The 57,671-nt window shown below is 48.1% G+C and carries 54 protein-coding genes and 1 pseudogene (2 of these 55 running past the window's edge); 15 read left to right on the forward strand and 40 right to left on the reverse strand.

Annotation, left to right across the window (positions count from 1 at the left end; genetic code table 11):
- The 3 genes from ACFSUC_RS02165 to ACFSUC_RS02175 all read right to left on the reverse strand — a co-directional run.
- A protein-coding gene (locus tag ACFSUC_RS02165; protein ID WP_379927794.1) for a replication-associated recombination protein A crosses the window boundary here: on the reverse strand, nucleotides 1-677 show its 5' portion. 652 nt of this gene lie to the left of the window's left edge; 677 of the gene's 1,329 nt are visible here — the first part of the coding sequence; the start codon lies at nucleotides 675-677; its stop codon lies beyond the left edge, outside the window.
- A 335-nt stretch (nucleotides 678-1,012) separates the two neighbouring features.
- Nucleotides 1,013-1,888, reverse strand: a complete 876-nt coding sequence (locus ACFSUC_RS02170; RefSeq protein ID WP_379927795.1) for an AraC family transcriptional regulator — start codon at nucleotides 1,886-1,888, stop codon at nucleotides 1,013-1,015.
- Between the two features lie 228 nt (nucleotides 1,889-2,116).
- Complete coding sequence (locus tag ACFSUC_RS02175) at nucleotides 2,117-2,497, reverse strand: hypothetical protein (protein WP_379927796.1); 381 nt, start codon at nucleotides 2,495-2,497, stop codon at nucleotides 2,117-2,119.
- A gap of 234 nt (nucleotides 2,498-2,731) precedes the next feature.
- Between ACFSUC_RS02175 and ACFSUC_RS02180 the strand changes: the two genes are divergently transcribed.
- A complete protein-coding gene (locus tag ACFSUC_RS02180; protein ID WP_379927797.1) occupies nucleotides 2,732-4,522 on the forward strand; it encodes a copper amine oxidase N-terminal domain-containing protein in 1,791 nt (596 codons plus the stop codon).
- A gap of 80 nt (nucleotides 4,523-4,602) precedes the next feature.
- Here the strand turns inward: ACFSUC_RS02180 and ACFSUC_RS02185 are convergent, their stop codons facing one another.
- From ACFSUC_RS02185 to ACFSUC_RS19255, 4 genes and pseudogenes are all read right to left on the reverse strand, one after another.
- Entirely contained in the window at nucleotides 4,603-5,712 is a 1,110-nt protein-coding gene (locus tag ACFSUC_RS02185) for a WD40/YVTN/BNR-like repeat-containing protein (RefSeq protein WP_379927798.1), read from the reverse strand.
- A 485-nt stretch (nucleotides 5,713-6,197) separates the two neighbouring features.
- Nucleotides 6,198-6,722, reverse strand: coding sequence for a hypothetical protein (locus tag ACFSUC_RS02190; RefSeq protein WP_379927799.1), 525 nt, complete (start codon nucleotides 6,720-6,722; stop codon nucleotides 6,198-6,200).
- A 109-nt stretch (nucleotides 6,723-6,831) separates the two neighbouring features.
- Complete coding sequence (locus ACFSUC_RS02195; RefSeq protein ID WP_379927800.1) at nucleotides 6,832-7,623, reverse strand: phosphodiester glycosidase family protein; 792 nt, start codon at nucleotides 7,621-7,623, stop codon at nucleotides 6,832-6,834.
- A gap of 117 nt (nucleotides 7,624-7,740) precedes the next feature.
- A pseudogene (locus ACFSUC_RS19255) lies at nucleotides 7,741-9,234 on the reverse strand (IS1634 family transposase).
- Nucleotides 9,235-10,324: 1,090 nt separating this feature from the next.
- Between ACFSUC_RS19255 and ACFSUC_RS02200 the strand changes: the two are divergent.
- Nucleotides 10,325-10,756 (forward strand): transposase, encoded by a 432-nt coding sequence (locus ACFSUC_RS02200; RefSeq protein WP_379927801.1) that lies wholly within the window; start codon nucleotides 10,325-10,327, stop codon nucleotides 10,754-10,756.
- On the opposite strand, the gene ACFSUC_RS02205 is transcribed toward ACFSUC_RS02200, so the two are convergent.
- Nucleotides 10,725-10,898 carry a YvrJ family protein gene (locus ACFSUC_RS02205; RefSeq protein WP_379927803.1) on the reverse strand — a complete coding sequence of 58 codons (174 nt, stop codon included), beginning with the start codon at nucleotides 10,896-10,898 and terminating at the stop codon, nucleotides 10,725-10,727. The two genes, ACFSUC_RS02200 and ACFSUC_RS02205, sit on opposite strands and share 32 nt — an antisense overlap.
- A 181-nt stretch (nucleotides 10,899-11,079) precedes the next feature.
- On the opposite strand from ACFSUC_RS02205, the gene ACFSUC_RS02210 reads away from it, so the two are divergent.
- The 6 genes from ACFSUC_RS02210 to mnmH all read left to right on the forward strand — a co-directional run bounded on the left by ACFSUC_RS02210 (nucleotide 11,080) and on the right by mnmH (nucleotide 15,981).
- Complete coding sequence (locus tag ACFSUC_RS02210; protein ID WP_379927804.1) at nucleotides 11,080-11,424, forward strand: hypothetical protein; 345 nt, start codon at nucleotides 11,080-11,082, stop codon at nucleotides 11,422-11,424.
- Between the two features lie 376 nt (nucleotides 11,425-11,800).
- On the forward strand, nucleotides 11,801-11,917 hold the full coding sequence (locus ACFSUC_RS02215; RefSeq protein WP_379927964.1) for a transposase: 117 nt from the start codon (nucleotides 11,801-11,803) through the stop codon (nucleotides 11,915-11,917).
- 610 nt (nucleotides 11,918-12,527) lie between these two features.
- A complete protein-coding gene (locus tag ACFSUC_RS02220; RefSeq protein ID WP_379927966.1) occupies nucleotides 12,528-12,704 on the forward strand; it encodes a sigma factor-like helix-turn-helix DNA-binding protein in 177 nt (58 codons plus the stop codon).
- A complete protein-coding gene (locus ACFSUC_RS02225; protein ID WP_379927805.1) occupies nucleotides 12,647-12,868 on the forward strand; it encodes a helix-turn-helix domain-containing protein in 222 nt (73 codons plus the stop codon). Before ACFSUC_RS02220 ends, ACFSUC_RS02225 begins: the two co-directional genes overlap by 58 nt.
- Nucleotides 12,869-13,841: 973 nt before the next feature.
- Nucleotides 13,842-14,897 carry a selenide, water dikinase SelD gene (selD, locus tag ACFSUC_RS02230; RefSeq protein ID WP_379927806.1) on the forward strand — a complete coding sequence of 352 codons (1,056 nt, stop codon included), beginning with the start codon at nucleotides 13,842-13,844 and terminating at the stop codon, nucleotides 14,895-14,897.
- Between the two features lie 22 nt (nucleotides 14,898-14,919).
- Nucleotides 14,920-15,981, forward strand: a complete 1,062-nt coding sequence (gene mnmH, locus ACFSUC_RS02235) for a tRNA 2-selenouridine(34) synthase MnmH (protein ID WP_379927807.1) — start codon at nucleotides 14,920-14,922, stop codon at nucleotides 15,979-15,981.
- A 290-nt stretch (nucleotides 15,982-16,271) separates the two neighbouring features.
- Here the strand turns inward: mnmH and ACFSUC_RS02240 are convergent, their stop codons facing one another.
- The 10 genes from ACFSUC_RS02240 to ACFSUC_RS02285 form a co-directional block, all read right to left on the reverse strand.
- The gene (locus tag ACFSUC_RS02240) at nucleotides 16,272-17,063 is read right to left on the reverse strand and encodes a YheC/YheD family protein (protein WP_379927967.1); all 792 of its coding nucleotides are present in this window, start codon (nucleotides 17,061-17,063) and stop codon (nucleotides 16,272-16,274) included.
- Nucleotides 17,064-17,381: 318 nt separating this feature from the next.
- Entirely contained in the window at nucleotides 17,382-18,149 is a 768-nt protein-coding gene (locus tag ACFSUC_RS02245) for a tRNA threonylcarbamoyladenosine dehydratase (RefSeq protein ID WP_379927808.1), read from the reverse strand.
- A gap of 139 nt (nucleotides 18,150-18,288) precedes the next feature.
- Nucleotides 18,289-20,088: an aspartate--tRNA ligase gene (aspS, locus tag ACFSUC_RS02250; protein WP_379927809.1), complete on the reverse strand. Its 1,800-nt coding sequence runs from the start codon at nucleotides 20,086-20,088 to the stop codon at nucleotides 18,289-18,291.
- A 2-nt stretch (nucleotides 20,089-20,090) separates the two neighbouring features.
- Nucleotides 20,091-21,356, reverse strand: a complete 1,266-nt coding sequence (hisS, locus tag ACFSUC_RS02255) for a histidine--tRNA ligase (RefSeq protein ID WP_379927810.1) — start codon at nucleotides 21,354-21,356, stop codon at nucleotides 20,091-20,093.
- 396 nt (nucleotides 21,357-21,752) lie between these two features.
- Nucleotides 21,753-22,154, reverse strand: coding sequence for a monovalent cation/H(+) antiporter subunit G (gene mnhG, locus ACFSUC_RS02260; protein WP_379927811.1), 402 nt, complete (start codon nucleotides 22,152-22,154; stop codon nucleotides 21,753-21,755).
- A complete protein-coding gene (locus ACFSUC_RS02265; protein ID WP_379927812.1) occupies nucleotides 22,138-22,422 on the reverse strand; it encodes a Na(+)/H(+) antiporter subunit F1 in 285 nt (94 codons plus the stop codon). Before ACFSUC_RS02265 ends, mnhG begins: the two co-directional genes overlap by 17 nt.
- Nucleotides 22,423-22,899, reverse strand: coding sequence for a Na+/H+ antiporter subunit E (locus ACFSUC_RS02270; protein ID WP_379927813.1), 477 nt, complete (start codon nucleotides 22,897-22,899; stop codon nucleotides 22,423-22,425).
- Between the two features lie 7 nt (nucleotides 22,900-22,906).
- Nucleotides 22,907-24,397, reverse strand: coding sequence for a Na+/H+ antiporter subunit D (locus tag ACFSUC_RS02275; RefSeq protein ID WP_379927814.1), 1,491 nt, complete (start codon nucleotides 24,395-24,397; stop codon nucleotides 22,907-22,909).
- Nucleotides 24,390-24,731 (reverse strand): Na(+)/H(+) antiporter subunit C, encoded by a 342-nt coding sequence (locus ACFSUC_RS02280; protein WP_379927815.1) that lies wholly within the window; start codon nucleotides 24,729-24,731, stop codon nucleotides 24,390-24,392. Before ACFSUC_RS02280 ends, ACFSUC_RS02275 begins: the two co-directional genes overlap by 8 nt.
- Before the next feature lie 2 nt (nucleotides 24,732-24,733).
- Nucleotides 24,734-27,619, reverse strand: coding sequence for a Na+/H+ antiporter subunit A (locus ACFSUC_RS02285; RefSeq protein WP_379927816.1), 2,886 nt, complete (start codon nucleotides 27,617-27,619; stop codon nucleotides 24,734-24,736).
- A 180-nt stretch (nucleotides 27,620-27,799) separates the two neighbouring features.
- On the opposite strand from ACFSUC_RS02285, the gene ACFSUC_RS02290 reads away from it, so the two are divergent.
- On the forward strand, nucleotides 27,800-28,024 hold the full coding sequence (locus ACFSUC_RS02290) for a hypothetical protein (protein ID WP_379927818.1): 225 nt from the start codon (nucleotides 27,800-27,802) through the stop codon (nucleotides 28,022-28,024).
- Between the two features lie 145 nt (nucleotides 28,025-28,169).
- On the opposite strand, the gene ACFSUC_RS02295 is transcribed toward ACFSUC_RS02290, so the two are convergent.
- From ACFSUC_RS02295 to ACFSUC_RS02325, 7 genes are all read right to left on the reverse strand, one after another.
- Nucleotides 28,170-29,459 carry a GNAT family N-acetyltransferase gene (locus tag ACFSUC_RS02295; RefSeq protein ID WP_379927819.1) on the reverse strand — a complete coding sequence of 430 codons (1,290 nt, stop codon included), beginning with the start codon at nucleotides 29,457-29,459 and terminating at the stop codon, nucleotides 28,170-28,172.
- Between the two features lie 320 nt (nucleotides 29,460-29,779).
- Nucleotides 29,780-31,315: a coproporphyrinogen III oxidase gene (locus ACFSUC_RS02300; protein ID WP_379927820.1), complete on the reverse strand. Its 1,536-nt coding sequence runs from the start codon at nucleotides 31,313-31,315 to the stop codon at nucleotides 29,780-29,782.
- Between the two features lie 137 nt (nucleotides 31,316-31,452).
- Entirely contained in the window at nucleotides 31,453-31,620 is a 168-nt protein-coding gene (locus ACFSUC_RS02305) for a hypothetical protein (RefSeq protein ID WP_379927821.1), read from the reverse strand.
- A 98-nt stretch (nucleotides 31,621-31,718) separates the two neighbouring features.
- The gene (locus ACFSUC_RS02310) at nucleotides 31,719-32,036 is read right to left on the reverse strand and encodes a DMT family transporter (RefSeq protein WP_379927823.1); all 318 of its coding nucleotides are present in this window, start codon (nucleotides 32,034-32,036) and stop codon (nucleotides 31,719-31,721) included.
- Nucleotides 32,037-32,041: 5 nt separating this feature from the next.
- Nucleotides 32,042-32,383, reverse strand: coding sequence for a DMT family transporter (locus ACFSUC_RS02315; protein WP_379927824.1), 342 nt, complete (start codon nucleotides 32,381-32,383; stop codon nucleotides 32,042-32,044).
- Nucleotides 32,384-32,523: 140 nt separating this feature from the next.
- Nucleotides 32,524-33,009 carry a D-aminoacyl-tRNA deacylase gene (dtd, locus tag ACFSUC_RS02320; protein ID WP_379927825.1) on the reverse strand — a complete coding sequence of 162 codons (486 nt, stop codon included), beginning with the start codon at nucleotides 33,007-33,009 and terminating at the stop codon, nucleotides 32,524-32,526.
- 21 nt (nucleotides 33,010-33,030) lie between these two features.
- Complete coding sequence (locus ACFSUC_RS02325) at nucleotides 33,031-35,223, reverse strand: RelA/SpoT family protein (protein ID WP_379927968.1); 2,193 nt, start codon at nucleotides 35,221-35,223, stop codon at nucleotides 33,031-33,033.
- A 219-nt stretch (nucleotides 35,224-35,442) separates the two neighbouring features.
- Between ACFSUC_RS02325 and ACFSUC_RS02330 the strand changes: the two genes are divergently transcribed.
- Complete coding sequence (locus tag ACFSUC_RS02330) at nucleotides 35,443-37,056, forward strand: Na+/H+ antiporter (RefSeq protein ID WP_379927826.1); 1,614 nt, start codon at nucleotides 35,443-35,445, stop codon at nucleotides 37,054-37,056.
- Nucleotides 37,057-37,211: 155 nt separating this feature from the next.
- Nucleotides 37,212-38,510: a uracil permease gene (gene uraA, locus ACFSUC_RS02335; protein ID WP_379927827.1), complete on the forward strand. Its 1,299-nt coding sequence runs from the start codon at nucleotides 37,212-37,214 to the stop codon at nucleotides 38,508-38,510.
- A 97-nt stretch (nucleotides 38,511-38,607) separates the two neighbouring features.
- Here uraA and ACFSUC_RS02340 read toward each other — a convergent pair whose 3' ends face one another.
- The 6 genes from ACFSUC_RS02340 to ACFSUC_RS02365 all read right to left on the reverse strand — a co-directional run bounded on the left by ACFSUC_RS02340 (nucleotide 38,608) and on the right by ACFSUC_RS02365 (nucleotide 45,333).
- Complete coding sequence (locus ACFSUC_RS02340; protein WP_379927828.1) at nucleotides 38,608-39,120, reverse strand: adenine phosphoribosyltransferase; 513 nt, start codon at nucleotides 39,118-39,120, stop codon at nucleotides 38,608-38,610.
- Nucleotides 39,117-41,579, reverse strand: a complete 2,463-nt coding sequence (gene recJ, locus ACFSUC_RS02345) for a single-stranded-DNA-specific exonuclease RecJ (RefSeq protein ID WP_379927829.1) — start codon at nucleotides 41,577-41,579, stop codon at nucleotides 39,117-39,119. The genes ACFSUC_RS02340 and recJ overlap by 4 nt, the downstream gene beginning before the upstream one ends.
- Nucleotides 41,580-41,656: 77 nt before the next feature.
- Entirely contained in the window at nucleotides 41,657-42,610 is a 954-nt protein-coding gene (locus ACFSUC_RS02350) for a cation diffusion facilitator family transporter (protein ID WP_379927830.1), read from the reverse strand.
- Between the two features lie 60 nt (nucleotides 42,611-42,670).
- Nucleotides 42,671-43,576, reverse strand: coding sequence for a protein translocase subunit SecF (gene secF / locus ACFSUC_RS02355; RefSeq protein WP_379927831.1), 906 nt, complete (start codon nucleotides 43,574-43,576; stop codon nucleotides 42,671-42,673).
- Nucleotides 43,566-44,852, reverse strand: coding sequence for a protein translocase subunit SecD (gene secD / locus ACFSUC_RS02360; protein ID WP_379927832.1), 1,287 nt, complete (start codon nucleotides 44,850-44,852; stop codon nucleotides 43,566-43,568). The genes secF and secD overlap by 11 nt, the downstream gene beginning before the upstream one ends.
- 118 nt (nucleotides 44,853-44,970) lie before the next feature.
- Nucleotides 44,971-45,333 carry a post-transcriptional regulator gene (locus ACFSUC_RS02365; RefSeq protein ID WP_379927833.1) on the reverse strand — a complete coding sequence of 121 codons (363 nt, stop codon included), beginning with the start codon at nucleotides 45,331-45,333 and terminating at the stop codon, nucleotides 44,971-44,973.
- 172 nt (nucleotides 45,334-45,505) lie between these two features.
- Here ACFSUC_RS02365 and spoVB point away from each other — a divergent pair, with 172 nt between their 5' ends.
- Nucleotides 45,506-47,098: a stage V sporulation protein B gene (gene spoVB / locus ACFSUC_RS02370; RefSeq protein ID WP_379927834.1), complete on the forward strand. Its 1,593-nt coding sequence runs from the start codon at nucleotides 45,506-45,508 to the stop codon at nucleotides 47,096-47,098.
- A gap of 25 nt (nucleotides 47,099-47,123) precedes the next feature.
- Here the strand turns inward: spoVB and ACFSUC_RS02375 are convergent, their stop codons facing one another.
- Entirely contained in the window at nucleotides 47,124-47,816 is a 693-nt protein-coding gene (locus ACFSUC_RS02375) for a DUF421 domain-containing protein (RefSeq protein ID WP_379927835.1), read from the reverse strand.
- 171 nt (nucleotides 47,817-47,987) lie between these two features.
- Here ACFSUC_RS02375 and ACFSUC_RS02380 point away from each other — a divergent pair, with 171 nt between their 5' ends.
- Together ACFSUC_RS02380 and ACFSUC_RS02385 are read left to right on the forward strand one after the other, a co-directional pair.
- Complete coding sequence (locus tag ACFSUC_RS02380) at nucleotides 47,988-48,374, forward strand: TIGR04086 family membrane protein (protein ID WP_379927837.1); 387 nt, start codon at nucleotides 47,988-47,990, stop codon at nucleotides 48,372-48,374.
- Nucleotides 48,375-48,452: 78 nt separating this feature from the next.
- The gene (locus ACFSUC_RS02385; protein ID WP_379927838.1) at nucleotides 48,453-49,313 is read left to right on the forward strand and encodes a phosphatase PAP2 family protein; all 861 of its coding nucleotides are present in this window, start codon (nucleotides 48,453-48,455) and stop codon (nucleotides 49,311-49,313) included.
- A gap of 124 nt (nucleotides 49,314-49,437) precedes the next feature.
- Here ACFSUC_RS02385 and ACFSUC_RS02390 read toward each other — a convergent pair whose 3' ends face one another.
- Nucleotides 49,438-49,755, reverse strand: a complete 318-nt coding sequence (locus ACFSUC_RS02390) for a winged helix-turn-helix transcriptional regulator (RefSeq protein ID WP_379927840.1) — start codon at nucleotides 49,753-49,755, stop codon at nucleotides 49,438-49,440.
- A gap of 342 nt (nucleotides 49,756-50,097) precedes the next feature.
- On the opposite strand from ACFSUC_RS02390, the gene ACFSUC_RS02395 reads away from it, so the two are divergent.
- Nucleotides 50,098-50,733, forward strand: coding sequence for an FMN-dependent NADH-azoreductase (locus ACFSUC_RS02395; RefSeq protein WP_379927841.1), 636 nt, complete (start codon nucleotides 50,098-50,100; stop codon nucleotides 50,731-50,733).
- Nucleotides 50,734-50,895: 162 nt separating this feature from the next.
- Here the strand turns inward: ACFSUC_RS02395 and yajC are convergent, their stop codons facing one another.
- The 7 genes from yajC to ruvC all read right to left on the reverse strand — a co-directional run.
- Entirely contained in the window at nucleotides 50,896-51,234 is a 339-nt protein-coding gene (yajC, locus tag ACFSUC_RS02400) for a preprotein translocase subunit YajC (protein ID WP_379927843.1), read from the reverse strand.
- Between the two features lie 46 nt (nucleotides 51,235-51,280).
- The gene (gene tgt / locus ACFSUC_RS02405; RefSeq protein ID WP_379927844.1) at nucleotides 51,281-52,417 is read right to left on the reverse strand and encodes a tRNA guanosine(34) transglycosylase Tgt; all 1,137 of its coding nucleotides are present in this window, start codon (nucleotides 52,415-52,417) and stop codon (nucleotides 51,281-51,283) included.
- Nucleotides 52,418-52,481: 64 nt separating this feature from the next.
- Nucleotides 52,482-53,534 carry a tRNA preQ1(34) S-adenosylmethionine ribosyltransferase-isomerase QueA gene (gene queA, locus ACFSUC_RS02410; protein ID WP_379927845.1) on the reverse strand — a complete coding sequence of 351 codons (1,053 nt, stop codon included), beginning with the start codon at nucleotides 53,532-53,534 and terminating at the stop codon, nucleotides 52,482-52,484.
- A gap of 5 nt (nucleotides 53,535-53,539) precedes the next feature.
- A complete protein-coding gene (locus ACFSUC_RS02415; RefSeq protein ID WP_379927846.1) occupies nucleotides 53,540-55,630 on the reverse strand; it encodes a SpoIID/LytB domain-containing protein in 2,091 nt (696 codons plus the stop codon).
- Between the two features lie 43 nt (nucleotides 55,631-55,673).
- Nucleotides 55,674-56,675, reverse strand: a complete 1,002-nt coding sequence (gene ruvB, locus ACFSUC_RS02420) for a Holliday junction branch migration DNA helicase RuvB (protein ID WP_379927847.1) — start codon at nucleotides 56,673-56,675, stop codon at nucleotides 55,674-55,676.
- A gap of 16 nt (nucleotides 56,676-56,691) precedes the next feature.
- Nucleotides 56,692-57,318 carry a Holliday junction branch migration protein RuvA gene (gene ruvA, locus ACFSUC_RS02425; protein WP_379927848.1) on the reverse strand — a complete coding sequence of 209 codons (627 nt, stop codon included), beginning with the start codon at nucleotides 57,316-57,318 and terminating at the stop codon, nucleotides 56,692-56,694.
- Nucleotides 57,315-57,671, reverse strand: partial view of a crossover junction endodeoxyribonuclease RuvC gene (ruvC, locus tag ACFSUC_RS02430; RefSeq protein WP_379927849.1) — the 3' portion only. The gene runs 147 nt beyond the window's last position; 357 of the gene's 504 nt are visible here — the last part of the coding sequence; the start codon falls outside the window, past its right edge; it ends in the stop codon at nucleotides 57,315-57,317. The genes ruvA and ruvC overlap by 4 nt, the downstream gene beginning before the upstream one ends.

The raw sequence follows: 57,671 nt of genomic DNA on the forward strand, positions 1-57,671 counted from the left end.
GTCATGGCCGCCAGTTCCAGTGCATTGAGCGCCCTGCGTAGGTCACCGCCGGCAATATCGGATATATGGGTCATCGCTTCTTCATCCAGCCTGACCTTCAGCGCACCGAGACCTCTGTCTGTATCACGCATCGCCCGATCCATGGCCATCCGCGCATGCTCGGCCGTCAAGGGCTCCAGCTGGAAGAGCGTCGAACGGGACAGCAGGGCGCCGTTAACGTGATGGTACGGATTCTCGGTTGTGGCTCCGATGAATATGATCGTCCCCTTCTCCACGGCGGGCAGCAAGGCGTCCTGGCGGGAGGAATTGAAGCGATGCACCTCATCCAGAAACAGAATCGTACGCTGATCATACAGGCTTCGATTCAGCTTCGCCTGCTCAATCACTTCTCTGACGTCCTTGACGGAGGCATCTACGGCATTGAGTTGCACAAATTTGGCTTTTGTATGATAGGAAATAATATGAGCCAGTGTCGTCTTGCCACAGCCCGGAGGACCGTACAGCAAAATGGAGGTCAGCTGATCTCCCTCAATTGCTCTTCGCAACAGCTTTCCTTTTCCGACAATATGTTCTTGTCCAATGTATTCATCTAGTGTTCGCGGTCGCATTCGATCAGCGAGCAGAGTATGCTTCACACTGGCTTCTCTCGTTTGTTCATCATAGCTGAACAAGTCCACTTTCAAAACCTGCCTTTATATGCAGAATGGATTCATACTTCCCTGATTTCTTGGTCTACCTGCTGATTGATCATAGTTATACCAGCTATTTTAGCCTAGTATACCTGCTATTTTAGCTGGGGTGTACGTACTATTTTATCACATATACACTCTTTTCTCCCCGCCGCATCATGCTGCAAACATTTCCTTACGGAATGATCACACGCAAAAACACCTCCAATGCTGTTCCCATATCCTGCGACACGGGGCTTGAAGGTGTTTTCATCTGATTTACTTGATGATTCATTTGCCATGGATAACGGTCAGTCAAACTTGTCTTTGCAGGATTACTCTTTTTAGCTGTTTTTCTTCTCGACTGCAATCCAGACCTCTTGCTCATTTTCCAGCAAATAGCATTCAATAACCGGCAGGTCTGCCAGCTCATAGCCAGAATTAGGCAGCCACTCTGAATAAAACTGCTTGTAGACTTTTTGCGTGGCATCAGGCAATTCGCCATTTGCTTCAAAAATCGCCCATGTGGCAGCAGGATATTCGAATTCCTCCATGCCTTCCATCGCGGGCACATGCTTGCAGCCTTCTACATCCATGTCACTGGTAACGCCGATAATATACTGCATGTGTTCAGAATCTCCCCATTGCCCGCCTGCGGCAATGCCCAAGAAACCGGCAGGTCTGTAGTTTGGAAAATGGTCGATGAACCGCTGCATCGTTCCATCTTTCCAGGCTTGTTCCCATATGCCTGGCACAACTTCAAATGCTTTGGACGTTTCGATCTTTTGCGAGATGCCCATCACTTTGAAGGCCGGGTACGATTCAATCTGGTAATTCATATGATTCTCCCCTTTGATCGTGATTTGGAAGGAGAGCTTGGGGCAGGATCTCAGTTGAACGCTTTCATTTCGCACACGAGACGGCAGGACCCCATGAAAGTTCTTAAAGGCACGGGTAAATGCATCCTGCGATTCATATCCGTACTTGATCGCAATGTCCAAGATTCGGTCCGAATCGTTTAGTAGATCAAATGCAGCCAGCGTCAGTCGTCTGCTGCGAATATACTCGGACAACGGCTTGTCTGCAATATATGAAAACATCCGCTGAAAATTGTATACCGAGCATCCTGCTATTTTGGCGATGGCTTCATAGGAAATATCTCCTGTCAAATGTTCTTCTATGTAGTTGATGGACGCATTCAACTGCTTCACCCAATCCATATACTCACTCCCTTTCTTGATCATACGAGTTTTACCATCCGTTCACCCGACAATTCATGCCGCATTTTGCAGGAATGCCATTTCAGACCATACACTTATCTTCGTTTTCAACACCGCTACCTCCTGCTGCATCACCCGATTCAATCCAGTTCACTTGCTGTAAGTCTTCTGTAATATGTCATCATCCAGACCCTATCAGCATGAAATTGAATTCCTTATTGTGTTCTCTTATTGAGATTGCTTGATGATCAAACTCCCGTTTTCGCCGTCAATGGTATAGATTTCCGGATGCATGTACCCTTTCCCTTGATCCCGGCTTGTGATGGTTGCCGGGGAGTTTTTATCCTTGATAAGGACATTAAAATAGATTTTCCGCTGATGGGACAACCAGAACGGATATTCCGCTTCTATCTGTTTGCGGCGCGCAACAAACTGATAGACTTCAAGCGCAATCTCATACTCTCTCGCTCCATGTTCTTCAAAGGCTCTCCCTAAAGCGATTCTTTCCGCAGTTTGTTTGTCAATGGACGGACTCGCAGGAATCTCATGCCACCAACACAATCCGATAAGGGCAAGGATCAGGATAAGCCAAATCTTCCATTTTCTCAATCTACGCTACCACCTTCAGATTTAATTTCTAACCGGAACAGCAAAATGCTCATCCGCATCGATTGATTCTTGTACTGCAAGTATCAGTATGTTATCATTATCTACATATTGCCGATTATTGCAAGCTCTATCACTTTTTCTCTTTCTCATGGTGAATGAACTGCAAAATGGGCGTATACATACGCTGACTTGTTTATATTAAATCAAATTCATTCAGGTAGAGAGGGTTGTGTCATGAAGAAAACAGTTTTTGGTCTCATGGTTGCTTTTATTTTATGGATCGGGGTGATGGTCGGGTCCTCCGATGCGCAAACGTCATCTATACATATCCAAGTCGATGGAAAACAAGTGCATTTTACGAATGAGACAGGCTATCCATTCGTCGATGCCAGTGGAAGAACCCAGGTTCCGTTCAGAGTGGCACTCGAGGCGTTTGGTGCTGAAGTAAAGTGGGATGAGAATAAACAACAGCCTTACGCGACTTATAATGGCGTAGAAGTATATGCGCCAATCAATCAAAGCTATATCTATATCAATGGTAAACCAGTGAAAAATGATACAACTGCCCTCATCCGTGATGGCCGAACCTATTGCCCGATCCGCAAAGTGCTGGAAGCATTCGGAATGTCCATTGCCTGGGATGCGGCTTCCAACACGGTTATCGCGTCACCTGGACAGGCAAGCAGCCTTGCAGATAGTGAAGAAACCTATGTCAGCCGCAAAAGAGATATTCCTCATCCAAAAATGGTGAGTGCCTATTCGACATCCAAGGGTACTGGAAAATATGCCGGCTACCAAATCCTGCACGGACATCCGCAGGAAAAAGATTATGTGGTTTATTTCACACATGCTAATGAGGGCGGAATCACCTCCACATCGATTGCCTATGATTTGAAAAAGCCTGAAAATATGAATGAAAGGATCAAATGGTCGTATGATGGTGTCACCTATACAAGTACAAGAAAACAATTATATACCTATTTCTCTGACACCTCTGAGATCGTCTCCTTCCTGAGCAATCAGGGTGCATTCTCCGAACAATGGTTTTACGATACATTCGGACAAGTATATGTGGATTGGATCGACAAGCTAGGGCTCCTCAACTATGCAGAGAAGCATGTCAATGCATACTTAAATAACGAAGTAATGCCGGATGCCGTTTCGTTCCGAATCTACAACGAGGACTGGGTTTCCGCAACCGACCTGGACGAGTATAATTTGGAGTTGAATGAATACCCGAGAGGTTACGAATATCCATATCTGCAATGGTTGGACCTGGATGTCGGGATCTCCGTTATTCATCCATTGCCAGACTATTATAACTTCTATGACTACCCGAATGGTTACATGGAATTTAATCAAATCAGGGTCATGTCCGATTCGAGGGGCAACCTCTTTTTCTACAGAAAGGATCTCGAAGACCACATTATCCGTTACGTCGCTGAAGAATTTAATGAAATGGAACGTGTGAACGAAGCCTGGTTAACGCACAAAGAATTGAAGGCCATTTATGGTGTCAGCAGTGGCATTTATGAAGGTTTTCATTTCACTGAATATCCTTACTTCTATACGGTTGAGAATCGCTTCAAATTCTATGAAGTGGTCGGGTACCGATATGATTTTACAGGCGAGCAGGTATTCAATCAGGTCAGAATGAAAAAAGATAAAAGTGGAAGTATTCTTATTAACAAAGAAGACTTCGAAAAATTCGTCCTCCCTATGCTTGAGATTCGAAAAAAAGAAGCAGATGCCTTCAATCAGAAGTGGATTTCCGAAGCGGACTTAACGGATGCCGGAATCGATTTGATGGAATATCCCGTAGAGGATGAAGTGAAGAAAATTATTACACACTGGGAATATATGATTAGCGGAAATCGGACGCGGATCTTGCTCAACGGATTGTTGGCCTCCGACAAAAAGGAGGGCACTACGGCGGAATTCAGCGGTATTGAAGTGTATTTCCTGAATGATACGATGTACTTCAACAGAGAAGACCTCAGAGAGAAAGGCTTTTTGGCGGAATAATAGATGAGATGAACGGGTAAATCACTCCCTCCCCACATGGTGAATGAGCCAAGTAGGGAGGGTTTTGTTTTTCACCCTTTTTATTGAATTTGAACAGACTCTTTTATCCACGTCTCCCCTTGATCCATAGATGTATACAGGTTTTGTATCTTATTGTTTCCTGCCACCATCCAGCCGATTTGATTTTCCGTAAATTGCAGGTTTGAGATCATGTATTCATTCGTTTTATACATCAGATCCCAACTCATCCCACCATCTACCGTGTGATAGATGGCATGAAGGTCTGATAACCAGCCTTCGTTTTGATTCAGAAATTGGATGGTCACCGTAGATTGTTCACTCTGAGGTGAAAGTTTAAAAGTATGGATATATGTCCAAATAGAACCTTCTATTTGCTTCTTGAAGAAATCGATACAAATGAAGGTTTCACATTTGTATTCTACAGACACGATCATGGTATCAGAGAAAATCTGGGGGTTGTGAACGGTGAAACTTGTTAGTTCTTTCATTTGAGATACAGGATTTTCCAAATATTGTTTTTCCCACTTAGATCCGCCATCCGTCGTTGCATACAACCAAGGGATTTGATCCGTAACTACATTTCCTGAAACCCATCCCTTCAACGTATCCTTAAAAGACAGGTTTGTCTTAAATCCATCAGAAGTCAGTCCACTTGTAGACTGAGACGTACTCGAGAGTAGTGTCCAGCTTTCTCCTCCATTAGATGTCGTATACATGTCCGCTGAACTATAGTGCAATCCCGTATCATACACATCCATCAGCCAGCCATTGCTTCCATCTATCCATGATAGCTGTGCATTTCCTTTCACTGGAGGCAGCGATTCTATCTTCCATGTCACTCCCCGATCATTTGTCCGAATCAATTGATTTTGAGAAGTCAGTATATACACCGTTTCTTCAGAAAGTATATATACTTTAGCATGCAATAGATACGCTTCTTCTATCTCAGTATGATGCCAATTTTGAGCACCATTTGTTGTATAGCGTAATGCAAGCTCCTCTTTCACATGTGTACGGTATGCCCAGCCGTCCTTTTGATTTAGCATCTTGATTTCATAGGGAAAGTGATCTTCTTGAGTTAATTCTACTTGCTGGGTTTGTGATTCCGATGAACATGAGGAGATCATAATAGACATACAAAACATGAAGATCCATATCCATTTTCCCATCGATGAAAATCCCCTTTATGCTGACAGTGAAATATCATATCTAACGTTCTATACATAACCCGTCCAATTCCTCCAGTTGCCATATAAATGATACTAATAATTATAAATATATTCTAGTATATAACCAAATGTCCTGTTTTGATTGCAATAAACTTACGTAAATCCCACGGAAAACCGTTCTGTATCGCATTGAAATCCGCGAATTTGTTTGATTGTTAAGTAGAAACAATAGATCTTCATTTAAGATGGTTGTAACATTGATGCAACCGTTAAATACTGAAATGAAGGTGTTACAATTATATTAATATGATGAGTAAAAGATGACTGGATACTCATGCTGCCCAAAAAGATCGATCATCACACCATAAACACAATTAAATCTATGCAAATCTATGCTTCAAAAGTTGAACACCAATTATTCGCACGTGTAAATTTTAACTGAAGAGGATTCTGTTATTGATTGCTTCTTATAGCTAGTCGGAAAGTTAATCCACACGAAAAAGTTTCCATTCATTTTCAGACTGAACAAAAATGAAATTCAATGAATAGGAATGGTTGGATTTTGTATAATGAACAACAGTCACTATTGCAGGCAGAATTGATTCAGATGCCAACCCATGTTCACCTAGGAAATCGTCAGGCAATTTTCTGGAAGCATCTATTTCTACAGCATCAATCGAGGTAATATCCTGCATATCAAACATCCACAGCACTCCTATGGATTTTTCTGGATCCAAATAAAAAATATCTGCTGCTTGTTTTGGGTCGGCTTCTTTCAAAGCTTTGAAGTAAATTAGCAATTTATTTTTAAGATCTGGCTTCATATCCGCATCAAATTTAACCTGACTTATATCTAAGTCGATACTATGTTCCGACAATCCTTTTTTTTCCTTAGGCTTCTCTGTTTCCAACTGTAGATTCTCCTTTATCTTTTCTTCTATAACGATGTTAGATTCATTGGAGCAAGCAGTTAATGCAAGAACCAAAACTAAACATATCAACATTCTCATTGTTTCATTCCCCCTTGAGTTAATTAGACGATTTCAATAGATAAATAGTTTCAACAATGTATATTTATCAAAAAAGACCCTGTAAATATACAGGATCTTTTGAATGATGTTATCCAAGGCCAATTCCGATTGGAGAAGGTGAATACCGGAAATTTGTATTACTGGCCACTGCCATACTTTGTTGGCCAGCCGTACTTGCTCGATAACGTCTAACTTCGTCAGCCATATCTTGATGATCTTCAATAAAGCGGATAGAACTGGAACTGCCTCCATCTAAATGAATCCCTTTATCACAACCTAAACCCGACATAATATAACGAGCATCATAAAAAGTAATACCGCTACTCGTATTATTTTTGTCGAAAGCCACAGCAAGAACCACATCACCATTGCTGCTATTATATCCTAACATTGTTCTTGGTCGCTTATCATTTATACCACCAACTCCGTTAGATCCTTCCCAATTTTGAAGCCTAGAATCGTAAGTAGATTTGCTTAATGATTCGTCTAGCCAGAGACTGAGTCCTCCAAAAGCCCATTTCAAATCTGCAATATTTCCAGTAAGATCGTGAGCGTATACTACTCGTTTAACACCAATTGTTCCACTAGTAGTACAGTATAAGGTTCCTCGAGTTCTGTTAACTGTACTCGAACCATTTTTACTGCCTGATGAGTTGTTTCCAATCGGGCTACCATTTTGAACAGCAATGCCTAAAAGTCCGCTTGAACCAAAAAATGTACCATTTACACCTTGATAGTTGGAGTTGTACACAGAAGAACTCCCGATATTTTTTGCAGATAGAGAGTTTTTATTGGTGTAGATAGCATAGACTTCTGCGTCAACACCTGTACTGTTGATATTCGGCACCTCGAAATGGACAAAATAACCGTTGTTGCTCATATTGAACACCCCTATTTTGAAATTTTGAATAATGGCGCGCCCATCCTTCACTATTAAAGGTAATCGACAGTTAATAATTACAACCTATAGTTCCCGGAATTTATAACTAGGGAGTCTCTACCCGAACACTCGATACAAATCAGTCTGTTTTTGCGTCACTTCACCTAAAATCCGACAGTGTCCAAGCGCTTCAAACCGCTCTATTTTGTCTAATTTATCGAGCAGTCCCTGCATCGACCAAGATTCAAAGTCCTGCGTCTTGCATTCGTTTCTTTACGTAGGATAGGTAAATAAGCGCAATAAATTCTACAAACAGCTTGCCATTAAGCAAAGTTTCCGAGGAAAACTTGCATTCTACGGAAATGGAGCCGCTCTTTGAGATTATCGAAAGCCTTCTCAACGATGTCCTTACTACGGTACAGTGACAAAGCCTCATCCAGATTCTTGACTTTGTTGGAGAACAGAGCAAAATAGCCATAATTCTGTGCTGCCTCCAGCACCTTGTCCTCTCTGGGGACGATATTCCGTCCACACTTGGGGGGTCTGCGTCACTTCAAAATGTTTGGCGCAGTCTTTTTGGCAATACTAACGCAATGTGCCTTCCTGCGGATCTCGATGCAACGGGTCAGGTACTTATTCATGTCCGCTTGATCTTCTGGATTGTAATAGGCTCTGCGTGTCTATTTAACACTTTGTATGGCCGCTATGCTCGTAATCCCAGTCAATTCATTTGCAGATGCCGTAGGTTCTGTACTGTGTATGTAGATTCGACCAACGCTTCAATCGTTCACGTTATTCTTCCAAATGAGCTTTGAAGTAAGAGAGGATTAACTAGACGTCGATGATAATTTTTGATGATTCTGGTAAAGGTGATCAACAATACACTTACTGTAAAAGCCTCAATCCATACAACGCTTACTTTCTTGTACCCATGATGTGGAATTCTTGCATGAGTTGCCGAACCGTCATGACGTCTGTAACATGCCTGGGAAGCTTTCGGGCAGACCAGATTCCAAAGAGAAGCGCAGGGCAACCGATCATGCTCCTTGTTCTTCCCCTTCTTCACTTACTTCGGAATCTTCGAGTAGCTGGAGATCATGTTCATGTCGAAGACCCAATATTCTTTCTCAATGCGCCGTTTCCCTTGCCTCTCAAAAAAAGGCCATACGCTGTGCCTCTTCAATTGACTGAAACAACTCGCTGCTTCGTTGAGGAGGAATATCTGCGCCTTAGGGATGAACATGCATACGCTGCCAGTGGGGAAAACGACTGAGGAAGTTTTTGTCTTCCAAAATCAGATAATAGGCGATGGACAGGATTTTCTTGTAGCTGTCCCGGAAGCAGGTCTTGAGATTGGCTTCCACATCAGTTTTCTGTCCGATTTGCTCGAACAGGTACGTTGCACCATAGAAAATACGCAGAAAATTGGTAATTTGTACAGGGCCACGTTTCTTCGCAGGAGATGTAGACTCATCCTGTGGCTCTCTCCGATACGCTCGGGTAGGCTTGATCTCACCGGTTTTGGTCGACTCTTCTGATCAGCGTAAGCTTTGCACGAGACTGCTGTTTTTCTTTGTACCAGTAGGGCCCGTTATGGTAGGCATAGGTAATACCTGTCTTTCTATTGGTCTAATAAATTTTCCATTTCCCATCGTTACACAAACCGGTAACTCAGATTACAAGCTAATCCTCAATCAAAATTTTTATCCATTCTGTTTTGATAGATTGGATAACTTCTTCGTATGTATCTGTTTATCTCTTCGTAATGGATATACTCTGTATATCTAATGTGGTGGAGTATTCTTAAGCTCTAAAAGAGAATCGTGCAGAATGTGAACCTATCGTAGACCGCCAGTAGCGTCATAACCCTGGGGGATCGTCGACAAAACCAAACCCGAGGAAAAGAGAAGAAAAACAAAGCATCAAGGCCAATAGGCTGCAAAAACCAAGATCATAATAAGACAATAAAGAAGAAAAAGTTAGGGAGAGGACGAATGCAGAGTTTAGTATAGTAGTACCTGCTTTAGGTTTATCTTATTTATAAAGAATGAAAAAATCGAGATTTTATATGCTGCTTTAGGCAAGCATATAAAGAGCCCTTCCTTGAAGGGCTTTTCTACTTTCTCGCCACCATTAGCAGTGTTTAACTCATAACTTAACTGTCCATACTGGAAATAAATATATCCAGTAGAGGATAGTGTTTTCAAATCTTAGCCAATTTGAATGAAGGTTACTAGAGGAATTATTGCAAATACCTGAACCATGGTACATAGACCGTGTGGACTTTTGCCTGGAAATCAATCAACTAGACGTATATGTGAAGTTACGTAAACGAGCTGCATTTTCTTGTGCTCATTGTCGTGCCTGATTAACCAGTGAAAGATATTGCTGTGAAAGATCGGACGTGGCTACTTTTCAATTTTTTTGAGTATCCCTGTTACATCCATGTAGAACTTCCTCGAACACATTGTAGCAAGTGTAACCGGATGATGCGAGTTCACTTGCCTTAGGCTCTTGACAAACCCAAACATTACTTTACCCTTCATTTTAATGCGTTAATTATGTTGCTCCCTAAAGATATACTGATGAAGGCCATTAGCCCATTTGTTGGTGAACATGACACACGTTTTTGGCGGATTCTCCATCAATACGTTGATTGGGTCTACGCTGCCGATTAGGACAGAGGGTGGCTATATCCAAGATGTTGAAAAAGCATTACGATGGCGTTGTGCGATGGTTTACATCCAACCTAAATAACGGTCTGATAGAAGGTTTTAATAGTCTGTTCCAGGCCGCTAAACGCAAGGAGCGAAGGTATCGCTCAGATAAGAATATGATCGCAATGGTCTGCCTCTTGGCTCTGGTAAGCTTGACTTTGATTCAAAACCATATAAAAGAATGGGCAATAGCATGGAGCCACGCATCGCTCGTACCTGAACGTATTCCCTTGTCCAGCTACCAGTATACGCATCTACTCCAACTTTTATTCAACAACTGTTGGAAACAAGGGGTGAAGCATCTATACCAATTCCCTTGTCCGATTTTCATAGATTTTATGGGAATTGGTAGAGTACATTTACGACAAAAACTATTGATAACAATTATTCTTTATTCCGATTACTCATTTCTTTGATTACTTGAGCCAGATCTATAAGTGAGTTATTTAAATAATCTATCCTTTTTTCGAATCGAATCAGTAAATAAATCGTTATCATAATCGGAAAACCAAAATTCCCTATCGCGTTCACAAAATCAATTTCATCCATTTGAAACATCCCCTTCCAAATTTACGTAGACTTATATGTATAGGATTTTTCATTTCTTATCCCACAACTGCTACTGAACCTAAAAAAAACTCAAGACAAGAACACTAGTTCTTGTTCACTTCTTCAACGATTAAAAATAACAATTGTAAATACTGGAAATAAATAAACCATTAGAAACGGGGTGTTTTGATTGAACATAGAAATAAAGGATCTTGAGGTGGTGTTCCATATACCCGAGCCATGGTATATCGATCGCTGTCTATTTGACGAGAAGTTGAAACAATTAAACGTTTACTTGAAGTTTCGCGCTGGCTCTTTGTTTGGATCTGCAGGGTGTGACGCAGAAGCGGAACCCCTAAAGGATATTGAAGACTATGATCAGATCTGGCGTCATTTGAATTTTGCTGAATACTCGATTTACTTCCATGCAGAGCATCCACGAACGAATTACGGTAGATGTATTCGTATTTTTAAAGTAAACGTTCCATCGACGGTCAAACCTAGAGCGGGCTTTAACCTGCTGTTTGACGCATGAATTATTACAATAGCCAAAGATATCCCATTGAACGCGGTGAGTCGCATTGTAAAGAAGACGGATAAGCGTCTGTGGCGGATCTTGCACCATTACGTGAATAACCCAATCGCCATCCAATATTTGTCGCATATCACGAAAATCAGTACAGATGAAATCTCGACGAAACTGGTACATAACTACATCACTATCTTTATGGATCCCGAAGGGTGCAAGTGTCATCCACGTCCCAAAGGCAAGAAAGCTGCCACTTGGACAGAGTGCAAGAAACACTTGGAATCCCATGGGGGCGACGCCGAGAAGTGTGTATGGATATGTCGCAACGTTCATCAACGGAGCCAAAGGAAATTTTCCAAATTAATCCATTTAATTCAAAAAAATTCATGTCTCCCAAAAGGCCAATGAAGCGGTCGATGAGATACGGCGTACGGAAAACAAGCGGACAGATGAATTAAAAAACACGCTGTACATTTGGCTGAAGACGATATTAATTTAACGAAAGCACAAAAAGAAAATTGGACAAACTCAAAGATTGTACGCTGGATACGGTTAAAGCATATCGGATGCGTCTGATTTTGCAGGAAGTGTTTCGTTACCATGCTCAATTGTTCCAGACGTGATGAAGGATTGGATCAGATAGGGACTGCGCTCTCGCCTGACTCCGATTGTTGAGGTCTCAAAAATGCTGTAAAGCCACTAAGACGGTGTTGTTCGCTGGTTCACTCCAAGACTCAATAACGGATTTTTCGAAGGCATCAACAGCTTGTTTCGAACCAATTCCCTTGTCCCATTTTCAAATATTTGATGTAAACTTGTAAATTCTATAATATTTGAAATTACTGATAGCGTCGAAGTGTCTCTTATTTCAAGTTGTATTAATCTATTATTTTTTCCTATATTAACAAACCATTGTTTTGTTAGGGGGATCTGAAATGAAGAATGAAAATTATTATGTGAGGTATTTAAATATCATAAAACGAATTAGTTGGCGATTACAATATCATGAAAAAGTAAAGAAGAAAAGAGAAATAGTCAATGATGAAATCATTACGTACTCTTCTACGATGATAGACTCTAACATAATCTCTAATCTTTTTCTCGATGAGATGATTCAAAATATTCCATCTCCTCACGGTCAATATATAATTTACAAAATTTATCGAGATCGATTTACAGAAAAGAAAATTGCGCAAGAATTAAACATTAGTCAGCAGGCGGTGAATAGATGGAAAAAGAAGTCGCTAGAGAAATTGAGAGAAAGTCAGCACTCATTGTCGAGTTAGTAAGAGAATCCCGAAAGGGAAATCAAGAGGCTATGCAGTTACTCTTAGATATTTACGAGGATGAGATCATAAAATTTGCTCGCTATACACGACTTCCGACCGAGGATGCCATTCAATCTATTAAAACGGAATTTTTAGAATGCATATTATTAGAAGAACTATAGATTTCAGCATATCACCCTCCTCTGCTCAGTAATCATTCCAGCTATCAGGGTATAAGCAATACTTGGCTCTTTGCCGCTAGCGATAATTTGATCGAAACCAGCCCTAGTAATGTTTAATAGAATCTTTAAAAATCCGACAAGGGAATTGGTTTTGGGTGCGAGCGATGCGTGCTCCAAGCTGTAAGCCAATTCTTTTCTTATTTCAATGCGAAGTTAAATTTGCCTGCTAGTATGTACCCTAGATTTCCGCCAACTCATAACGAGGATGGCGGATCAACACCTAGGCTAATGTAAAGTTCCTTATGCTTCTCCAGAAGTTCGCCGATACGCAGTTTCTGTCCGGGCGCTTCAAAGCATTTTATCAGATTGAGCATAGACCTACAACTACAGTGCAAACTTCCTCACTATGGTCGCGCTTAGGCTGGGGAGTATGTGAAAGGCCATTTTGCGTATGTTAGGATACAGCAAGAGATTTTCTTACCAATCCTTGTAAAGCAAGGAAGTTTAATTTTCTCGAAAAATTCTAAAAAGAATTTACCGCCGACGGACATAGCATTTTGCAGGGAAAATTCAGTTTTTACGTTTGATATAGATGTGGTAGACTTCAGCTAAAGGGGGCTCCTCTTTTTGGGTATTGTGTTCCGACAAACACAATACTACCAAAGATGGAAGCACTCTTTTCTATTAAACTGCGGAATCACTTTCGAAATTCATGATTATATATTTGTAATTTATTTAAAGAAAGAATGATAAGTGTATGAAAACTGTTGTCAGTGATATATATCATATTACTTGATCTTCTTTGCACCACAGTATTAAGTTCTGATGCAATCATTACATTCATGTTCTTTACAGTTCACAGTTTTCTGATGATGGATGTGTTTTACATCTGGTTCGCCATTGTGGTAATCTCAATCTGAACCATGAACTCGCTATGATCACGATCATCTCTTCTGAAAAGGATGGAATCCATATGAATGAATCGATTAAGCTCACCTCCCTGTCTTCCAAAGGAGGTTGCGGCTGTAAAATAGGGCCTGCCGACTTGGCAAAGGTGCTTCGCCAGTTGCCGGTCATGGACAAACACCCGAACCTGCTTGTAGGTCTGGACACGAGTGATGATGCTGGCGTATACAAACTGACTGACGAACTCGCCATCGTGCAGACCCTCGACTTCTTTACCCCGATCGTGGACAATCCGTATGATTTCGGGCAAATTGCGGCCGCAAATGCGCTCAGCGATGTATATGCCATGGGAGGAACCCCGGTCACCGCATTAAATATTGTAGCGTTTCCTGTCCATGACCTGGACCCGGACATCCTCGCCGAGATCCTGAAAGGTGCAGCAGAAAAAGTTAAAGAATCCGGTGCCGTTCTTGCAGGCGGTCATTCTATCGATGACAAGGAACCGAAGTTCGGCTTGTCCGTAACCGGAACCATACACCCGGATCGGATTCTCACCAATGCAGGCGCAAAGCCTGGTGATGTCATCATCCTGACCAAGCCAATCGGGGTCGGCATCATGACGACCTCACTGAAACGAGACCAGCTGCAACCGGAGGAAATCAGAAGAGTCACAGAGGTCATGTCCACTCTGAACAAGACAGCCTCGGAAATCATGGTGCAGTATGACGTTCACGCCTGTACCGATGTGACCGGATTTGGTCTATTGGGGCATGCCCTGGAAATGGCAAAAGGAAGCCAGCTTGGCATGAACCTGTATGAACCGCAGATTCCCGTCTTGCCTCGCGTCAGAGAACTGGCAGAAGCAGGCTGTATTCCAGGCGGAACAAAAAACAACTTCGCTCACGTGCAATCCAGCGTTCAGTTCGATAACAGCATAGATCAGATCGGGCAATGGATTCTGTGTGATGCCGTCACTTCGGGCGGACTGTTGATCTCCGTCGCTCAAGCAGATAGTCAATCCCTGCTCCACGCCCTTCAGCAAGCCGGCGTGCAGGCAAAAGCCATCGGTGAAATGACCGAAGAAGGAGCTGGCACCATTCGAGTATTACAGCCATCAGAGTAACAGAAAGAAGGGACAGACCGCTTTGAAGGAAATTCAGATAGAAGAATTATTGCAATTATATGCGAAGGGTGACATTCAGTTAATCGATGTGCGTTCACCTTCTGAATACGAAGAGGGGACTATTCCGGGCAGCTGGAATGCACCCATCTTTGACGATGAGGAACGATCTGAGATCGGAACCATCTACAAACAGATCAGCAAGGAAGCGGCCAAGGAACGGGGATTGGAAATCGTCTCATCCAAAATGCCAACCTGGATAAAATCGATCAGGGACATTCCTGGAAACAAGGCCGTCTTTTGCTGGCGGGGCGGCATGCGCAGCAAAACGACCGTCACCCTGCTGTCTCTTATGGACGAAAAGCTGGTTCGACTTACCGGCGGTTACCGGGCCTTTCGGAAATGGACGACCCAATTCCTCACGCATCATACCATGTCGGCCAAAGTCGTGACCATTCATGGCTATACGGGAAGCGGCAAAACAAGCCTGCTTCATCGCTTGAAGCAAGAAGGATTTCCTGTTCTCGATCTGGAAGCGATGGCAGGACATCGCGGCTCGATATTTGGACATATCGGAACCCGTCCGGCGAATCAGAAAACCTTTGACGGTCGCCTGGCGCTGGAACTGCAGCGTTTAAAGGAGGCTCCCTATCTCATCATGGAGGCTGAAAGCAAGCGGATCGGCAAAGTGCTACTTCCCGCTTTCCTGCTAGAGGCCAAAGAAAAAGGACAAGTCTTCTTTCTCGATGTGCCACTGGAGGAACGCGTCCGACAGATTCAACAGGAATACAGGCCGGAACAGCATGCGAAAGCCTGTCAGGTCGCATTCCAGCGAATCAAGCAACGCATTCACACCCCGATTGCCGCTGAAATCGAGGATCACATGGAAAATGAAAACTGGTCCCAGGCCATCAAGCTGCTGCTGCAATTTTACTATGATCCCCGTTATGAGTTCGGACAGGAACGCTACGAGCAGACGATCGTTCATCTCGACAGTGCGACGCTGGATGAAGCTGTCGAACAGATTCGAACCGCACTTGCCGAAATAGGGCGGGAAGACCTGTCTACCTACCCTCCATCTCCATAAATAAACGGCTGTCTCCCTGCAGAATCATCTGCAACAAACGAGACAGCCGTTTCTCATTCCTCTCATGTCTTTTCTATTTTCTTTTTTCACTTTTCTCTCTATTTCTTATCTATTTCTTATCTATTTCTTATCTATTTCTTATCTATCTCTTATCTCTTTTCACTTTACCACATTTACTTTTCTTTTCTCTTTTCCACATTCTCTTTTCTCTCAATTCCCTGTTCTCTTATCTGTAACACTCAACTTGTACGGCTCAAATGGAAATGGAAGTTCGATAAATCGGACGGCACTTATCGTACTCGAGACCGTGTCCTTCTGCGTGCAGCACGGATCGCTCGCTGCATACGCTTGATTCGCCAGTAAGCGCTCTTGTCAGGCAGCATGGCAAACGGGTGATGGGCTGGATAATCGAAATTCACTTCAATCACCCAGATTCGTCCCGCACGATCCAGACCGAAATCAATGCCGATCTGGTTCGTCGAAGCCTTATAGTGCTGAAACCGTTCACTGATGCGATGACTTAACAGGATCAGACTTCTTTTTTTACTGGCAATTTGTACTGGGTTCATGCGGAACGATCTGCGCAGTGCTTCATCGAGCGTCATGATCGAACCGCCTGATCGTTGGAGATTCGTAATAAACGTCACACGTCCGGCTACTTTCACAAAAAAGCCGAAGAACCCCCATTTTCCATGCGGTTTGCGCATCATCATTGCCCGGATATCGAAGGGCCTGCCTTGAATCGCAGCCAGTGGAATAGCCTGTTGAATGAGATTTGTTCCCGGAGCTGCATCGCGTCGTATCCTCCTGTTGAGCTCCTGAATCGTAAGGATACGGGTTTGCCGCACCACCGTTTTCCCTCTCATCTTTGCATAACCATAGCCGTGAGGAGTCTTTTGTGCCACCATAATGCCGCTTCCTCTATGAAGCCGATCCGGCTTGATGTATACCGATCGATATCGATTCAGCATCCCGTTCAGCGTGCGCGGAGAAAGCAGCGCAGTTGCGGGTAAAAACCTGCGAATATAGGTATCCCGATAATAGAATTGATGCAGTCGCCATTTTGAACTCGATCTCTTCATCACGCTTTCTTCTCCCTCTGCTTGACTGATCATGCTTCCATCGTATGTGATCGTGAACAAAGCGTGAGGGGGATCGTCCAGGGAATAAAAAAACTCCCCTTACAGCAGCAGGTCCATCATTCACCTGCCACCATAAAGGAAGCGTGTATTTACTTCTGGCATATGAAGGTCAAAGTGATCAACCCTTGTTCCTTCGCTTCAATGCTCGGTTTTATCGCCAAGTTCTATCGCTTGGTTTTATCGCCAGGCTTCATCACAAGGCTCCACAGCAAAGTTTCATGCCATGCTATCATGCCAAGTTTTATGCTCATTTCATTATTAGGTTTCAATTCCTGCTTTCTTCAGCAATTCCTTAATCGCCACACTGACCATAATCAAACCAGCCACAGGTGGTACAAAGGCATTGCTGGATGGGGGCTGCTGTGCTTTCCGAATGTTCTTCGGCGCCGTATCCGGGACGATCTTCTCCGTAATATCCTCACGAGGCTTCATCGGTTCCTCGGTGGAGAAGACGACCTTGACCCCCTTCTTGATCCCTTCCTTGCGCAGTTTCTGTCTGATCACACGCGCAATCGGATCGACACTCGTCTTGGAAATATCCGCGACCTGAAAACGGGTCGGGTCCATCTTGTTGGCCGCTCCCATGCTGGAGATCATCTTGATTTTCCGTCTCAGGCATTCCTTGATCAGATGAATTTTGTAACTGACCGTGTCTGACGCATCCAATACATAATCCAGTTCATAGGCGAACAACTGCTCATACGTTTCCTCTGTGTAAAACATATTGAGCGCGATCACATCACAATCCGGATTGATCAGCTTGATCCGGTCACGCATCAGATCTGCTTTTTTCTGTCCGATCGTAGTCGTAAGGGCATGAATCTGACGGTTGATGTTCGTGACATCGACGACATCCTTGTCAATCAGGATAATCCGTCCCACGCCCGTTCTTGCCAACGCTTCTGCCGCAATGGAACCCACTCCGCCGATTCCAAGCACGGCCACGGTGCTGTTCCTTAGCGCTTCAATGCCTTCAGGACCAATTGCCAGCTCTGTACGGGAAAACTGATTTAATACATCCGACACGTTGCTGTCACCTCTGTATAGTTAGATGAGAAAACGAAGAAGTCACTTTCTTGCAAGTTACAAGTTACTACACTTGCTTAGTTTTTCTTACGTTCTCTTACATGTTCTTACGGTTTCTTACCTGTTCTTTCGTTTATTTCTAGGCTTGTTCTTGATCGGAATCTTTGTCTTTCTCAGGCTTGTAGGTCACATCAATATACAGCTCACGCAGCTGCTTTGTATTTACTTCGGATGGCGCATCCACCATTAAGTCCGTCGCATTGGCCGTTTTCGGGAAAGCGATCGTCTCACGCAGATTCGAGCTACCGGCTAGCAGCATAACGATGCGGTCAAAGCCAAACGCAATGCCGCCATGCGGAGGCGTGCCATATTCAAAGGCATCCATGAAGAATCCGAATTGCTTGTGCGCTTCCTCCATCGTAAACCCGAGCGCCTTGAACATTTTCTCCTGAATGTCGCGCTTGTAAATCCGCATCGAACCGCCACCAATTTCATACCCGTTCAGCACGAGATCGTAGGCTTGAGCGCGAATTTGCAGCGGATCGCCATCGAAATGCGCAACGTCCTCGTCACGAGGTCTCGTAAACGGATGATGCTCCGCCACATAACGTTTTGCTTCCTCATCATAGCTGACCAGCGGGAAGTCCACAACCCACGCAAACTTGAATTGAGACTCATCGATCAGCCCCAGATCCTTGGCAATTTTCAGACGCAGGTTGCCCAGTACATCGGCTACCACTTTTTTGCTGTCGGCGGAGAACAAGATCAGATCGCCATCCTCTGCCCCGACACGCTCACGAAGACCGCTTAATTCATCTTCCGAGAAGAACTTCACGATCGGCCCTTTCATTTCTCCGTCCTTCACCTGAATCCAGGCCAGGCCTTTCGCGCCATAACGGGAAGCATATACGCCGAGATCATCGATTTCCTTGCGGCTCCACGTTCCGCATCCTTTGGCGTTAATCGCCTTTACTTGACCGCCGCCCTTGACGACATTGGCAAATACCTTCACCCCGGAATTGGCAACAAGGTCAGACAGATCGACCAGTTCCAGACCAAAACGAAGATCTGGCTTGTCCGAACCGTACTTGCCGATTGCTTCAGAATAAGGCAGACGCTGGAATGGTGTAGGAATATCGACATTCAGCGTTTCCTTGAACAGCTTCGCCATCAGTTCTTCCATCATCGTGAGCAACTGATCCTGAGTCATGAAGGATGTCTCAATGTCCACCTGCGTAAATTCAGGCTGGCGATCTGCCCGCAAATCCTCGTCACGGAAACAGCGCGCGATCTGGTAGTAGCGTTCTACCCCACCCACCATCAGTAACTGCTTGAACAGCTGCGGAGATTGCGGCAGTGCGAAGAATTCACCTGGATGAACACGGCTCGGCACCAGATAGTCTCTGGCTCCTTCCGGCGTGCTCTTGGTCAGAATAGGCGTCTCAACATCGAGAAAGCCATTTTCGTCGAGAAAATCACGGAAAATCTTGGACGCTTTGGAGCGAAGCTGCAACGTCTTCTGCATCTCTGGACGACGCAAGTCGAGGTACCGATACTTTAGACGCAACGACTCGTCAATTTCAATGCCATCCTCAATGAAAAACGGCGGATTTTTCGCGCCATTCAGCACGTCCATTTCTGTAATCTGAACTTCAATCTTCCCGGTAGGCAAATTTTCATTTACCGTTTCCGGATCGCGTTTGACGATCGTTCCCTTAACAGCCAGCACGTATTCATTGCGTACTTTATCTGCAATGGCATGCGCCTCGCCAGAAAATTCCGGGTTGAATACGATCTGTACGATCCCGCTGCGGTCGCGCAAATCGATGAACAGCACGCCCCCCAAATCCCGGCGGCGCTGAACCCAACCGTTCAGAACCACTGTTTCTCCTACCATTTGCTCTTTCAAATTGCCACATTGATGTGTGCGTAATAACATGCTTATAAGCTCCCTTCTAATTTATACTTCAAATGCTCAATCCATTCGGTCAATAATACGGCCTGCTGCTCACCTTGAGCGAGATCCTTCAGGACAATCTCTCCTCGATTGAGCTCATCCTCACCGAGTATCGCGGCAAAGCGAGCCTTCGTGCGATCTGCTGATTTCATCTGTGCTTTCATCTTGCGACCCTGATAATCCTTGTCGGCACGAATACCCGCAGATCTCAATTGATACAACAGCCTTGGCGTCTCCTGCTCAGCTTTCTCGCCAAGCGCAATGAGATACACCTCAAGTGGATTCGGATTCGGAATCTCAATCCCCTGATCCTTCATCACCAGCAATACGCGCTCTATCCCGATGCCAAATCCAATGCCCGGCTGCTCGGGACCTCCGAGCTGGGAGACCAGACCATTATAACGGCCTCCGCCCCCGATCGTATCTATCGAGCCAATTCCGGCACACTTGTATTCAAAAGCAGTATGCGTATAATAATCCAGCCCGCGCACCAGCTTCGGATTGACTGTGAACGGAATGTCCATCGTTGTCAGCGCATGCTTCACCTGCTCAAAATGGGTCGTGCAGGCCTCGTCCAGACTATCCAGGATAGAAGGGGCATCTGCAAAGCGATGCTGATCCTTCTTGCAGTCCAGCACACGCATTGGATTTTTGTCCATGCGGGTCTGACAGTCGCTGCACAGTTCTTCCTTCATCGGCTCCAGGTAAGCTAGGAGCGTACTGCGGTAAGCTTCGCGACTGGCCGGATTACCAACAGAGTTGATCTCCACCTGCACGCCCTGAATGCCAAGTGACTGATAGAACGAGTAGCCGAGCGCAATGACCTCTGCATCGATCGCCGGGGCCTCGGAACCGAACACCTCCACCCCGAACTGGTGGAACTGACGATACCGGCCTGCTTGTGGACGCTCATAACGGAACATCGGGCCTATGTAATACAGCTTGCTCACATCCGGCTCCCCGTACAGCTTATTCTCCACATAGGATCGCACCACACCCGCCGTACCCTCCGGTCTAAGCGTCATACTGCGATTTCCCTTGTCCTGAAACGTATACATCTCCTTGGACACGACATCTGTCGTTTCGCCTACACCTCGTTGAAAAAGCTCCGTACTTTCAAATATCGGGGTGCGGATTTCCTTATAGTGATAACGGGCACACAAGTCTCTTGCCTGCTGCTCAAACCACTGCCACTGCTCCACCGTGCCTGGCAGCAAGTCCTGCGTGCCATTCGGTTTTTGCATACTCATCGATATGAACCTCCCTTATTTCACATTCAGAAACACATAAAAAAACTCCCGCCCCTGACCTTGCACAGTCAGGGACGAGAGGATTGCTTGTTCTCCCGTGGTACCACCCACATTTAGCATTGCCGTCCTGGCAACACTACACTTTACGGTTAACGCCCGCCTACGCTGTCGGCTAATAGGAGACTTGCTCCGTTCACGAACAGTTCTCAGGGATGTCTTCATCTGGTTCTCACAAGAATGCTTACACCACCAGGTACAACGACCCTCGGCATTCCTCTCTGTGTGTGAGCTTGCCACACTACTCTTTCCCGTCACTGAATCGATCTCATAAGGCTGCTTCAAACGGCAACCTTGCATGTAAACCTGATTGTAATACGTCATTTCCACAAAGTCAAGTCAGGATTCTGCACGTTCGGCTATCTTCTCTTCCGTCGCCATTTGCGGATTCTCATCGGCTTCCTTCAGGTCTTCCCTCACCGTGTAGTCCGAGAGCGGCACACCTGTCCGATAAGCCGCACGGCAGATCAGGTGACCCGCGACCGGAGCCGTCAGGAATACAAATACGATTCCCAAGATGAGACGTGCGCTCGGATGCCCTTCGAAAATCATGAAGTAGATAAATCCGCCTGTCAACACACTGAGCACGCCAAGCGTAGAGCTTTTGGTAGCCGCATGTGAGCGGTTGTACACATCCGGCAGGCGAATCAGGCCGAAGGAGCTTAACGCACTGAGTACCGCTCCAAGCAGGATCATGATGCCAACCAGCGGTTCGCCAATCATCTCAATCGTCTCTCTCATGCTCGATGACCACCCCTCGTTCAATGTATTTGGAAAAGGCAATGGTACCGAGAAAAGCCAGAATACCAATCAACAGAATGATTTCCAGAAAGGCCTGTGTATTCAGCATAATCGAGATAATAGCTACCATCGCAATCAGGTTGACCCCGATCATATCCAGCGCAATAATGCGATCTGACATCGAAGGTCCTTTCAGCACGCGATAGAGACATCCGAGAATGGCCAGCGCAATAATAACCAGAGAAGCTAACAGCATCATATCCAGCATTTATCGGCTCACCTCCATAATCGCCTTTTCAAACGTCCCCTTGATCTGCTCCCGCAGCTTGTCGGCATCCTTGATGTCCATCGCATGAATATACAGCACCTTCTGGCTGCGCGATACTTCCAGCGTTAGCGTGCCGGGTGTCAAGGTAATGAGACAAGCCAGAATCGTAATCTCCCAATCTGATTTCAACTCGGTATGAAGAGCGAAGATGCCGGGACGAATGTTGATTTTCGGTTTAATGATGTGACCGATGACGACAAAGTTGGAGAGCACCAGTTCCTTCAAAAACAACAGTAGCAGCTTGAACATCGCCCACAGCCGAAACATATAGAAATCATCGGGGATAAACCTGCGCAGGCCGAAGAGGAAGATCAATCCAATGACATACCCGCTCACAAAGGAAATAAAGCTCCAGTCATTATTCAAAAACATCCACACGACCGCAATCATGAGATTCAGTACAATTTGCAACGTCATGATTTATCTACTCCTTTAAGACCGCTTCGATGTACAGGTCGGGATTAAGCAATGTCTCGGCTGCCTGAGACACATACGGTAAGATCGTCTCAGCCCCGATGCCGACATATACAACCAGCGCCAGCAATACGCCCGCAGGAATGAGCAAAGCTTTCAGACTCGGCTGAGCGGAAGCGGCCTTGTTCGTTTCCGGCATCCGCTCAGCCCCCCAGAATGCCTTCATGAACATATTCATGACGGCATAGAGCAGGACCAGGCTTCCGGCCAGACTAATGCCGGAAATCCAGAATTGTTCGTCACCCAGACCGCCTCGCAAAATGAGCAGCTTCCCGATAAATCCGCTCAACGGAGGCACTCCGACGACGGCAAGGGCAGCGATGAAGAACATCCACCCCATTGCGGGGTATCGCCGTATCAACCCGCCCATGTTCTTTAGACGGTCTGTGCCTGCTGCAAGAACAATGGCCCCGCCAAGCAGGAACAGGAGCGACTTCACTATCATGTCCTGAAACAGGTAGAAGATGGTGCCTTGTATCGCATCTTCATTGGCGATCGACAGTCCAAACGCGATAAAACCGACCGCGTAGACGATGTTATAAATGAGAATGCGATTTACATCCTGGTACGCAACCGCCCCCAGCACACCCGCAATCATCGTCAATGCCGCCATCCAGCCGATCAGACTGTGCGTAATATGCGGCTCATGGTAGAAGATGAGCGTAAAGACACGAATGATCGCATACACCCCGACCTTTGTCAGCAAACCTGCAAACAGGGCCGTAATGGCTGCTGGCGGCGCACTGTATGAGCCCGGCAGCCAGAAGAACAGGAACAGCCCTGCCTTCAGGCTAAAGACGAACAGAAACAATATTGCAATGACGGTCAGAATGCCGCCTTGACCGACCTCGGCGACCCGAACGGACATATCCGCCATATTGAGCGTGCCGACAACCGCATACAAATAGGCCACAGAAGCGACAAACAAAATCGAAGATACAATGTTGACCAGAATATATTTCAGCGATTCCCGCAGCTGTGCTTTTCGTCCGCCCAATACAATGAGCGCATAGGAGGAAATCAGCATGATCTCAAAACAGACAAACAGATTGAAAATGTCCCCTGTCAGAAAGGAGCCAATCACACCGACGATCAGAAACTGCAGAAACGAATAGAAATAATGGCGTTCCCGTTGCTCTCCAATGCTGGAAAAGGCATAAAACAGACAAACTGCACTGATGACCGTCGTCGTCAGCACGAGCAGAGCAGCCAGCATATCAGCTACAAATACGATCCCGTATGGCGCTTCCCATCCGCCCATATTCAGCGTCTGGATGCCATCACGCTTCACTGCCAGCACCACCCAGGCTGCAACACCCACATTCAGCAGCATGCTGATTGCACTGAGCATGCGCTGCCATTCTACACGTTCCTTCAGAAAGATAAGGACAATCCCCGTACACAGTGGAATGAGCAGAGGCAGTACAATGAGGTTATTCATCTCCATCCCGTCCTCTCAGTTCCTCCATGTCATCCGTACCCAACTGCTGATAAGCGCGGTAGGCCAATACGAAAAAGAAGGCCGTTACCCCAAAGCTGATGACAATAGAGGTCAGTATAAGTGCCTGGGGAAGCGGATCGACATAGCTTCCGGCCTCCTCACCAAGCAGAGGCGCCGCACCCGTCTTCAGCCTGGACATGGTGAGCAGCAGCAAATGCACCCCATGGCTCAGCAGAGAGGTACCCAGCACAATGCGCAGTAGGCTTTTGGACAATATCAGGTACGTGCCAACCATAAAGAGGATGCCGATCGCAGCAGACATCAATAGTTCCATAGCTAGCGGTCCTCCCCGATCGATAAAATGATCGTCATCGTCACACCGACGACAGCGAAATAAACACCTAAGTCAAAGAGCGTGGCCGTGGCCAGCTCCGTCTTGCCTCTGAGCGGCAAATCAAAATAGCCAAACGCATGACTGAGAAACGGTGCCTTGAACAGAAAGGAGCCGATCCCGGTCAACAGCGCGGTCATCAATCCGATGCCCGTAATCATGCGGAAATTCAGCGGAATGACCTTGCGAATCGTCTGCAGGTCAAACGCGAGCGCCAGTAAAATCAGTGCAGAAGCCGTCATCAGCCCGCCAATAAATCCACCCCCCGGGTTGTGGTGACCGGAGAAGAAGAGAAACACAGAAAACGTCAGAATAATGAACACAATCAATTTTGCTGTCGTCTGTAAGATGACATCATTGATCTTGTAAGCCTTGTTGAGCCTTCTCTCCAGCGGAACATCCTGCATCCGCTGGTTCAGGTCATCCTCTCCGTCCACCGCTTCCAAACGCAGCTTGATCATCGCAAAGATACCGAGTGAGGCCACACCGAGCACCATAATTTCCAGCAGCGTATCAAAGCCCCGGAAATCGACGAGAATGACATTCACGATATTTTTACCGCCCGCCAGCTTGTAGCTGTTTTCCACGAAATAATCGGAAATTGAGGTAAAGTGTCTCGTGTTGAAAGAGGCTAGCGCAATGAAGAACATGACCAGCCCCACACCGAGAGACAGGATGAAATTGGTGACCTTGAAACGAATTGATGTCAGCTCTTTTTTCAGCTTCGGTAAATGATAGAAACAGAGCAGGAACAGCGCAACGGATACTGTCTCTACAATCATCTGTGTCAACGCCAAGTCTGGCGCACGGAAGATGACGAAGAACAGGCTGACCATGTATCCGACCGCACCGACCAGAATAATCACAGTTACTCTCGACCTTGCAAACGGAACCGCAATTGCGGAACCAACGAGCACGGCAACAAGCACGACCTCATAGATGGAGATCTCCGCATAATCGCCACCACTCCAAACGAAGCCGCTGGAGCGGACAAATGCATAAACAATGACCCCGATGAAAAAGGTGAAAATATAGATCAGATACTGGCGAATGGAGCCGCGCATATAGAACCGGGTCAAGCCTGATGAGAACCGATCCAGTCCTCTCAGTCCCTGATCATAGGCCACATTTAGAGCCAGCTTCTGCGGGAGCCTGTCGTAGAGACCCTGCCACTTCGCCAGCAAGACGTACAGCAGCGTTCCCGTTCCAATGACCCCTATCGTCATCATCAGCTCCGTATTCCATCCGTGGAAAAACGAAATCGACACAATGAATTCTTCACCCTGAGCCAGCAGAGACGGTAAAATGGCCGCCATCGCCGGTTCAATCAGGGAATAGGACAAGATATTCGGGAAAAAGCCGAATACCACCACCAGCGACACCAGTATGGCTGGCGGAATGAGCATGCCTATCGGCGCTTCGTGAGGCTTCTTGTCCAGCTTCTCCGGCTGGTATTTCCCGCCAAACGTCTTGAAAACGACGATCAGACTGTAAATAAACGTAAATACACTGGCTATCCAGGCCACAATCGGAAACAGGACCCCGACCGTCTCCATATTGAAAATGTCCATATGCGACGCTTTCAGCATGGCTGTAAAGAACATTTCCTTGCTGAGAAATCCGTTAAATGGAGGCAGCCCTGCCATCGAAAGCGAGCCGATCAAGGCGAAGGTAAATGTAATCGGCATCAGGGCCATCAGCCCACCCAAGCGGCGAATGTCGCGAGTACCCGTCTCATGATCGACGATCCCTACCACCATAAATAACGCTCCCTTGAAAGTCGCGTGATTGATCAGATGGAAGACCGCTGCCGTTGTCGCGGTCGTATAGATCAGAGATTCATCCCCGTAACCATAATAAACCGCCGCAGACCCGAGCCCGAGCAAGGACATAATCATCCCCAGCTGACTGATCGTCGAAAAGGCCAGAATCGCCTTCAGATCCGTCTGCTTCACCGCTGAAAAGGACCCCCAGAACAACGTGACGATCCCAAACACCGACACCAGCCAAAACCATTCAGCCGCTCCCGCAAAAATCGGGCTAAGTCTGGCTACCAGATAGATACCAGCCTTGACCATCGTGGCTGAGTGAAGATAGGCACTGACCGGAGTCGGCGCCTCCATCGCATCCGGCAGCCAGATGTGAAACGGGAATTGCGCAGACTTCGTAAAGGCCCCCAGCAAAACAAGCAGCATGGCCGGAACAAACCAGTCATGTGCGGTGACCACATCCAGTTGGCTGTAGATCTCCCGCACGCTGAAGGTACCGGTCATCACATACAGCAAAATAAAGCCGGCAAACATGGCAAATCCGCCGAATACCGTAATCAGCATCGACTTCTGCGCCCCGTAGGTCGATTTCTCGCGATGATACCAAAATGCGATCAGTAAAAAGGAAGAAATGCTGGTAAGCTCCCAAAAGCCATACAGCACAATCAGATTATCGGACAGCACCAAGCCAAGCATAGCACCCATAAAGAGCAGCAAATACACATAAAAATTGTGAATGGCTTCTTTCTTCCGATCCAAATAAAAAATCGAATATAAGATGACCAGTGCGCCAATACCTGTAATCAAGAGCGCGAACAGCAGGCTGAGTCCATCCACATAAACCGTGAAATCAACACCTAAAGACGGAATCCATGGCATCGAGGATTCCAGCAGCTCCTTGCTTTGAATACGTGGAATGTGAGATAAGAAATACGAAAAAAGAAAGATAGGCAATACCAGGACAAACCATCCTGAATGCACGTGTCGAACCACTTTATAGAACAGCGGAACGAGAACAGCAAACGCAAATGGCGCCAGGATTGCCGCATGCAGCAAAGACAACCGTCATACCCCCATCTTGTTGAAATCATCGTGTCTTTCACTTTCAAGTTTAATCCTTGATGTTGCAGTCTACATCGTACGTACTGCTAGAGCTAGTATGTCCGAAATGTGGAAGAATACTTTCCTGTATAAGATTCGTCCATAATGGAACAAGCTATGAAGATAAAGGAGTGAATCTTCATGGTCTTGAAAAAAGCAATGACCTGTCTGGCCATCTTTCTCATTCTCCTGGCCTGGGGCTGGGCAGTCAATGAACGGTACCAGTCCCTTCATTACCGACCGTCCGTTCATTCTTCCTATTCCACGCATGCCAGCTTCATCGAGCCCTTCGGTCCCCGAGAATATGTAAAAATCAGGAGAAAACCCGTATTGATCAACGTTCCGGAGCCGGGCCTACAACCTTAATGAGTCCCGGCTCTCATTTTCTTCTCTCTTCACTCTCTTCACTCTCTTCACTCTCTTCACTCTCTTCACTCTTTTCCATACGGCTCAGCGAGCAAATTGTTCCATGTTATTTATCATAGAGGAATTAAAAGTTGAAGACAAGCAATCAGAAAAAGTCAGGCAAATAGGTACTGTGCCCGGAAAGTCGGCTTGACAACACCTGGACAGCCTGCTCATCACCCGTTATGAGTTGCCGCTTGTACAGCTCCACGCCATGTCGGTAGCCTAACAGCCACGCCGTAATATCCGGAATGGCACCACGAATCACTGGCAGGGTCGCCTCATCATGTCCAGATCGTTCCAACGATCTTTCCTCCGATATCTGCACAATCGCTACATGACCCGCTTCATCCAATTCCAGCAGGTAAGCTCCGTTATTCCAGTCTGCAAAGGTGTCCACCACCTCCAGGACCAACTGACATGCGCTACCAGGCTGAAACGGATACTGACGAAGAAAGCCCTCCATATCGACAATTCGGGCCATAAAGTAAGGCGTGATCTCCTGCTTGAATTTCGGATCATCCAATCCATACGTCATATCTTCATTTGCGGGCACTTCGATCTCGATCTCATCAGCCATCGAATCATGCTGGGCAATGAATTGCCAAATCGCCCGTCTTCCTGCTTCCGTCGTATAGCCCGACGCATACACCTTCATTTTCCGGTCCCGAACCTCATATTCCAGAAAAGCCTCTCTGACCTTCTCTTCCTTGCCTGACCCTTCTCCTTCCGTGCTTGCATCACCCTCATGTGCACGTTCATACACATACTTGATACTCCCAGACTGAAACACCCGCTCCTGCCACCACATTCCCGTTCTGACCAGCGTTCCGTTGTAATGACGAGCCACGCGGTCATAAACGTCTTGCATCGCTGTCCAGGCCTCTTCGGACGCCGCCAGTCGCACCCATTGCCCCTCGCTGCCGTTTGCTGAATAAACCGGCACCTGTGCCATCTTCAGCGTGCAAATTTTGCGATCCACGAAGGTCTCCCACCCGTATTTGCGGTAAAAGGAAAAAGAAAACGGATGCAGCATCGACAACGTCAGTCCCTTTTCCCTCATCTCCCGCAAGCTATGGGCGAGCAACTGCCTGACCAACCCCAACCGCCTGTATTCCGGCCATGTTGCCACCCCCGCGATTCCACCCATGTCCAATACCTTCTCACCGACGTACACCTGAAGATCCAGCAGCGTGAGTTTCCCTAACAGCGTGTCATCCTCTTTTCTGAAAATCCCCCGTACAGAGGATGAAGGGATCATCTTCCTTCTCATCGCTCGCACTTCGGGCGTAATCGTATGCTGAAACGCAAAACCAGACAATTCAATGGCCTGATCCATCTCCTCATAGCGCAGCGATCGAATATACGTATTCATCTCATTTATTTTGGTTGTCATGGATATACTCCCTTCGGGCACAGATACGAGGCCCGCTATATTTCTCTATTCCGATTTCTCTATTTCGATTTCTCTATTCTGATTTTTCTATTCCGGTATGTATGCAGCAATCCTTGCTTATCATCATAATCCAGACAGCCCCTCGGTTCAAATGCCGGTAGCGATCATATTCTAGCCAAAAAAGAAAAATGCCTGCAGCACATTCGCTGCAGGCGTGATCAAAAGTATATTTAAAAAGGGGGTCTACAGATAGTATAGGAAATCAATATTAAACAGAGATGAAGATCCCTTTACAGTTATATTACAAAATATAAAGCGCTTTAATTGTGATGGTTTGCGAACCATGCATTCAGCTTCTCTATTTTTTGCTGCGTATAATGCTCGAAATGATCGTTATAGGCCTTCGGCTCCTTCGGATTGGCAAAACGCTCAATTTTGCCGGTTTGCGGGTGCACCCATTTGGTTGAAGCCCCGCAGCCCAATCCGAGAATCGTCTGCATTTCCTCCATAATCATGATGTTATAAATGCTCTCCTTGCCAGGCAGACAGTAGCCTACATTCTCGAGATTGCCCAAAATGTTTTTCTGACGGTACAGATAGTAAGGCTCATAGCCGTGATGGAGCGTCCACGCCTCGGCAGCTTCCATCATCCGGCCGATTTCTTGTCGGTCTGCCACTTTGTACTTCTCCTTGTTTCGAGTCATCTCTGAAGCCCGTTTGAAAGAGAGTGTATGCACCGTCAGTGACTCCGGCATCAGCTTCTCCGTTTCCTGAAGCGTGTGCATGAATTCAGGCAACTGCTCCCCTGGCAGCCCGATAATGAGATCCATATTGATGTTGTCCATGTCCATTTGCCGGGCCAGGTGGAACTTCTCGATCGTTTCCTCCACCGTATGATGACGGCCAATCGCCTTCAAGGTCTCCTGAATGTAGGACTGCGGGTTAATGCTGATGCGATGGATGCCCCACTTCTTGAGCACGTTCAGTTTTTCCGGTGTAATGGTATCCGGCCTGCCCGCTTCCACCGTAATCTCCCTGATCGATGCCGGCTCCGGAAACGATGCAAACAGTTCCTCATAGAGCATATCCATTTCTTCGGCTGTAATACTGGTCGGGGTTCCCCCGCCAAAGTAAACGGTGGTCACACGGATACCAAGTTCCTTGAGCCGCTGTCCAACCTGTCTCATCTCATAGTGAAGACCGCCGAGGAAAGAATTCACGTCCCCCTGCCTGCCGTTGATCGCATAGGCCGGAAACGTACAGTACGCACACTTGGTCGGACAATACGGGATGCCAATATAAACACTGACTTCACCCTTCAAATCGTACAGATCCGGCACGACCTCAAGCTGACGCTCCACGATGCGTTCCATCAGTTCAATTTTGCGGGGCTGAATGCCGAACTGCTCAGACAATTGCTGTTGACGCATTGCACGGGACTGCTGCTTCTGTACCCGCTGGTGCAGCAGCTTGGTCGGTCTCACCCCCGTCAGGATACCCCATGGCTGCTGAAGACCGGTATGGCGTTCCAATACGTCCAGCAGGGCAAAATGAAGGGGTTGCTTGAGCCGTTTGCGGGTGGACCTCTCATGCTCCGAACCGAGTTCCTCTGTAGCGAATCCCTCTGCCTCTCTTCGGCTCTCAAATTGCTGACCATCCGGAGCAAGCAGCACGGCAGAAACGAATAATTTGCCCTGCGCTTCCTCCCTGTTCAATTTAATCTGAATGGTGACGACAGATTCGTCCCTGCCCGTCTTTGTTTCCACATCCACCTGGGCATCCTCGTCAAACAAGCCGATGAGGTGCTCCACCCCCAGCATCATCTCTGGCGCGATGCCCTTAACTATCCATTTCATCGCTTACGATTCCCCTTTTATCACACATCTCACACGTTTATCACGTCTTCTATAAGCTGTTCTTCCTCAAAGCTGCGAATTCAAATCAAGTAAATGACCCATCTTTTGTCGATTGTTTCATTATAAAAAGGAATAGCCTATTTGTATAGGAGAGCCTGATTTTTCACCTGATGGTGCTGCTGACCCTCTGGCCATAGACCCGTCTCGCCTTGCTGCTTGTTCAGCGCTTCCCATTCCTGTCGGTGCGAAGCGGATTGCATGTTCGCGTTCATTGCCATGGCTTGCTGGCGGATGGAAGTTCTCAATGGATTGTCACCTCCGTACAGAGATCAATATCCATTAGTCTGAACCTTTTTCCGTTCCGCCATTCCCAGCTTTTCCGGGTTGTTCCGGCTATTCCCATCTATTCTCCGATCAGCTTGAGTCCAATCACAGCCGCGATAATCATCCCGATGAACAGGATTCTCCTCCACTCTCTGGATTCCCCGTACCAGATCATGCCGACAAAAGCACTGCCGCATGCGCCAATCCCGGTCCATACCGCGTAGGCCGTCCCCATCGAAATGTCTTTCATCGCGATCGACAGAAAGACAAAGCTGGCACCAAAGCCAAGCAACAATAACACCAGTGAAAGGACAGAACGCTTCACATGAAACTGATTGATCATCGCCACGCCTACCATCTCGAACGCTCCTGCCAGGATTAATGAAAACCAGGCCATGCTGCTCACTCCTCTCCAGTTTGAGGTTTGCCCTCATCTGTGATCGATTTGATTCCGATGACTCCGATCAGAAGCAGCAGCACGAGCAAAACCTTGCTCCATCTGAAGGGCTCACCGAAAAATAATATTTCAGACAAAACGGTGCCTGCCGTACCGAGTCCTACAAACACCGTGTACACCGTACCTACCGGAAGCCTTTTTCCTGCCGCTATCAGGCCGTAAAAACTGATGACGATAGCCACGATGGTACCCGACCAGGCCCATAACTGATCCGCATGCTTCAGTCCGATCACCCAGCACACTTCAAAAAATGCCGCAATCCCAATCAACAACCAGTCTCTGTTCATGATGTGGTTTATACCTCCTTGATGACCCAAATAAAAAAACCCGGAAGGCTCGATTGCATCGCTCCCAGGTTCCGTCTTCTCCCATCAAACTGCTAACTATTTTTCATTTTATTCTCGTTCATTTTTACTTCTTTTCTATTTCATCTCTCGTTCATTTCTCTATAAGTCGTCCAGTCTTGTGAGTCCAGTACAAGGGTCACCGGACCCCAGTTTTCAATCGATACGCTCATCATCGCTCCGAAGATGCCTGTCTCTACGTGAATGCCCTGTTCCCGAAGCCGTTCATTGAACCGCTCATACAGCAGATTGGCCTGATCCGGCTTTGCGGCCTGCATAAAGTTTGGCCTTCTTCCCTTGCGGCAATCTCCATAAAGCGTAAACTGGGAAACGGACAGAATGGCACCACCGCAGTCAAGCAGCGACCGGTTCATCTTGCCGTTCTCATCTTCGAAGATACGCAAATGGACAATCTTGTCCGCCAGCAGTTGCACCTCATGCTCCGTGTCGGCATGGGTCATCCCAACCAGCAGTACCAGACCTTCTTCAATTTGACCGACAACCTCCATGCCGTCAGCCTGCTCTACACGAACGGAAGCTTGTCTGCTTCTCTGCAATACCACTCTCACTGCATCCACTTATCCTTCCCGTTATTGCTGCATAATACGCTGTACCGAGTAGACATCCTGCACGCGTTTGATCTTCTCTACGACCGAATGCAAATGCTCCTTGTTGCGAATCAGAATCGTCATATGAATATGGGCCATCTTGTTTTTCCCCGATCTTCCCGACACGGCGGAGATAAGTGTCTTCGATTCGGATACGACATGCAGCACATCGTTGAGCAGAGCTTTGCGATCATGCCCTGTAATTTCGATTTCCACACTGTAATTGGCATCCACACTGCTGGACCATTCCACATCAATCAGGCGGTGGGTTTCATCCTCTGCGGTATGCTCGTTCTCTTCACTCGGCAGGTTGGAGCAATCCGCACGGTGGACGGACACGCCTCTGCCGCGTGTAATATACCCAATAATCTCATCGCCCGGCACCGGATTGCAGCAGCGTGCAAACCGCACGAGCAAATTGTCAATCCCCTTCACCTCTACCCCGTGCGTCGGGCGGGATTTCTTCTTGGGCGCAGGCTTGACCTCTTTCATTTCATTGGTCAGCTCAATATGCTTGGCTTCATCCTGCTCCTTGCGCAGTTTTTCGGTCAGTCTCGTGCAGATTTGCGCCGCGGTAATGCCACCGAATCCGACGGCCGAGAACATGTCTTCGACATCCTGGAAGTTAAATTTCTTCGCTACCTCCATCAGCTTGTCCTCTTGCATGAGCGGAGCCAGCTCAAATCCGAGCCGCTTGATCTCCCGCTCCACCGCATCCTTGCCCTTCTCAATATTTTCTTCCCGCTTTTCCTTCTTGAACCACTGTTTGATCTTGGATTTTGCATGAGAAGACTGGGCGATTTTGAGCCAGTCCTGACTCGGCCCGTACGAATGCTTGGACGTGAGAATCTCCACAATATCACCGGTATTCAAGCGATGATCCAGCGGCACGATCCGTCCGTTAATCTTCGCGCCAATCGTCCGGTTGCCCACCTCTGTATGAATGCGATAAGCAAAATCGAGCGGAACCGAACCGGCCGGCAGCTCAATGACCTCTCCTTTAGGCGTAAACACAAACACGAGATCAGAGAAGAAATCCATGCGCAGCGATTCCATAAATTCTGCCGCGTCTGTCGTTTCCTTTTGCAGCTCCATAATTTCCCGGAAAAACCGCAGCTTCTCACTGAACTGATCGCCCGATGCCTGTCCTTCCTTGTAAGCCCAGTGGGCTGCAATCCCGTATTCACTGGTCCGGTGCATGTCCCATGTGCGAATCTGCACTTCGAGCGGCTCTCCGCTCGGACCCATCACGGTCGTGTGCAGTGATTGATACATATTGGGCTTGGGCATGGCAATGTAATCCTTGAATCGGCCCGGCATAGGTTTGAACAGTGTATGGATGATGCCCAGTGAGGCGTAACAATCCTTGATATTCTCGACAATCACCCGAATGGCAAGCAAATCATAGATTTCATTGAACTGCTTGTTTTGCGTGACCATCTTGGTATAAATGCTGTATATATGTTTCGGTCTTCCCGAAATGTCGGTCCCAATGCCCATCTCGGCAAGCTTCGTCTGAATCGTTTCACTGACGTTGGTAATATACTCTTCGCGCTCAGCACGCTTTTTCTTCATCAGATTGGCTACGCGGTAATATTGCTGTGGATTCAAATAACGGAGGGCAATATCCTCCATCTCCCACTTGATCGCGGAAATCCCGAGACGATGCGCGATCGGACAAAAAATTTCCAGCGTTTCCTTGGAAATGCGGCGCTGGCTTTCTGCCGATTGATATTTCAGGGTACGCATGTTGTGCAGCCGGTCTGCGAGCTTGATCAAGATGACGCGTATGTCTTTGGCCATCGCCACGAACATTTTGCGGTAATTCTCATTTTGATGCTCTTCCTTAGTTTTAAAACGGATTTTTTCCAGCTTCGTTAATCCGTCCACCAGCATCGCGCAAGTCGGACCGAAATGATGCTCCACGGCATCCAGAGCCACGGTCGTGTCCTCCACCACATCATGCAGCAAGGCTGCGATCACCGATGTCGTATCCATTTGCATATTAACAATGATGTCTGCTACCGCAAGCGGGTGCAGAATATAAGGTTCCCCCGATTTGCGAACCTGTCCGTAGTGGGCTTCATCAGCAAAATGATAGGCATCCCGTACGAGTTGCAAATCTTCTGTATTTAAATAGGAGCTGGCTTTTTCAACCAAAGCATCGATGCTCATGGCTCTTTCCTTTCCAACGATATTGTTCTCATTTTTCAGCATCATGCTCACCCCTTTTATTGTGACATGATATGAGATTTTCTATCATTATGCCTGTCAAATGCAGTCCCGTCAACTATTGTCGAACGGAAATTGACATGTGCCACTTTGCATTTTCTGATAAAATATTTCCAGAACCCATGTCCGATATCTACATAACCTGTATAAGGAGGAAATGAAATGGAACATCAGTTTGAACTGATCCTGATTTTGCTGGCCATCGCAGCCGGGATCACCGCTTTGTCTCAAAAAATCAAGATCCCTTATCCGATCGCGCTCGTTCTTGGCGGAGCAGCCATTGGTCTGCTTCCCATTCCGGCGCTCGATCCGCTAAAGGCATTCTTTGTAGAAGACGAGGTCTTCCGCTTTGCCATTATTTCAATCTTCCTGCCTGCGCTCCTTGGAGAGGCCACCTTGAAGCTGCCTTTCGGGCACTTGCGTGAAAATGCGCGGCCCATCCTGTCACTGGCATTCATTGGCACCCTCATCTCCTATGTAGCGGTAGGCTTTATGGCGATCTATTTTCTCGATTTGCCGACCGAGGCTGCTTTTGTCTTTGCCGCTTTGATGGCCGCTACGGATCCCGTAAGTGTCCTGTCCATATTTAAAAGCCTTGGCGTCAACCACCGCCTCGCCACGATTATGGAGGGCGAGAGTCTGGTCAATGACGGGATCGCGGTCGTGCTGTTCAAAATTTCCCATCTCAGTCTGGCTGCCTATGTCGCGGCCGGCATCGGCGGCGTTGGATCAGGCACCGTTGAGTTTCTGAAGGTGGCCATCGGCGGGCTGGTCATCGGCGCAATCCTCGCCTATGTATTCGCCAAAATCTCCATGTTTTTCGATGATTATCCGCTCGAAATTATTTTTTCCCTCATTTTGCTGTACGGCTCGTTCTTTATTGCAGAGAAATTTCACGTTTCCGGTGTCATCGCCGTTGTGACAGCCGGACTCATCTTCGGCAACTATGGCTCCAAAATTGCCATGAGTCCCACCACCAAGCTGAATACCAAGACCTTCTGGGAGGTACTGGCTCTGCTGTCCAACTCCCTTGTCTTTTTGCTGGTCGGACTGGAAATTGCCCGCATTGATATGACTGACAAATGGGGTCTGATTGGACTAGCCATTGTGATCGTGCTGATCGGCCGCAGTCTGGCTGTCTACAGCAGCCTCCTGCTGATTCGCAACCTTCCTGCCAACTGGAAGCATGTGTTTAACTGGGGCGGACTGAAGGGCTCTCTCTCCATTGCCCTTGCGCTCAGCCTGCCCGTCACCTTCGAAGGCAGAGATGACGTATTGGTGCTGGCTTTCGGTGTGGTTCTGTTCTCCCTCATCGTGCAGGGACTCTCCATCAAACCGTTCGTCAGATGGCTAAAGGTATCCCAGCAGAGCAAAGAAAGCAGCGACTATGCCAATCTCATCGCCGAGCTTCAGCGCAGTCAGGCAGCACGCGATGCCATCCGCAAAATGATGGAACAGGCCACGATCTCCAAGGTCATTTATGATCAAATGGATGCACAGTATGAAACGGCTATCCAGGAGACCAGAGGGAAGCTGGAAGCGCTCTATGCAGACAACCCGCAGCTTCGAGCCGAGCAATGGCGAACCGCCTCCTCCTCCGCCCTGTATGCTCAATATGATGCGATTAAAGAACTCCAGCAGAAGCATATTATTGATGAGGCCACCGCCAGCAAGCACTACACGCAGATTATTGAAAAGCTGGCGGAAAAGGAAGAAGCACAAGAGAAGACGCACCACGCTGGTCACACGCCCGGCACTACAGGAGCCAGCCAGTAAGCTTGACACAACCGGCTGATGAGGCCGCATGTAAGAGATCGCACTGTTAAAATAGTTGCTGTTCAAAATGTGGTTTTCTGATATGATAGGGCGTGGAGAATTTTCGTCGAAAGATGTCGAAAATGATTCACGTCCAGTTTTTACATATAAGGGGGATGCGTATGAGTCAACAACGCATGATTCAAGTTAACGAAAAACTGCCGTTCATGCAGAGCATTGCACTGAGCTTCCAGCATTTGTTTGCCATGTTCGGCGCAACGGTGCTGGTTCCAATCCTGTTCGGGGTAGATCCCGCTACAATCTTGCTCATGAACGGGATAGGGACACTCATTTATATTTTCATTACCAAAGGCAAAATCCCTGCCTATCTGGGGTCCAGCTTTGCTTTCCTCAGTCCAGTGTTTCTGGTACTCACCCAGTATCAAGACACAGGCGAAGCCTATCGATATGCCCTGGGAGGCTTTATTATTGTCGGTCTGGTCTTTATTGGAGTCGGTCTGCTGATCCAGTGGCTGGGAACGGCATGGATCAACGTCGTGTTTCCGCCTGCTGCCATGGGTGCGATCGTAGCCATTATCGGACTGGAGCTTGTTCCGGTTGCCGCAGGACAAGCTGGCCTTATTCCCGGTGCGAATGATGATCCCGCCACATGGGTGCTCGATGGCAAGGACGCCTTTATTTCTCTCAGCACGCTCATGATTATTATATTGGGAATGGTGTTGTTCAGAGGATTTCTGAAGATCATCCCGATCCTGATCGGATTCATATATGGCTATGTCGTCGCCTATTTCATGGGAATGGTTGACTTTACGATAGTAGAAGAGTCTTCCATTCTATCCATGCCAACCTTTTACGCCCCGATCTTCGACAGCTCGGCCATCTTCCTCATTTTACCGGCTGCCCTCGTTGTCATCGCAGAGCATGTGGGGCATTTGATTGTGACAGAGAATATCGTTGAGAAGAAGCTTTCAGAAGATCCGGGTCTACACCGTTCGATGCTTGGCAACGGGGTTTCCACCTTCATCTCCGGCTGGTTCGGTTCGACACCAAATACGACGTACGGAGAAAATATCGGGGTTCTCGCGATTACCCGCGTGTTCTCTATCTTCGTGATCGGTGGCGCAGCGGTGCTGGCCGTCATCCTTTCCTTCTTCGGCAAGTTCTCAGCGATCATTCAGGCCGTGCCTGATCCGGTCATTGGCGGCGTATCTCTACTGCTATTCGGTGTTATTGCTGCTTCCGGTATTCGCATGCTGGTTGAGACCAAGGTGGATTACAACCGTCCGACAAACCTGATCCTCACAACAGTCGTGCTCGTTATCGGGCTCAGCGGTGCGAAACTGACATTCGGTGATTTTGAAATGAAGGGCATGGCGCTGGCGACCGTTGTGGCGATCGCGCTTAGCCTCCTCCTGAAAGGCTTCGAGAAGGCTGGCTGGTTAAACGAAAAATAACCTGCCTTTTACCAAAGACCGCATAACCAAAAAGAAGGCCCTGTTTGCACGATTGTGCATTCGGGGCCTTCATTTATGTGCATTCCACTTGTATCTATTAATATTGCAGCAAGGAAATGACTTCTACGCCATTCATCTTGTCGCGACCGTTCAAGTAGCCCAGTTCAATCAGAAAAGCCGCTGCTGCCACTTCTCCGCCCAACTGCTGGACGAGACTGATCGAGGTTTGAATCGTACCGCCTGTTGCCAGCAAATCATCGGCAATCAGCACACGCTGTCCTGGCTGAATGGCATCCTTGTGCATCGCCAGCTTGTCCTTCCCGTACTCCAGACTGTAATCCGCTTCTATCGCCTCTGCAGGCAGCTTGCCGCTCTTGCGAATCGGGATAAATCCAACGCCAAGTGCATACGCCAGCGGTGCGCCCACCACAAAACCACGCGCTTCAGGTCCGGCAATCAGATCGATTTGCAGGTGCTCCACTTTCTTCTTCATTTCGTTAATCGCAGCCTGGTACACATCGCCTTTTTGCAGCAAGGTCGTAATATCCTTGAACCGAATGCCTTCCTGCGGAAAATTTTCAATCACACGGATATGTTCTTTAAAATTCATGATACTTCCTCCATTGTTTGTTCAATATGTGATGAGGGATGAGACGGACGTGCAGGGAGTTTGCTGAGCACCCAGGACATCAACTGCTTGCTGGTTTCGTATTGCAGCCAGTCCATGCATCCTTCCTTGCTTACCCGCATCTGATACAGGCGGGAGGCAGACAATTCCTTCTTCACCGGACTGTCCACACTCTCATAGTGATCTTCCAGCCCTTCCGACGCTGCAATAAATCCCAGCTCTTCAAAGACCTGATGAGCAAAATAAACAGCTTCCTGAAGGAGCCCGGTGGTCTTGGACACTTTTAACAACATGCCCTGATCCAGCTTCCAACTCGCCATCGTCCGCAGGCATTTGTAGATATGAGCAAACTGGGATCGATTGGGACAGCTCCAGTGATTGTCCATGGTCAGGGCCAGGTAGATTTTCTCTGCCTGTTCCAGTCGCTCCAACATCTCCTCCAGCTGCACCTGGCTGTTCGGCACTCCATACAGCACCATCTCTTTCACTTGTTCCGGACGGCTTGACCTGGCCAGCTCGTTGACCGGCTCCAGCTGATCCTGCTCGCCAAGCTTCCACAAAGGCATCTGCTTCATTGTATCCATCCAGAAGCTCTTCGGTTCTTCATTTCGGGAAAACACAACCATGCCAGCATGCTCCAGCTTCCCTTCCCGGTGCAACTGCTCGATGCGCTGGGCAACCTGGACATGTGCGTGGCGTTGCCGCCAATCGACAACGAGCGGAGCCTGCATGCACAGGTCCTGTACAACCAGTTGCGGCTTGCGAATGCCGTTCCATTCGTTAATCTGCGGTTCAGCAAGCAAATCCAGCCTGACATGCTTGCCAATATGATCGATTGCTTCGGCCTGTCCAAATGCAATGGCATCGAGCTTGACCAGTTGCCCCTGATCTTGCGATTGATCCGTCAGGGTCAATTTGAGGTGATTTTCATTTTTTCCAATCGCTCGATATTCTTCCACTTGGGCTTCCTTGACAATCAGGGCAGGATAGCGGTTTCCCGCTCCAAACGGTGCAAGCATCTGCAACTGCTCAATCAGCGTAAGGGTCACGTCTTCCAGACGAACCTCGAGATCAGCTTCTTGAACCGGGGTATAATCTTCCTCACTCAACCATGATTCTGCCAACTGATGCATTCGTTCGCGAAAGGCATCCAGCCGATCAGCTTCCAGCGTCATGCCCCCCGCAGCCTGATGTCCACCGTAATGCATGAGCAGATCCGCACATGCATTCAAAGCCTCATGAATGTCAAAGCCTTCAATCGATCTCGCCGATCCCTTGGTCAATCCTGTCTGCGGGTCATGACTTAATATGATCACAGGTCGGTAAAAGCGATGAAGCATTTTAGAGGCCACGATGCCGACGACCCCATGGTTCCATTCTTCACCTGAGACCACGATAACCGGATGATCCTCCATTTGCTGCGCATGGATGATCTCCAGGGCCTCTGTGCTGATCTTCTCGACCAGCTTCTGGCGTTCACGATTCAGCACATCGAGCTGTTTGGCCAGTTCCTCGGCTTTGTCCATGGAATCTGCGACCAATAGTTCCACCGCAGGCGCGGCATCTTCCAGTCTTCCTGCTGCATTGATGCGAGGCCCCATCGCAAATCCGATATCGGTGGCGGACAGTTCATCCACTTTCACGCCGCCAATCTTTAATAGCGCCTGAATGCCGGGAAAGGTTGTGTTTTTCATGCTTTGCAACCCTTTGCGGACCATAATCCGATTCTCGTCTGTCAAAGGCATCAAATCCGCTACCGTTCCGATCGCGGCGATTTCGAACCATGGATTGGGCAGGTCTCCCAGTATGGCTTGCGCAAGCTTTAGCGCAACGCCTGCTCCTGCCAGTTCTTTAAAGGGATATGGGCAGCTCGATTTCCGCGGATTAAGCAAGGCACAGGCTTCTGGCAGCTCCTCAGGCGGTTCATGATGATCGGTCACTATCACATCAAGCCCAAGCTCTTTCGCTCTGTGCAGCGCGTCATGCGCCCGGATGCCATTGTCTACGGTCACAATCAAATCGACGCCATCCGCATGAGCCTGCTCGACAGCGTTGACGCCAATTCCATACCCTTCTGTAAACCGGTTTGGAATATAATAGTCGTGACGAATACCCAGACGTGTAAGCAGCAAGATCATTAACGAAGTGCTGCTAACGCCATCGGCATCATAATCTCCACTAATTCGTACAAATTCGTCCTGCACCCTTGCCCGTTCCAGTCGATCCACGGCCGCCTTCATATCCTCCATCAGGAAAGGATCATGCAGCTGCGGGATATCTCCGTGCAAGAACAGCTCCGCCTCCGCTTTCGTTTGAATGCCTCGCTGCACAAGCAACTGGGCCACCAGCAAAGGCAGCTTCAGCTCGGTTGCCAGCTGTTGCGCCGCTTCCTGCAGGGTATGAATTTGATTATTTCTCCATCTTGTTTTAGATCGCAGCACGGTTTATTCCTCCTTCCATGCAGCTTCCGTCTTCCGCAGGTCTTTCCTCCGGTCTGGTTGTCAACGATCGTCCTTCGTTAATGCAGCATGTTTGAAGAAGCAGATCGAGCCGAATCCCCCTGATCACTGTAAGGAAACCCCGGATCGTAGGGATTGATATGAACGAATACATCGGCTACATGCTTGAACTGTTCCATCAGCCGCTTCTTCACGGACTTGCCAATATCGTGCCCCTCCAGTACCGTGATCTGCGGATTGACACTAAGCTTCACGTCCACAATGACGTAATGGCCGTGTTCTCTCGCTCTCAGATCATCCACGGACAGCACACCGTTTACTTTCTCGATGCAACGGCGTAGCTCGACCGTATCCTCGTCATGCAGCACATGATCCAGCACGATATGAAGAGATTCTGTGATCAGGTGATAACCCATCCGTAAAATCAGAACGGCTACCACTATACTGGCAATCGGGTCGAGATAATACAGCACCGGCATGTCAATGTAGCCTCCGAGTATCGCACCTCCGACTCCGATTAACGCAGCCATGGATGAGTATACGTCAGAACGATGCTCCCAGGCATTGGCAATTAATGCCTGACTGTCAATTCGTTTCCCTAACCGATATTTGTATTGAAACATGGCTTCCTTTGCAACAATGGAAATGATAATCGCCGCAATGGCTAATGGCTTGGGCGCTTCCAGATCGCCTGCGTAGATCGCCTTGCTCGCACTTATGGCGATCTCAATGCCGACCAGAATAAGAAGGATCGATACAATAATAGCCGCAATCGTCTCCGCTTTTCCATGTCCATAAGGATGATCTTTATCCGGCGGTTTTTTGGCTGCTTTCAGGCCAATGAGAACCGCAAATGATCCAGCGACATCGGAGGCGGAATGAGCCGCGTCGGCAATGAGCGCCTTACTGTTGGACATAAAGCCGACCACTCCTTTCAGAGCGGCAAGCACAATGTTCCCAATGATCCCGATCCAGGCGGCAAACTCCGCTTTTGCAAAGCGTTCCTCTGACATGATTTCACTCCTTGACACCTTAGCATGCAAAAGCCGCGGGTGCAGAGGCACCCAACGGCATTAACTGGTGGAAACGGTTTTCTTTTTTCCGATGGAAGACTTTTTCAGCAGCAACCAAATCTGAGAAGCGATGAAGATCGAAGAATATCCACCGGATATGAGACCGATCAGCATCGCCAGCGAGAACAGCTGGATGGATGGACTGCCGAACAAGAACAGAAACAGGGCGGCGATAATGACGGTTAGCGCCGTATTGATCGAACGCGCCAGGGTCTGCCAGATACTCGTGTTGACGAGTGTCGCCAGATCGTCGAAACTTTTGATCTTGGCTGTTCTTAAGTTTTCCCGAATGCGGTCAAATATGACAATCGTATCATTGATCGAATACCCGATGATCGTCAGCACCGCAGCGATAAAGGTCAGATTGACCTCAAATCTCAAAATGGAGAACAAGCTGATGACGATAAAGGCATCATGGAACAGGGCCACGATGGCAGCCAGCGCGAAGCGCCACTCAAACCGGATGCTGACATAAATGATGATAAACAAACTGGCAATCAGCACGACGGAGATGGCTTTCACGCCCAGTTCCTTGGCCATACCGGCATCGACAGTCGACTCTTCCACAGAGATCTCACCGTATTGCTCCTCAAATGTCTGAAGGATACGTAACCGCTGTTCTTCCTCCAGCACTTTCTCGAAACGAATATTGACTCGCTCTTCCCCGATGGAGATCGTCGTTTTGTGGTTTTCAAGAATCGGTTCCAGATCACTTTTCTTCACATCCGCCGCTTCTACAAATGCAACGTCAAGCGTCGTGCCTGACTTGAAGTCTACGCCGTAATTCAGGCCAAAGATGGCCAGAGTCAGAACCCCAAGAATCGTAATCACGCCTGACAGCATAAAGAAGGCTTTTCGGCTCTGAACAAAATCAAATCGTGGTTTCTGGTTGGGATTAGAGTTCACTGATTTCAGCCTCCTTTACGCCAAACCATGAAGGCTTGGAAATCCATTTTGAACGAATCACCAGATATAACAACAAACGCGAGAAGAATACGTTGGTCACAATGCTGACCAGAATACTGAAGATCAGCGTCAGGGCAAATCCCTGGATCGCCCCAGTTCCAAGGTAATACAACACAACCCCGGCAATGATGGTTGTCGAATTGGCATCAAAAATGGTGCGGAACGAGTTTCTCGATCCAGCCCGCAGGGAGGAGAGAATCGTCTTGCCGCTGCGAATTTCTTCTTTAATCCGTTCATACGTAATGATATTGGCATCGACCGCCATACCAATCCCGAGTACAAAGGCGGCTATACCAGGAAGAGTCAGGGTGGCTTTCATCCAATAGAAAACAAGCAGCAGCAGCCACGTATACGTAATAAGCGTGACACTGGCAATCATGCCCGGGAATCGGTAGAACACGATCATGAACAGCAGAATCAGCACAGAGGCCATCAAGCCCGCCTTAACGGTCTTATCCAGGGACAGCTGTCCGAGTGATGCCCCCACGCTCTGGGTATAGATTTCAGTCAAATTGACAGGAAGCGACCCGGCGTTGATAATGCCCGCCAGCTCCTTGGCTTCATTGATGGAGTAGCTGCCGGAAATAATGGCATTTCCTCCACTGATCGGATAGTTGACGCTAGGCGCAGACAACCTCTCCTCATCCAGATAAATCGCCAAAGTGTTGCGACCTTCGCTCATCAAATCTGCACTCGACAAACGCTCGGTAACTTCATAGAATTTGTCAGCATCTTTCAATTCAATAGAGACAATCGGGGCATTCGTATTCGGATCATAATCCTGGCTCGCGCCGCCTTCCTTAAAGTCGCTGCCCTTCAGCTCTACCTTGCAATAATCCAGCGGATCTTCACAGCCGTCGCTGCTGCGAAAGGTTAGTTCAGCCGGTTTTTTCATGATGGAACGTACCTGTTCCTGATCTTCCACGCCGGCCAGACGGACACGAATCCGGTCTGTACCCTCCGGAATAATCTCAGGCTCGCTCACCTTGGTCACGTTGGCCCGTTTCTCCAGACTGAATGCAGTTTCTCGCAAGGTGTCTGTCGTAATCTCCTGATCTTCCTCCAATGGAGATACCTCATATAAAATTTCAAATCCGCCTTTCAGATCGAGACCAAGCTTAATATTGCGTACAATTTCCGGGCTTGTCCAGACGATGGTGGCGGCGGTGATGACAATGATCAGAAAAAATGCGCCTAAGCGCTTGAAATCGACCACCTGATTGTCCCCCTTCTTCCTCTTTTTCAATATCCCTATTATATCGACCGCCTATTGGGCAGTCAATTTTGTATCCATTGAAAAAAACAGCTAACAAAAGAAAAACTCCGCCAGGGAGTCAGCTTTGCTTGAAAGGCCCCGATGATCGATAGACACTCATCGTCATCCAGTTCATGAATTGCGTGACCTTCAGAGACATAATATCGTTTACCATTTTATGCAATGCCGGATATCCTTCTTTCTCATATTTCTCACTTACGCATTCCCATACCTCTTTTCCTTCCACATGAGCGTAGCCGAGCAAGTGAAATTCCTCTGCCTTGCTTAGACACAACTGTTCGATCCAATGGTTCAGTTCGCTTTCTGACAGTTCCCCATCTCGCTCAGCCTGATTCGCAGAGGAGCCTTGATCTACTACCAGTCTGAGCGGACTTGCCTGATCCTCTCCCGTCCAATCCTTACCGCGCCAACCGTCCGACATATGAACAGCCCTCCTCATTCCCCAAGCTTTCTGGTTCCATTATGTATTCGATATTCATGATCCAATTCCTTTCCGTCACGTCTGACAATTTCATGGCATGTGCCTGACTATCAGCGGCATATAAATGGTACAAACCCTGACCATCTCACAGGCGAAGAAAGAGGAATGCGGAGTGAGCAAACAATCGTTTATTCAAGGTACGATGATCCTGCTGGCAGCAGGCATTTTTTCTCGCATACTCGGATTTGTGCCGAGAATCATGCTTCCCCGTTTCATGGGCGCGGAAGGTATTGGTCTCTATCAGTTGGGCTACCCGCTGCTGATCCTGATCCTGACCCTCATCACAGGCGGCTTGCCTCTCGCGGTGGCCAAACTGGTGGCCCAAGCCGAATCAGAAGGCAACAGCCAGAAAATCAAGACCATTTTGCGGACGGCCCTGTCATTTGCAGGCACGCTCGGAACGTTATTCATGCTTGCAGCCTGGGCAGGTGCTTCCTGGATTACGTCTCACCTGTTAACCGATGATCGCGTCTATCTCACTTTTCTCACCATGGCGCCTATCATATTGATCGTGAGTCTCTCATCCGTGCTCAGAGGCTATTTTCAGGGGAAACACAATATGATTCCGACCGCCCTGTCTACGACGATGGAGACGGTGATTCGTTGCGGGGCCATGCTGACCTTGTCATATTGCCTGCTTCCTTATGGATTGGACAAGGCAGCAGCGGGTGCGATGGCCGGTGTCCTGCTCGGAGAACTGGCCGGACTTGCTGTCCTGCTCATCCAGTGCAGTCACAAGCGGTCATCTGCCCGATCCGCAGCCGGGACACCGAACAAAGCGGCTCTCACATCTCTATCAGCAGATCCATCAGCAGGGAAAGCTGGACCGTTTCAAATGCTCAGACAGTTGCTGACCATTTCCATTCCCGTCACCGCCAGCAAACTGGTAGGCTCTGCCTCTTATTTTCTGGAATCCATCCTGATTGTTCAGAGTCTGGCGGTGATCGGCGTCACAGCCAGAGAGGCCACGGCATTGTACGGAACCTTGACCGGCATGATTATCCCGGTCATGCTGCTGCCTACTGCGCTCACCTATTCCCTATCCGTCTCTCTCGTCCCTTCCCTTTCTGAAGCAGCAGCCAAACAAGACTTTGCTACCATACGCAAACGAATGCTGCAATCGATTCGCATCGCCCTGGTCACGGGTGTGCCATTTGCCGTCATCATGTTCATGCTGTCTGAGCCGCTCTGTCTCGTACTCTATCAGGATGCCGCTCCCGCAGTCTATTTAAAATGGATGGCTCCGATCGCCATTTTCATCTATTTGCAAGGTCCGCTCCAGGCAGCCCTTCAGGCACTTGACCAACCCGGAACGGCGCTGCTCAATACGTTTATTGGCGCTGCTGTGAAACTGACTCTAATCTATGTGCTCGCAGCGAAAGCTGGTCTTGGCATTGAAGGAGCGATTGCAGCCATCTGCCTGAACATGATGCTGGTGACCGCCTTGCACTGGAATAGTGTGTCCCGGCTCATTCGATTCAGATTGCAGCTGCGTGAGTGGATGGTGGTGCTGCTCGGGTCTATGATGATGGTGCTGTTCATCAGCATAGCCACACGAATCTCCCCCCTAGAGGTGATGACGATTGAATTTCTTCTGATTTCATTCCTCAGCACGATGCTGTATGTGCTGGTGATGATTGCCTTCGGGATGATCAATCGTGCTGACTTGATGCGGGTTCCATGGATTGGCCGCCTGTTTAAGTAACCCTTGAACCTGTCGTCTGTTGCCGCTATCTCTCCTTGCGATCTACAAACAGTTGACCCCGATGATCATATGTGCAGAGAAAAACTTCCTTAAAGTTGCGGATGTTTTTTTCTTGCAGTTTGTTTTTCAGCCAAAACCGGGTCTGCTTGATTTGATCGAGGTTCTGATCTTGCACTTTGCCATCCATAATGAGCGGGAGGGGAAGTCCTTCGTAGCGAAAGAACGGCTTGCCAGGAGAGGACGGGTTCATCTTCGGTGCTGGCTGGAAATCTGATTTTTCTACAACTGTCAGCTTTCCGGTCGTTTCCAGATAGGCGAATGCCACATCGGATACGCTTGAGATATGGTTTTGCCTGAGCTGCAGCATCAAGTCATCCAGGTTATATTTCTGTTTGGCCATTTCCGAACGATTTAATTTTCCATTTTCAATAATCGCACTGGGCATGCCATCAAACAGCAGTCGCAGGTGGCGGTTTTTGAGGGTCACATAGGCGATTACAATTTGTATGGATACAAGGGTAGCCATGGGAAGCAGCCCTTCCAGAAATGCCTTGTCGGGATCCTCCAGAATAATGACGGCGATCTCCGCAATCATGATGGAAATGACCAGATCGAACACGGACAGTTTTCCGATTTCTCTCTTCCCCATCACACGCATCACCAGAAACACAACGAAGTAGATGATCACGGTTCGTATGAATATCGTCAGCAAATCCACGTTGCATCCCTCCAGCAGGCATCGTATGGGTCATCTCTATCCGTATTCTCACCATGGACAATCCTGACCATGCAATTTCCGTCATTTCAATTGTTGCCAGGTGCTATTTTCGGGAGCTTGACCATACAATATAGTATTTCATTTAGATGAAGAGAGGACGTGTATCGATCGATGAATCCGTTTAACAAGTCAGGAAAGCTGGAAGTGACGGGCCCCATGCTGTACGCAACCGGATTTGCCTTTGTGATGATGATCGTACTGACCATGATCTCATCCCTGTGGATTGCCATGACCGACATGGATGAGGCAGGCCCCCTGCTAACCTTGTGCATACATGGCGCAGCTCTATTTCTTGCTGGTGCTTCTGCAGGGAGGAAAATCGGGAGCAAAGGCTGGTATTATGGCATGATTTGCGGTCTTCTGTACAGCCTAATTCTGATTCTGATTGCTTTTCTGGCGTATGACTCTGGCCTGCATCTGTATTCGTTGCTGCTTGTCGTCTGTGCATGCAGCTGCGGGATGCTGGGAGGCATGATTGGCGTCAATGTGAGGAAGTAAATATTTCGTAAAGTCCATTCCCGTTTTTTATGATATAATGTTGAAGCCATATGAGATACACGCAACGGGAGGATACTGATGTTCGTTTTTCAATCCATGAACCATGTGTTTGCTTTTACCACCATTACCGCCATGATCATGCTAGTCTGGGTTCTGAGAAAGAATCCGTTAATGGTAGGAGTGGATTTCATCAAGCACATGTTTACATCTAGGAAATATATGCTTCATTTTATCGGCATGATCGCCATCTTGTATTTGAACAAGCTGGAACTGTTGCTTGAAGCCCACTACCAGTTCGCCAAGGATCTGACCAGCAAGGTGTACGCGCTGGAAGGTAATTTGGTGTACCATTTTCAGTCTTTCTTCGAACATGAGGCTTTGACGGCCATTCTCGCCTATGTATACATTATTGTATTTCCGGCTATCCTCGTTTCCTCCATCGGCATTTACACGACTACACGGCATTACGCCCTGTACTATGCTCTATGCTACGCCGTGATGCTGAACTACCTGATTGCGATTCCTTTTTATTTGTTCGTTCCCGTCAACGAGGTATGGGCGTTTGAACCCATCGGCGTTCGATTCCTGATGCTGGATGTGTTTCCTAGCTTTGAAGACAGCTATCGCAATCTGTCTGGACTGGACAACTGTTTCCCGAGCTTGCACACCTCCCTGTCCGTCACGCTGGCGATTATTGCCTGGCATCATCCATCGAGATTATGGAAAGGGATTGCCACACTCAGTGCGGTCACAGTTATTTTCTCAATCTTTTATCTCGGTATCCATTGGGTAACCGATATGGCGGGAGGCCTGATTCTCGGGACGTTTGCAGCGTTCACAGGACTTCGCCTAGCCAAATACAGAGACAGCCAACCCTCTCTTGTACCGTCTGTACGCAGAATGAAGCGCGAGCAATCCGTACACGAACGATCTGTATAAAGAAAACTTGTTTATATTGGAAAAGGGGCGTCCAGTGTCGTATAACGACATGGATGCCCCTTTTTTGCTGATTTCACTTTTTGCTCATTTCTTTTCATGCTGATCAAATTTGCTTCTGCTTGCCTTACATCCACTTCTCCGCCCATTGATTGATGGAAGATAGTGCTTCTCCCAATTCTTTCCCTTTTTCGGTCAAGGCATATTCGGACCGGATTGGGCGCTCCGTAATGACATTGCGTACAATGATCGCATGATCTTCCAGCTCTTTGATCCGCTCCGTCAACATACGATTACTGAGATTTGGAATACATGTATGAATTTCATTGAAATGCTTGGGCCCGTTCATCAATACATGAATAATGAGTCCCGTCCATTTCTTGCTAATAATTTGATAAGAACCTTCCACTTTGGGACAGACATGTTGATTGCATGGTTCCATCATTCTTGCTCACCACTTTCCACTTCATGTGACATCTGCTTCCTTTCATCTTAATCCCGTTTTGTGGTCACCCAAACGTTCTGCGATAAAATGAGCGGAGGCATGTTATTTGCTGAACTGTTGATTTTTATTTTAACATAAAGTTCATCCTTTGACACTTGTCTGCTGTCCATTCACGCTCCAATGGCACGATTTACATACAGGATCAATGGTATGATCCAGCTGAACGAAACAAATAACATGTTTGAATGTGCCCCTTGACGTTTATATAAAAAAGAGATAATATTATAACGAATCATTACTTGATTACTAAAAATAACTTAATGAGAAAAGAGGTAATTGTTCATGGCAAAGGTTCTGTACATTACAGCACACCCTCACGATGACAAAATGTCCTATAGCATGGCAGCCGGAAATGCCTTTATCGAGGCATACAAAGAAGCACATGCCGCGGATGAAGTTGTGCATATCGATCTTTACAAGGAAAACATTCCGCAAATCGACGTGGACGTGTTTAGCGGCTGGGGCAAGCTGCAATCCGGTAAAGGCTTCGAGGAATTATCCGATGAAGAGAAAGCGAAGGTGAGTCGTCTGACCGAGCTGGTGGATCAATTCGTTGAGGCAGACAAATATGTTTTCGTCACGCCAATGTGGAATTTTTCCTTCCCTCCTGTCATGAAAGCCTATATTGATTCCATATCGGTAGCCGGCAAGTCTTTCCAATATACGGAACAGGGACCTGTAGGTCTGCTGACCAGCAAAAAAGCGTACCATATTCAGGCGAGTGGCGGTATTTATTCCGAAGGACCTGCAGCTGACATGGAAATGGGACATCGTTATTTGAAGGTGGTCATGCAATTCTTTGGCGTACCTTCCTTCGACGGTCTGTTCGTAGAGGGTATGGCTGTGAAGCCGGACCAGGCAGAAGAAATTAAGCAGCAAGCGATCGAGAAAGCGAAAGAAGCCGCCAAGCAATTCTAATCTCAGGACTTATAATCCTGATTGAGCATAAAAAATTGAGCATAAAAAAGACCGTTCAACATGACAGACTGCTCTACGATGACTGACGCCATGCTTCAGCTGGCGTCACGTAGAAAAGCTGTTCATCCTCGAACGGTCTTTTTCTGTCCTTATGTTCCTAACTTACTTCTCATTTGATTTCTCTTTTTTCTCAACGGTTTCTTTCTTCTGAGAAACATTGTTGATTGCAGAGCGGTCAAATGTAAGCTTGCTCGCATCATTGACTTTCAATACGACGATATCGTCCGTAATTTCGGCAATCGTTCCATGAACCCCGCCAATCGTGATGACTTTGTCCCCTTTTTCCAGGTTCAACAGCATCATGTTCCGTTGGCGCTGCTTTTTTTGCTGTGGACGGATAAGCAAGAAGTAAAAGATGACGAACATAATCACAAACGGTGCCAGCAGTGTCAGCCAGCTTCCACCGCCGCCTGTACCCGCATCAGCTGCAAATTCCAGCATGGTTTTCCCCCCTTTCCAAAAATTCCGTTCGATTCAGCCTGTTTCTTCAGAAGCCTCTGCTGCCTTCCTTGTTCAATCCGTATTGCTCAAAAAATTCATCTCTGAAATCCAGCAAACGATCTTCCGAAATGGCTTGTCGCACACGATTCATCAATTGTACCAAAAAATATAGATTATGATAAGTCGTAAGTCGAACACCGAACATCTCGTCGGCTTTCATGAGGTGCCGGATATAGGCACGACTGTAATGCTGACAGGTATAACAGTCGCAATTCGGATCGAGTGGCCCAAAGTCGTCTGTGAATTTCGCATTGCGTACAACCAGGCGTCCCTGACTGGTCATGACTGTCCCGTTGCGGGCAATGCGGGTAGGAAGTACGCAATCAAACATGTCAATTCCGCGAATGGCTCCCTCCAGCAGCGCATCTGGGGAACCAACTCCCATCAGATATCTCGGCTTCTCAAAGGGCAGAAACGGCACTGTGTCCTCCAGCACGCGATACATGATATCCTTCGGTTCTCCAACACTCAGACCGCCGATCGCATAGCCTGGAAAGTCCATAGAAACAAGATCCTGTGCGCTCATCTTGCGCAGGTCTGCATGCATGCCGCCCTGGACAATGCCAAACAGTGCCTGATCCTGTGTACGGGCATGGCTTTTCAGACAGCGCTCCGCCCAGCGGGTCGTCCGTTCCGTGGACGCTTTAATATAGTCATATTCAGCCGGAAACGGTGGACATTCATCAAAGGCCATCATAATGTCCGCGCCGAGGGCATTCTGAATTTCCATCGCGATCTCCGGAGAAATAAACAGCTTGTCTCCGTTGAGATGGGAACGGAAATGAACCCCTTCCTCTGTAATCTTCCGCATCTCACTTAAGCTGAACACCTGAAATCCGCCGCTGTCTGTCAGGATCGCTCGATCCCAGTTCATGAATGAATGCAGGCCGCCTGCCCGCTTGACCAGCTCATGACCAGGACGAAGAAACAGGTGATAGGTGTTGCTCAGGATGATCTGGGCACCCAGATCCTTGACCTCTTCCGGACTCATGGATTTGACAGTCGCCTGTGTGCCGACAGGCATAAATACAGGGGTGTCGATGGTGCCATGAGGGGTGTGCAGCTTGCCTAGCCGGGCACCGCTTTGCTTGCAGGTTTTAATATGTTCATAATGTACGGCCATATGGGTTTAAGACTCCTTTTTCTTTATCCAAGTTGAATGCGTGAGGATTCCACGCCTGCCTGATTTACAGATCGGCAATGAACATCGCATCCCCGAAGCTGAAGAAACGATAGCGTTCACGAACCGCTTCCTCATAGGCATGCAGAACATGCTCCCGCCCGGCAAAAGCACTGATCATCATCACCAGTGTGGATTTGGGCAAGTGAAAATTGGTCAAAATACCATCTACGATCTGAAAGGAATAGCCGGGATAAATAAAGATATCCGTCCAGCCACTGCATGCCTCCAGCCTGCTTCCGCCAAACCGCTGACCAAGCGTCTCCAGCGTTCTCGCCGCAGTAGTACCAACAGCAAGCACGCGCCGTCCTTCCTGCTTCGCCCTGGCTATCACCGCCGCACTTTCCGCTGTAATCTGATAATACTCAGCATGCATGCTATGGGCTTCTACCGTCTCGACAGATACAGGGCGAAACGTTCCCAGTCCAACATGAAGTGTGACCGTGGTAATCTCTACCCCTTTTTCCTGAAGCGCCCGGAGAAAGTCTGACGTGAAATGCAGACCGGCTGTCGGTGCCGCTGCAGAACCACGGTGTTCGGCATAAACCGTCTGATACCGATCTCGCTCTGAGAGCTGTTCCTTGATATAGGGAGGCAACGGCATTTGACCGAGCTGATCCAGGATTTCATGGAAGATACCCGAGTAAGAAAACTGAATCCGTCTGCCGCCCATCTCCATTTCTTCTTCTACCTTCGCACGAAGAAGAGGCTTTCCGTCAGCCTCTTCTCCAAAGACAATCTCTGTGCCTTTTTTGACGCGTTTAGCTGGTTTCGCAAGGACTTCCCAGCGATCGCCTTCTTCCTGCTTCAGCAGCAATATCTCTACTTTGGCGCCGGTTTCGGTCTTCGTACCCAGCAACCGGGCGGGAATCACTTTTGTATCATTTAACACGAGTACATCGCCTTTACGCATATGGCTCAGCAAATCTGTAAATGCCCGGTGTGCAACCTGTCCGGACTGGCGGTCCATAACCAGCAGTCTGGAGCCCGTTCGTTCCTTCAACGGGGTTTGAGCAATGAGTTCTTCCGGTAAGTCAAAATCAAATAAATCTACTTGCATCTTGTTCAGCCCTTTACAATGGATACATCCTGATAATAGTATTTGAGAATCTGCTTGTAGTCATACCCCATAAATTCCGCAAGTTCCTTGGCCCCATACTGAGACATGCCCAGACCGTGACCGAAACCGTATCCGACGAATCGGTACTGGTGATCTTTGGTGAGCAACCCTGCTTCCTGGGCTTCGTTAACGGCAAAAAAGTTAGCATTCGTAATCTTCTCGGTTTTGCCAGAAGCACCGACGACGTGCAGCCCGGCATTGCCATGCAGCTCTTTCGAGGTGCCATTGGCTCCTACTGCATAAAACCGTCCCGTCTCTTCAATCTCAAAACGAGTGCTCAGCAAGCCATCAAGCAGTGAGCGATACTGGTCGGGGTAGCTCACATCCAGCAACTGACCGTTCGCCTCCACTTCCAGCACCCGCCCTGATTCTCCTCGCTTCGTCACTTCCAGCGAGCGCAGGTCACCCGAGATCGGGTTCTTCAGTTTGGCGTTGAGCTTAGCAAGCAGCTCCTGACTGCCATACGGACCCTTGATCCAATGATAGACGTTGGACTCCGTTGTTTTTTCAAATACGACAAGCGAATCTCCCTGATTGACCTGGGCGATAGGGGCATTGTCGTTTTGAATATACGGAACATAAGGAGCCGGTCGAACGTTAATATTCGAGCCATTAGGCGTGTAAATTGGGAAGCCGGCCGGATTGGTCCTGCCCGTGGCCTTCAGCAGATCCGAGCGAATATAGCCAATCTGACCGCTCGGCATGGAGATGCGGTACCAGTCCAGCAACCCTTCCTGTGGATCATCATCCGGACTCGGGATGCTCTTCAAATACGGCACATCATTGCCCCAGATTTCAGTCGGGTCCGCTGTCATTCCCCCGGCATTGGAGGAATAGAAAGGGGTAATCAGTTTCCCGGACTTGTCTGTCAACACTTCCCCGCGTGTGGCATCCACTGCCTTGATAGTCTGGCTCGTTTCTCTCGTGAGGCCGTAATAGGCCTGATCGTAGGTCGTGTCCGATATATGCGCGATCTGATACTTCATACCTTGACCCAGCGCATACGTTCTGGCGGCTACGGCCTGTGCCTTGAGCGCTTCGATTGGCCAGCTGCCACTCATCTCTGTCCCTACAACCGAGTACAAATATTTCTCGAAAGGGAGCTGGTTGATCACCGCCAACTGCCCCTCATACATACTCACTTCCATATTTCCACGATAGGTACGATTGTAGCGTTCTTTCAGGACGATGGAATCATCGGTCGGCTGTATCCACATTTTCGTATTTTCGATATGGAACTGGATGTGATCGACGGTCGATCCACCGGATGTTCTTTCCGTTCTTTTGAGCGCATACCCCGTCGAAGGTGGGGACCAGGCGTTCAGCTTCACGCCGGACATGGCCGCGCTGACTTGGCTGCTGAGTTCAGTCAGCTTGCCGGAAGAAGACTCCTCCCCTACCACGACTGTATATTGGATCGAGCCACCTGCCTCTTCATGAACGGCAACATGACTGACAAAGCCTGCGGCTGCAAAGCTGGCTTGCTGCTTGAGCGCTTCAGCCTCGCTGCTATAGCTTCCACCCATCAATCGCTTGGGACCGGTGACCTTCAGGTTCTTGCCCTGGACACTGCTGTGCTGGCCCAGCTTCTGAGCGGCAGCTGTAGCGGCAGTCTCGTCCTTGTACATGCCTGCATAAAGGGAATACGTCGTTTTTCCGTTTAGCGTCGTTGAAAAAACAAAAGCTTCAGGAACCGCAGTCTGAATCGCCGTTTGCAATTGCGTCATCCGATTCGCATCCGTAGAACTTTCCACTTTCACCATCCACTGATCGCCACTGACGCGAAATGCTTTGGACAGGGACATCCAGGGACGGTAACCGTCCGACGCCTTGCGTCCGACCGACAAGGTACTCTGGGATTGAAAAGTAGCTGCTGGCACACTGCCCCGCTTGGCGATAAACAGGCTCACCCTGATCTCCTCCAGCGAAGGTACGGCCGCTGCAGCCGATTGCAGTGGGGACCCGATCGTACTAAACAACATCATCAGACAAAGTGCGACAAATCCGAACGGACGAACATGCAGTCGTTTCAACATAAGCTTGGTTCCTCCCATGGCTCATCAAGTCATCCTGGATGAGTTAGTCTTTCGGCATCGCGAGTCCCAGGTGATGGTATGCGGCAGCCGTGACCATCCTTCCTCGCGGTGTCCGCTGCAAAAATCCGATCTGCAACAAATACGGTTCATAGACATCTTCAATCGTCTGGCTTTCTTCCCCAATGGTAGCTGCAATGGTATCGAGGCCGACAGGTCCGCCTCTGAAACTCTTGATAATGGCTTCCAGCATTTTGTGGTCAATATGATCCAGTCCAAGCGGATCAACCTGCAGTCGCTCCAAGGAAGCTTCTGCTAGTTCAGTCGTAATCCGGCCGTCGCCCTTCACCTGGGCAAAGTCCCGAACCCGCTTCAGTAAGCGGTTGGCAATCCTCGGGGTGCCACGCGAACGCCGTCCAATCTCGATCGATGCTTCCTCATCGATATGAACCTGCATGATGTCCGCAGCCCGTGACACAATAAAGCTCAACTCGTCGACCGTATAATATTCCAGTCTGCTCACGACACCGAAACGGTCTCTGAGTGGTGACGAGAGCAATCCAACGCGCGTGGTAGCACCAATGAGTGTAAACGGCGGAAGATCCAGCCGTACCGAACGCGCACTCGGTCCCTTGCCGATAATGATATCCAGCGCATAATCCTCCATCGCCGGGTACAGCACTTCCTCCACGGAACGATTCAGCCGATGGATCTCGTCAATAAAGAGAACATCATTCTCCTGCAAGTTCGTCAAAATCGCTGCCAGATCACCCGGTCTTTCAATCGCCGGCCCGGAAGTGGTTCGTATATTGACACCCAGTTCGTTGGCAATAATATTCGACAATGTCGTTTTGCCAAGTCCTGGAGGGCCGTAGAGCAGCACATGGTCGAGTGCTTCTTCCCGCTGCTTGGCCGCTTCGATATAGACTTTCAAATTTTCCTTTGCCTGCGCCTGACCGATGTATTCCGATAAATAGCGAGGCCTCAAGCTGTATTCAACCGGCTGATCCTCCATCATGAGGTTTGCCGATATAATGCGTTCGTCCATAGCTGCCTCCCTTCCTCTATGCCTTGTACAGCTGCTTCAATGCCTGTTTCATCAATTGATCGACAGAAGCGTCAGCTGAGATTTCAGCTTGCAGTTTCCGCCAGGCCTCCCGAATTTCTTCATCCGAAAATCCAAGCGCCAGCAAGCCTTCCCTCGCGCCTGCCCAGTTGGAAGACGGATCTTGCAAATCAGGGTCATTTAATGACCGCAGTTCAGCGAAATCACCAATCCCTGCGTCGCTATCATAGAGGCTCCCCACCTTATCCTTCAAATCCAGCAATATGCGCTGCGCGGTTTTCTTGCCGATACCCGGAAGCTTCGTCAGGAAGGTCACATTTTCCTGCTGGATCGCCGCAATTACCGCTTCCGGCCTGCTTCCTGCAAGCATGCCCAGTGCGACTCTCGGCCCAATGCCATTGACATCCAGCAGCGTGCGGAACAGCTTCTGCTCCTCCCTGGTGCCGAATCCATAGAGCAATATGGCGTCCTCCCGCACATGATGATGCATGTAAACCGTATATTCCTTGCCTGTCTGGAACTGGTACGGGTTCGGACAATAGGCCCGATAGCCCACGCCATGAACATCCAGCACAACATGATCCGACTCTGTATATACCGCGGTTCCTCTTAAAAAATCAATCATTTGGCGCTTCCCTCATTTATTTTCCAGGTTACTTGCGCAGTGTGCGCATGACAAATGGCGATCGCGAGCGCATCAGCCACATCGTCCGGTTTGGGGACAACCCGCAGCTTCAGTATCATCTTCACCATCTCCTGCACCTGTTTTTTCTCTGCCTTGCCATATCCAACGACCGCCTGCTTGACTTGCAAGGGGGTGTATTCCGCTATGTTCACACCTCTTTGTGCAGCAGCCAGCAGCACGACTCCCCGAGCCTGTCCGACTGCAAACGCGGTCGTGACATTCCGATTAAAAAACAGTTTCTCTACGGCAATTTCATCCGGCTGATATCGATCCATCAGTTCACAGACTGCTTC

This window comes from Marinicrinis sediminis, assembly GCF_042685085.1.
Lineage (GTDB): Bacteria > Bacillota > Bacilli > Paenibacillales > KCTC-33676 > Marinicrinis > Marinicrinis sediminis.

Excerpts from the sequence above, each read along its gene's own strand:
- yajC (WP_379927843.1), bottom strand. The coding sequence starts at position 51,234 with ATGCTGGAATTTGCAGCTGATGCGGGTACAGGCGGCGGTGGAAGCTGG.
- ACFSUC_RS02295 (WP_379927819.1), bottom strand. The coding sequence starts at position 29,459 with ATGACAACCAAAATAAATGAGATGAATACGTATATTCGATCGCTGCGC.
- ACFSUC_RS02310 (WP_379927823.1), bottom strand. The coding sequence starts at position 32,036 with ATGGCCTGGTTTTCATTAATCCTGGCAGGAGCGTTCGAGATGGTAGGC.
- selD (WP_379927806.1), top strand. The coding sequence starts at position 13,842 with ATGAATGAATCGATTAAGCTCACCTCCCTGTCTTCCAAAGGAGGTTGC.
- ACFSUC_RS02265 (WP_379927812.1), bottom strand. The coding sequence starts at position 22,422 with ATGCTGGATATGATGCTGTTAGCTTCTCTGGTTATTATTGCGCTGGCC.
- ACFSUC_RS02195 (WP_379927800.1), bottom strand. The coding sequence starts at position 7,623 with ATGAGCAACAACGGTTATTTTGTCCATTTCGAGGTGCCGAATATCAAC.
- ACFSUC_RS02380 (WP_379927837.1), top strand. The coding sequence starts at position 47,988 with ATGAATCCGTTTAACAAGTCAGGAAAGCTGGAAGTGACGGGCCCCATG.
- ACFSUC_RS02180 (WP_379927797.1), top strand. The coding sequence starts at position 2,732 with ATGAAGAAAACAGTTTTTGGTCTCATGGTTGCTTTTATTTTATGGATC.
- queA (WP_379927845.1), bottom strand. The coding sequence starts at position 53,534 with ATGCAAGTAGATTTATTTGATTTTGACTTACCGGAAGAACTCATTGCT.
- ACFSUC_RS02290 (WP_379927818.1), top strand. The coding sequence starts at position 27,800 with ATGGTCTTGAAAAAAGCAATGACCTGTCTGGCCATCTTTCTCATTCTC.
- uraA (WP_379927827.1), top strand. The coding sequence starts at position 37,212 with ATGCGTATGAGTCAACAACGCATGATTCAAGTTAACGAAAAACTGCCG.
- ACFSUC_RS02240 (WP_379927967.1), bottom strand. The coding sequence starts at position 17,063 with ATGAAGAGATCGAGTTCAAAATGGCGACTGCATCAATTCTATTATCGG.
- ACFSUC_RS02300 (WP_379927820.1), bottom strand. The coding sequence starts at position 31,315 with ATGAAATGGATAGTTAAGGGCATCGCGCCAGAGATGATGCTGGGGGTG.
- ACFSUC_RS02270 (WP_379927813.1), bottom strand. The coding sequence starts at position 22,899 with ATGACGTTGCAAATTGTACTGAATCTCATGATTGCGGTCGTGTGGATG.
- aspS (WP_379927809.1), bottom strand. The coding sequence starts at position 20,088 with ATGTTATTACGCACACATCAATGTGGCAATTTGAAAGAGCAAATGGTA.
- ACFSUC_RS02275 (WP_379927814.1), bottom strand. The coding sequence starts at position 24,397 with ATGAATAACCTCATTGTACTGCCTCTGCTCATTCCACTGTGTACGGGG.
- ACFSUC_RS02415 (WP_379927846.1), bottom strand. The coding sequence starts at position 55,630 with ATGTTGAAACGACTGCATGTTCGTCCGTTCGGATTTGTCGCACTTTGT.
- ACFSUC_RS02225 (WP_379927805.1), top strand. The coding sequence starts at position 12,647 with ATGGAAAAAGAAGTCGCTAGAGAAATTGAGAGAAAGTCAGCACTCATT.
- ACFSUC_RS02190 (WP_379927799.1), bottom strand. The coding sequence starts at position 6,722 with ATGAGAATGTTGATATGTTTAGTTTTGGTTCTTGCATTAACTGCTTGC.
- ruvB (WP_379927847.1), bottom strand. The coding sequence starts at position 56,675 with ATGGACGAACGCATTATATCGGCAAACCTCATGATGGAGGATCAGCCG.
- mnhG (WP_379927811.1), bottom strand. The coding sequence starts at position 22,154 with ATGAGAGAGACGATTGAGATGATTGGCGAACCGCTGGTTGGCATCATG.
- ACFSUC_RS02365 (WP_379927833.1), bottom strand. The coding sequence starts at position 45,333 with ATGTCGGACGGTTGGCGCGGTAAGGATTGGACGGGAGAGGATCAGGCA.
- ACFSUC_RS02220 (WP_379927966.1), top strand. The coding sequence starts at position 12,528 with ATGATTCAAAATATTCCATCTCCTCACGGTCAATATATAATTTACAAA.
- ACFSUC_RS02385 (WP_379927838.1), top strand. The coding sequence starts at position 48,453 with ATGTTCGTTTTTCAATCCATGAACCATGTGTTTGCTTTTACCACCATT.
- ruvA (WP_379927848.1), bottom strand. The coding sequence starts at position 57,318 with ATGATTGATTTTTTAAGAGGAACCGCGGTATATACAGAGTCGGATCAT.
- ACFSUC_RS02315 (WP_379927824.1), bottom strand. The coding sequence starts at position 32,383 with ATGAACAGAGACTGGTTGTTGATTGGGATTGCGGCATTTTTTGAAGTG.
- tgt (WP_379927844.1), bottom strand. The coding sequence starts at position 52,417 with ATGGCCGTACATTATGAACATATTAAAACCTGCAAGCAAAGCGGTGCC.
- ACFSUC_RS02350 (WP_379927830.1), bottom strand. The coding sequence starts at position 42,610 with ATGTCAGAGGAACGCTTTGCAAAAGCGGAGTTTGCCGCCTGGATCGGG.
- ACFSUC_RS02325 (WP_379927968.1), bottom strand. The coding sequence starts at position 35,223 with ATGAGCATCGATGCTTTGGTTGAAAAAGCCAGCTCCTATTTAAATACA.
- ACFSUC_RS02170 (WP_379927795.1), bottom strand. The coding sequence starts at position 1,888 with ATGGATTGGGTGAAGCAGTTGAATGCGTCCATCAACTACATAGAAGAA.
- ACFSUC_RS02330 (WP_379927826.1), top strand. The coding sequence starts at position 35,443 with ATGGAACATCAGTTTGAACTGATCCTGATTTTGCTGGCCATCGCAGCC.
- ACFSUC_RS02200 (WP_379927801.1), top strand. The coding sequence starts at position 10,325 with ATGTTGAAAAAGCATTACGATGGCGTTGTGCGATGGTTTACATCCAAC.
- ACFSUC_RS02280 (WP_379927815.1), bottom strand. The coding sequence starts at position 24,731 with ATGGAACTATTGATGTCTGCTGCGATCGGCATCCTCTTTATGGTTGGC.
- hisS (WP_379927810.1), bottom strand. The coding sequence starts at position 21,356 with ATGAGTATGCAAAAACCGAATGGCACGCAGGACTTGCTGCCAGGCACG.
- ACFSUC_RS02185 (WP_379927798.1), bottom strand. The coding sequence starts at position 5,712 with ATGGGAAAATGGATATGGATCTTCATGTTTTGTATGTCTATTATGATC.
- ACFSUC_RS02205 (WP_379927803.1), bottom strand. The coding sequence starts at position 10,898 with ATGTTTCAAATGGATGAAATTGATTTTGTGAACGCGATAGGGAATTTT.
- ACFSUC_RS02395 (WP_379927841.1), top strand. The coding sequence starts at position 50,098 with ATGGCAAAGGTTCTGTACATTACAGCACACCCTCACGATGACAAAATG.
- ACFSUC_RS02390 (WP_379927840.1), bottom strand. The coding sequence starts at position 49,755 with ATGATGGAACCATGCAATCAACATGTCTGTCCCAAAGTGGAAGGTTCT.
- ACFSUC_RS02340 (WP_379927828.1), bottom strand. The coding sequence starts at position 39,120 with ATGAATTTTAAAGAACATATCCGTGTGATTGAAAATTTTCCGCAGGAA.